At 72.9% G+C, this 50,251-nt stretch carries 44 protein-coding genes; 27 read left to right on the plus strand and 17 right to left on the minus strand.

Translation table 11 applies throughout. The annotated features are described in order from the left end of the window. The 3 genes from DY240_RS16775 to DY240_RS16785 form a co-directional block, all read right to left on the minus strand. The coding region (locus DY240_RS16775; protein WP_147375367.1) for a sensor histidine kinase at positions 1–2,646 on the minus strand (2,646 nt) is incomplete at its 3' end. Between the two features lie 387 nt (positions 2,647–3,033). Beyond that, entirely contained in the window at positions 3,034–4,113 is a 1,080-nt protein-coding gene (locus DY240_RS16780) for an inositol-3-phosphate synthase (RefSeq protein ID WP_119660994.1), read from the minus strand. Beyond that, entirely contained in the window at positions 4,110–4,757 is a 648-nt protein-coding gene (locus tag DY240_RS16785; protein ID WP_119660995.1) for a PadR family transcriptional regulator, read from the minus strand. The genes DY240_RS16780 and DY240_RS16785 overlap by 4 nt, the downstream gene beginning before the upstream one ends. Positions 4,758–5,147: 390 nt before the next feature. Here DY240_RS16785 and DY240_RS16790 point away from each other — a divergent pair, with 390 nt between their 5' ends. From DY240_RS16790 to DY240_RS16800, 3 genes are all read left to right on the plus strand, one after another. Continuing rightward, positions 5,148–7,502, plus strand: a complete 2,355-nt coding sequence (locus DY240_RS16790) for a transglycosylase domain-containing protein (RefSeq protein WP_119660996.1) — start codon at positions 5,148–5,150, stop codon at positions 7,500–7,502. 86 nt (positions 7,503–7,588) lie between these two features. Beyond that, positions 7,589–9,004: a glycosyltransferase family 87 protein gene (locus tag DY240_RS16795; RefSeq protein WP_119660997.1), complete on the plus strand. Its 1,416-nt coding sequence runs from the start codon at positions 7,589–7,591 to the stop codon at positions 9,002–9,004. Continuing rightward, positions 9,001–10,143 carry a mannosyltransferase family protein gene (locus DY240_RS16800; protein ID WP_119660998.1) on the plus strand — a complete coding sequence of 381 codons (1,143 nt, stop codon included), beginning with the start codon at positions 9,001–9,003 and terminating at the stop codon, positions 10,141–10,143. Before DY240_RS16795 ends, DY240_RS16800 begins: the two co-directional genes overlap by 4 nt. Before the next feature lie 383 nt (positions 10,144–10,526). Here DY240_RS16800 and DY240_RS16805 read toward each other — a convergent pair whose 3' ends face one another. From DY240_RS16805 to DY240_RS16815, 3 genes are read right to left on the minus strand one after another with little or no spacing between them, the layout of a single operon-like run. After that, the gene (locus DY240_RS16805; protein WP_119660999.1) at positions 10,527–11,570 is read right to left on the minus strand and encodes an alanine racemase; all 1,044 of its coding nucleotides are present in this window, start codon (positions 11,568–11,570) and stop codon (positions 10,527–10,529) included. A gap of 5 nt (positions 11,571–11,575) precedes the next feature. After that, complete coding sequence (locus DY240_RS16810; RefSeq protein WP_119661000.1) at positions 11,576–12,715, minus strand: lipid II:glycine glycyltransferase FemX; 1,140 nt, start codon at positions 12,713–12,715, stop codon at positions 11,576–11,578. Positions 12,716–12,755: 40 nt separating this feature from the next. Then, entirely contained in the window at positions 12,756–13,364 is a 609-nt protein-coding gene (locus DY240_RS16815; protein WP_119661001.1) for a YceI family protein, read from the minus strand. A gap of 76 nt (positions 13,365–13,440) precedes the next feature. Between DY240_RS16815 and DY240_RS16820 the strand changes: the two genes are divergently transcribed. After that, positions 13,441–13,953 carry a MarR family winged helix-turn-helix transcriptional regulator gene (locus DY240_RS16820; protein WP_119661002.1) on the plus strand — a complete coding sequence of 171 codons (513 nt, stop codon included), beginning with the start codon at positions 13,441–13,443 and terminating at the stop codon, positions 13,951–13,953. A 181-nt stretch (positions 13,954–14,134) separates the two neighbouring features. Here DY240_RS16820 and DY240_RS16825 read toward each other — a convergent pair whose 3' ends face one another. Continuing rightward, positions 14,135–14,923: a deoxyribonuclease IV gene (locus tag DY240_RS16825; protein ID WP_119661003.1), complete on the minus strand. Its 789-nt coding sequence runs from the start codon at positions 14,921–14,923 to the stop codon at positions 14,135–14,137. Positions 14,924–15,149: 226 nt separating this feature from the next. Here DY240_RS16825 and DY240_RS16830 point away from each other — a divergent pair, with 226 nt between their 5' ends. The 10 genes from DY240_RS16830 (at position 15,150) to DY240_RS16875 (ending at position 21,659) form a co-directional block, all read left to right on the plus strand. After that, positions 15,150–15,575 carry a hypothetical protein gene (locus DY240_RS16830; RefSeq protein ID WP_119661004.1) on the plus strand — a complete coding sequence of 142 codons (426 nt, stop codon included), beginning with the start codon at positions 15,150–15,152 and terminating at the stop codon, positions 15,573–15,575. Positions 15,576–15,756: 181 nt separating this feature from the next. Continuing rightward, positions 15,757–16,047 (plus strand): 30S ribosomal protein S6, encoded by a 291-nt coding sequence (rpsF, locus tag DY240_RS16835; protein ID WP_119661005.1) that lies wholly within the window; start codon positions 15,757–15,759, stop codon positions 16,045–16,047. A 12-nt stretch (positions 16,048–16,059) separates the two neighbouring features. Beyond that, positions 16,060–16,575: a single-stranded DNA-binding protein gene (locus tag DY240_RS16840; protein ID WP_119661006.1), complete on the plus strand. Its 516-nt coding sequence runs from the start codon at positions 16,060–16,062 to the stop codon at positions 16,573–16,575. A 124-nt stretch (positions 16,576–16,699) separates the two neighbouring features. Beyond that, a complete protein-coding gene (gene rpsR / locus DY240_RS16845) occupies positions 16,700–16,936 on the plus strand; it encodes a 30S ribosomal protein S18 (RefSeq protein ID WP_026877935.1) in 237 nt (78 codons plus the stop codon). A gap of 17 nt (positions 16,937–16,953) precedes the next feature. Continuing rightward, on the plus strand, positions 16,954–17,400 hold the full coding sequence (rplI, locus tag DY240_RS16850; protein WP_119661007.1) for a 50S ribosomal protein L9: 447 nt from the start codon (positions 16,954–16,956) through the stop codon (positions 17,398–17,400). 136 nt (positions 17,401–17,536) lie between these two features. After that, complete coding sequence (locus DY240_RS16855; RefSeq protein WP_119661008.1) at positions 17,537–18,106, plus strand: TetR/AcrR family transcriptional regulator; 570 nt, start codon at positions 17,537–17,539, stop codon at positions 18,104–18,106. 23 nt (positions 18,107–18,129) lie between these two features. Further along, complete coding sequence (locus DY240_RS16860) at positions 18,130–19,392, plus strand: sensor histidine kinase (RefSeq protein WP_199701640.1); 1,263 nt, start codon at positions 18,130–18,132, stop codon at positions 19,390–19,392. Continuing rightward, a complete protein-coding gene (locus tag DY240_RS16865; protein ID WP_199701641.1) occupies positions 19,389–20,039 on the plus strand; it encodes a response regulator in 651 nt (216 codons plus the stop codon). The genes DY240_RS16860 and DY240_RS16865 overlap by 4 nt, the downstream gene beginning before the upstream one ends. Positions 20,040–20,237: 198 nt before the next feature. Further along, entirely contained in the window at positions 20,238–21,344 is a 1,107-nt protein-coding gene (locus tag DY240_RS16870; RefSeq protein WP_119661009.1) for a hypothetical protein, read from the plus strand. Positions 21,345–21,353: 9 nt separating this feature from the next. Further along, positions 21,354–21,659, plus strand: a complete 306-nt coding sequence (locus tag DY240_RS16875) for a thiamine-binding protein (protein WP_119661010.1) — start codon at positions 21,354–21,356, stop codon at positions 21,657–21,659. 4 nt (positions 21,660–21,663) lie between these two features. On the opposite strand, the gene DY240_RS16880 is transcribed toward DY240_RS16875, so the two are convergent. Beyond that, positions 21,664–23,646, minus strand: a complete 1,983-nt coding sequence (locus DY240_RS16880) for an ABC1 kinase family protein (protein ID WP_119661011.1) — start codon at positions 23,644–23,646, stop codon at positions 21,664–21,666. 46 nt (positions 23,647–23,692) lie between these two features. Beyond that, positions 23,693–27,046: a S8 family serine peptidase gene (locus DY240_RS16885; RefSeq protein WP_119661012.1), complete on the minus strand. Its 3,354-nt coding sequence runs from the start codon at positions 27,044–27,046 to the stop codon at positions 23,693–23,695. A 128-nt stretch (positions 27,047–27,174) separates the two neighbouring features. Between DY240_RS16885 and DY240_RS16890 the strand changes: the two genes are divergently transcribed. Next, the gene (locus DY240_RS16890; RefSeq protein ID WP_119661013.1) at positions 27,175–28,152 is read left to right on the plus strand and encodes a helix-turn-helix domain-containing protein; all 978 of its coding nucleotides are present in this window, start codon (positions 27,175–27,177) and stop codon (positions 28,150–28,152) included. Positions 28,153–28,746: 594 nt separating this feature from the next. Here DY240_RS16890 and DY240_RS16895 read toward each other — a convergent pair. After that, entirely contained in the window at positions 28,747–30,084 is a 1,338-nt protein-coding gene (locus tag DY240_RS16895; RefSeq protein ID WP_119661014.1) for an MATE family efflux transporter, read from the minus strand. Between the two features lie 365 nt (positions 30,085–30,449). On the opposite strand from DY240_RS16895, the gene DY240_RS16900 reads away from it, so the two are divergent. Then, positions 30,450–33,092 carry a replicative DNA helicase gene (locus DY240_RS16900; protein WP_267901686.1) on the plus strand — a complete coding sequence of 881 codons (2,643 nt, stop codon included), beginning with the start codon at positions 30,450–30,452 and terminating at the stop codon, positions 33,090–33,092. Between the two features lie 260 nt (positions 33,093–33,352). On the opposite strand, the gene DY240_RS16905 is transcribed toward DY240_RS16900, so the two are convergent. Further along, entirely contained in the window at positions 33,353–34,195 is an 843-nt protein-coding gene (locus DY240_RS16905) for a helix-turn-helix transcriptional regulator (RefSeq protein WP_407659331.1), read from the minus strand. A gap of 104 nt (positions 34,196–34,299) precedes the next feature. Between DY240_RS16905 and DY240_RS16910 the strand changes: the two genes are divergently transcribed. Further along, on the plus strand, positions 34,300–35,292 hold the full coding sequence (locus tag DY240_RS16910; protein WP_199701642.1) for an aldo/keto reductase: 993 nt from the start codon (positions 34,300–34,302) through the stop codon (positions 35,290–35,292). 7 nt (positions 35,293–35,299) lie between these two features. Here DY240_RS16910 and DY240_RS16915 read toward each other — a convergent pair whose 3' ends face one another. Beyond that, complete coding sequence (locus DY240_RS16915; protein WP_119661016.1) at positions 35,300–36,256, minus strand: helix-turn-helix transcriptional regulator; 957 nt, start codon at positions 36,254–36,256, stop codon at positions 35,300–35,302. 55 nt (positions 36,257–36,311) lie between these two features. Here DY240_RS16915 and DY240_RS16920 point away from each other — a divergent pair, with 55 nt between their 5' ends. The 4 genes from DY240_RS16920 to DY240_RS16935 all read left to right on the plus strand — a co-directional run bounded on the left by DY240_RS16920 (position 36,312) and on the right by DY240_RS16935 (position 39,148). Continuing rightward, positions 36,312–36,869, plus strand: a complete 558-nt coding sequence (locus DY240_RS16920; protein WP_119661017.1) for a DinB family protein — start codon at positions 36,312–36,314, stop codon at positions 36,867–36,869. 29 nt (positions 36,870–36,898) lie between these two features. Beyond that, on the plus strand, positions 36,899–37,498 hold the full coding sequence (locus tag DY240_RS16925) for a GNAT family N-acetyltransferase (RefSeq protein ID WP_199701643.1): 600 nt from the start codon (positions 36,899–36,901) through the stop codon (positions 37,496–37,498). 79 nt (positions 37,499–37,577) lie between these two features. Continuing rightward, on the plus strand, positions 37,578–37,916 hold the full coding sequence (locus DY240_RS16930; protein ID WP_119661019.1) for a YciI family protein: 339 nt from the start codon (positions 37,578–37,580) through the stop codon (positions 37,914–37,916). Next, positions 37,913–39,148, plus strand: a complete 1,236-nt coding sequence (locus DY240_RS16935) for an RNA polymerase sigma factor (RefSeq protein ID WP_119661020.1) — start codon at positions 37,913–37,915, stop codon at positions 39,146–39,148. The genes DY240_RS16930 and DY240_RS16935 overlap by 4 nt, the downstream gene beginning before the upstream one ends. 90 nt (positions 39,149–39,238) lie before the next feature. Here the strand turns inward: DY240_RS16935 and DY240_RS16940 are convergent, their stop codons facing one another. The 4 genes from DY240_RS16940 to DY240_RS16955 all read right to left on the minus strand — a co-directional run bounded on the left by DY240_RS16940 (position 39,239) and on the right by DY240_RS16955 (position 43,930). After that, the gene (locus DY240_RS16940) at positions 39,239–41,338 is read right to left on the minus strand and encodes an MMPL family transporter (protein WP_119661021.1); all 2,100 of its coding nucleotides are present in this window, start codon (positions 41,336–41,338) and stop codon (positions 39,239–39,241) included. A 116-nt stretch (positions 41,339–41,454) separates the two neighbouring features. After that, on the minus strand, positions 41,455–42,144 hold the full coding sequence (locus tag DY240_RS16945) for a response regulator (protein ID WP_199701644.1): 690 nt from the start codon (positions 42,142–42,144) through the stop codon (positions 41,455–41,457). 3 nt (positions 42,145–42,147) lie between these two features. Further along, a complete protein-coding gene (locus DY240_RS16950) occupies positions 42,148–43,314 on the minus strand; it encodes a sensor histidine kinase (protein ID WP_119661022.1) in 1,167 nt (388 codons plus the stop codon). 58 nt (positions 43,315–43,372) lie between these two features. After that, on the minus strand, positions 43,373–43,930 hold the full coding sequence (locus tag DY240_RS16955; RefSeq protein WP_119661023.1) for a TetR/AcrR family transcriptional regulator: 558 nt from the start codon (positions 43,928–43,930) through the stop codon (positions 43,373–43,375). An 84-nt stretch (positions 43,931–44,014) separates the two neighbouring features. Here DY240_RS16955 and DY240_RS16960 point away from each other — a divergent pair, with 84 nt between their 5' ends. The 3 genes from DY240_RS16960 to DY240_RS16970 all read left to right on the plus strand — a co-directional run bounded on the left by DY240_RS16960 (position 44,015) and on the right by DY240_RS16970 (position 45,964). Then, complete coding sequence (locus DY240_RS16960; protein WP_119661024.1) at positions 44,015–44,902, plus strand: SDR family oxidoreductase; 888 nt, start codon at positions 44,015–44,017, stop codon at positions 44,900–44,902. Positions 44,903–45,068: 166 nt separating this feature from the next. Continuing rightward, entirely contained in the window at positions 45,069–45,533 is a 465-nt protein-coding gene (locus tag DY240_RS16965) for a MarR family winged helix-turn-helix transcriptional regulator (protein ID WP_119661025.1), read from the plus strand. After that, on the plus strand, positions 45,530–45,964 hold the full coding sequence (locus tag DY240_RS16970) for a MarR family winged helix-turn-helix transcriptional regulator (RefSeq protein WP_119661026.1): 435 nt from the start codon (positions 45,530–45,532) through the stop codon (positions 45,962–45,964). The genes DY240_RS16965 and DY240_RS16970 overlap by 4 nt, the downstream gene beginning before the upstream one ends. On the opposite strand, the gene DY240_RS16975 is transcribed toward DY240_RS16970, so the two are convergent. Then, the gene (locus tag DY240_RS16975; protein ID WP_119661027.1) at positions 45,927–46,439 is read right to left on the minus strand and encodes an MSMEG_6728 family protein; all 513 of its coding nucleotides are present in this window, start codon (positions 46,437–46,439) and stop codon (positions 45,927–45,929) included. The genes DY240_RS16970 and DY240_RS16975 overlap by 38 nt on opposite strands. A 68-nt stretch (positions 46,440–46,507) precedes the next feature. Between DY240_RS16975 and DY240_RS16980 the strand changes: the two genes are divergently transcribed. From DY240_RS16980 to DY240_RS16990, 3 genes are all read left to right on the plus strand, one after another. Further along, positions 46,508–48,007, plus strand: coding sequence for an MFS transporter (locus DY240_RS16980; protein ID WP_199701646.1), 1,500 nt, complete (start codon positions 46,508–46,510; stop codon positions 48,005–48,007). Next, complete coding sequence (locus DY240_RS16985) at positions 48,004–49,677, plus strand: DUF885 domain-containing protein (RefSeq protein WP_119661029.1); 1,674 nt, start codon at positions 48,004–48,006, stop codon at positions 49,675–49,677. Before DY240_RS16980 ends, DY240_RS16985 begins: the two co-directional genes overlap by 4 nt. Positions 49,678–49,680: 3 nt before the next feature. Then, positions 49,681–50,251: DNA glycosylase AlkZ-like family protein (locus tag DY240_RS16990; protein WP_147375368.1), on the plus strand; the 571-nt coding region annotated here is incomplete at its 3' end.

The following is a 50,251-nucleotide window of genomic DNA, read 5'->3' on the forward strand; positions in this document are numbered from 1 at the left end:
GGCGGGCGCGGGCTGCGCGGCGGGCGGCGTCACCGGCGGGGCGGGCGGGCGCACCTCGGGCCGCGGGTCTTGACGGGGCTCGCGGGTGGGCAGTGCCGCGCCGGTGGTGCCGTTGGTCAGCGGCTGCCGCCACGACTCGTCGGACCGGGCGCCGTGGTCGGTGGACACGTGGCGCTCGCCGGTGTCGGAGAGCCGGCGCTCGCCCGTCTCGGTGAGGCGCCGTTCACCGGTCTCGGTGAGCCGGCGCTCGCCGGTGTCGGCCGCCGAGTAGCGGGTCTCCGCCGTGATGGGCGGGATGCGCGTCTCACCGGTGTCGGGACGCAGCCGCGACTCCTCGGGGCTCGGCCAGGTGGGCCGTCCGGCGTCCATGGCGGGCGTGGCCTCGGCCGGGAAGCGGGTCTCGCTGGACCGCTCGTCGCGACGCGGGAGGCCGGAGGCGGTGGTCGAGGTGACCGGCAGCGATGGCGAGCTGTCGTCGCGGCGGAGCGGCGCGGGGCTGGGGTCGAGGCTCCACGAGTCGCCGAGGCCGGACTGCTGCGGCGTGGCCGGCTCGGCCGTCACCGGCGGGATGACGCCCTCGCTGGTGTCGAGCGGCGAGAGGATCAGGTGCGCCGGGAGGTCGACCTGCGCGGCCGTGCCGCCCTCGGGCACCGCCTCGAGCCGCACCTGGATGCCGTGCTTGGCGGCCAGGCGGGCGACCACGTAGAGGCCCAGGGTGCGGGAGGCGGCGACGTCGATGTCACCGACGTTGCGCAGCCGCTCGTTGAGCTCCTCGAGCTGGCCGGCGGGAATGCCCAGGCCGGAGTCGGTGACCTGCAGGCGCAGGCCGCCGCCGAGCAGCGGCTGGCTGGTCACCCGGACCGGCGTGGCCGGCGCGGAGAACTCGGTCGCGTTGTCGATGAGCTCGGCCAGCAGGTGGGCGATGTCGTCGACGGCGCCGGCGGCGATGAGGTCGGTCGGCATGACGCCGAACTTCACCCGCGGGTACTGCTCGACCTCGCCGACCGCGGTTCGGACGACGTCGAGGACGCCGGCCGCGCTGGTGTGCTTGCGCATCTCGTCGACGCCGGCGAGGACCAGGAGGCTCTCGGCGTGCCGGCGGACACGGGTGGCCATGTGGTCGATGCGGAACAGCGTGCTCAGCTGGTCGGGGTCGCGTTCGCGCTGCTCGAGGCCCTCGATCTCGCCGAGCTGACGGTCGACCAGCGACTGCGTGCGGCGGGAGAGGTTGACGACGATGGTGTCGAGGTTCTGCCGCAGCAGCGCCTGCTCCGCCGCGACCCGGACGGCCGTCGCGTGGACGTCGTTGAACGCCGTGGCGACCTGGCCGATCTCGTCGCGGCCCTCGGCATGGACGGCGTCGGGCAGGTTGCGCGCCACCACCGGGCCGTCCTTGTGCACCCGGTCGACCAGCGCCGGCAGCTGGGTCTGCGCGGTCTCGAGTGCCGACGCGCGCAGCCGGCGCAGCGGGCCGATGATCGACCGCGCCACGACGATGGCGAGGTAGACGGTGAGCGCCAGGACGGCGAGCACGCCGAGCGCGCTGAACAGCGCGGTCACGCGGGCGCTGTCGGTGCGCTCGGAGGCGAGCGCCAGAACGGTGTTGCCGGCCTCCTGCTGGATGTCACGCAGGACGTCGAGTCGATCCGTCGACGCCTGCCACCACTGCGCCTTGTCGATCCGCGGAGCGGCGAGACCGGCGATGTCGCTGCGGGCGTCGGTGAGCAGCGTGTTGGCGACGGTGATCTCGTTGGAGTAGATGCGGGCCTGTTCCGGGAGGCTGAGGGCGCGGAGGAACCGGCCGTCGAGCAGCAGCTCCTGCTCACCCTCCAGGAGGACGGCCTGGTCGCGCTGGGCCTGTGTCGGCGCCTGGTCGGGCTCCATGAAGTAGGCGACGATGCCGCGTTCGAGCGATGCCGACTCGACCGCCTGCGCGATGTCGGCCAGCGCCGAGATGCGGCGGGCCAGCGCGGGGTCATCGGTGCCCGCGGCGGAGGCCGTGGCGAGCCGCTGCAGGACCTCGGCGAAGCGGTGGTAGCCGTCGGTGCCGCCCTCGTTGAAGAGCGGGACGTCGGCATCGCGCTGGACGCGGTAGTTCACGTCGATCTCGGTGCCGCTGAGCCGCTCGACCTCGGTCTCGAAGTCGCGGACCGCGTCCTCGTAGCTGGCGCCGAGGTCGTCGCCGCGACGCTCGTCGATCTCATCGGACAGCGCCGCGAGGGCGGCGTCGGTGGTCTGGCGGGCGTTGTCGACGTCCGCGGCGTCGACCTCGGCGCCACCCCGGGCGAGACCGGTGATGTCGCGCTCGTCCTGGAGCGCCTGGAGGGCCTGCAGCGACACCATGCCGACCTCGGCCAGGCTCTCGGTGCGCGAGGCCGACGACGCCTCGTCGAGGGCGTTCTTGAAGAACAGCGTGCCGAGCACCAGCGTGCCCAGCAGCGGGAGGAGGACCAGTGCGGCGACCCGCGACCGGACGCTGCGGTCGTGCAGGAAGGACTGCCAGAACGACCGCGAGCGCTCGCCGTCGCCGGCCCCCTTCGTGCGACCGGACTTCACGGCTGGGCGCTCGTCTGCAGGGCGCAGGTTCGCGCGCGCCCGCTTCGTGGCGCCGTCGTTGCTACGGCGTCCTCGGGCGGTCCGCGTCATCGATGATCCTTCCTCTGTCGTCCCCCTTGGCCGCTCGACGATGAGCGACTCGGGCCCCTGGTGGCCGCCGTCGTGCTCCGGGACGCACACGCGCCGCTAGACGACGCTTGCTGCCCGGCAGCGTTCTGTCAATAGGCGACCGATGGGTGAAACACCTCAATCTGGCACACGATCCCACCGGAGCATGACGGAAATGGTAGACGAGCCACGTCAAACTGCCGCATCGCTGATGGGATTCTCATGCCCGTTCGGCCGATCGGGGCTCGTCCCAACGCCTGGCTCGGCTGGAAACGCGACGGAGCCGGCACCCCGAAGGGCGCCGGCTCCGGGCGGAACGTCAGCGCTCGATCTCTCCGCCACATGGGTCGAGATCTCGGCTTCGCTCGCTCAGCGCTCGATCTCTCCGCGGATGAACTGCTCGACCTTCTCGCGGCAGACGTCGTCGGAATACTGCTCCGGCGGCGACTTCATGAAGTAGGACGACGCGGAGAGGATCGGCCCGCCGACGCCGCGGTCCTGGGCGATCTTCGCCGCGCGGATGGCGTCGATGACGATGCCGGCCGAGTTCGGGGAGTCCCAGACCTCGAGCTTGTACTCCAGGCTCAGCGGGACGTCGCCGAAGTTGCGGCCCTCGAGCCGGATGAACGCCCACTTGCGGTCGTCCAGCCACGCGACGTAGTCGGACGGGCCGATGTGGACGTTGCGCGGCTCCAGGCCCTCGACCAGCTGCGACGTGACCGACTGCGTCTTGGAGATCTTCTTGGACTCCAGGCGCTCGCGCTCGAGCATGTTCTTGAAGTCCATGTTGCCGCCGACGTTGAGCTGGTAGGTCCGGTCGACGGTGACGCCGCGGTCCTCGAACAGCTTGGCCAGGACGCGGTGCGTGATGGTGGCGCCGATCTGCGACTTGATGTCGTCGCCGACGATCGGGACGCCCGCGGCGGTGAACTTGTCCGCCCACTCCTGGGTGCCGGCGATGAAGACCGGGAGGCAGTTGACGAACGCCACACCGGCGTCGATGGCGGCCTGCGCGTAGAACTTCGCGGCCTGCTCCGAGCCGACCGGCAGGTAGCAGACGAGCACGTCGACCTTGGCGGCCTTCAGCGCGGCGACGACGTCGACCGGCTCGCGCTCGTCCTCGACGATGGTCTCGCGGTAGTACTTGCCCAGGCCGTCCAGCGTGTGACCGCGCTGCACGACGACGCCCGTGGGCGGCACGTCGCAGATCTTGATGGTGTTGTTCTCGCTGGCGCCGATCGCGTCGGCGAGGTCCTGCCCGACCTTCTTCGCGTCGACGTCGAACGCGGCGACGAACTCGACGTCACGGACGTGGTAGTCGCCGAACTGAACGTGCATCAGGCCGGGGACCTTCGTCGCCGGGTCGGCGTCACGGTAATAGTGCACGCCCTGCACGAGCGAGGCGGCGCAGTTACCCACGCCGACGATGCCAACACGTACCGAGCTCATCGGCCGTTCTCTCCTTCGTTTCCGGTGGGGGGCGCCGGTGGCTCACCGGCCCCTGGGGTGGGCGAGGCGCCCGGTGGCCTGTCGATCGAGCGCTGTTCGGCGCTGATCAGGTCGTCGAGCCACTTGACCTCACGCTCGACCGACTCCAGGCCGTGCCGCTGGAGCTCCAGCGTGTAGGCGTCGAGCCGCTCACGGGTGCGCGACAGCGCCGAGCGGAACTGGTCGAGCTTCTCCTGCAGCCGGCTGCGCCGGCCGATGAGGATCCGCATGCGGGTATCGGCGTCGGCCCGCCCGAAGAACGCGAAGTGCACGCCGAAGTGCTCGTCGTCCCAGGCCGAGGGGCCGGTCTGGGTGAGCAGCTCGGCGAAGCGCTCCTTGCCCTCGGGGGTGAGCCGGTAGGCGATGCGGCCGCGGCGCCCGCTGCGATGCGGAGCCGCCGTCACCATGGTGTCGGCGGGCTCGTCCTCGGCCAGGTAGTTCTGGCGCACCATCGCCTTGAGGGTCGGATACAAGGTGCCGTACGAGAACGCTCGCCCCCACCCCAGCAGCGAGTTCACCCGCTTGCGCAGCTCGTAGCCGTGCAGCGGCGCATCGTGCAGCAGGCCCAGGATGGCCAGCTCCAGCGCCTCCGCGCGTTTGCCCACGAGGTACGCTCCCTTGCATCATTCTCAGATCGATGTATCGAACCGATACATCCATGCGATAGTTCAGGACGATAGAACGTCTTGGACGTGAACCGCAAGTGACCGGCGCCGTCGCGCCACCGCGCACGGCGTGGACCCCGCACATCGACGTGACGGGTGGGACGGCTGTGCCGTCACGCGCAGGTTTGAAACGTCCGAGGCGGGAGCAGGATTGGCGTGATCGAGCATGGAGCGTCGTAGGCTCTGCATGAATCCGGGGCGCCTCATCGCGCGCCTCGGACGGCCGATGCCCCCGAACCGACCAGGAAGTCCGTGACGAACCAAGGGCGACGCCGCGCGGGCGACCGCGCGCGCAGTGCCGCGTCCACGAACGCGGCCCCGAGAAGGTCCGTGTCCGCCGGCGCGGTGCCGTCGGCGACCCCGGAACGCGGCGGACGGCGATACGCGGCCGGCCGCAACGGCAAGAAGGGCGCCAAGGGCCGGCGCAGGGGCTGGCGCCGGTTCGTCTCCTGGAAGGCGTTCGGTCTCTACGCGCTCGGCATGATGCTGCTCGGCGTCGCCGGGGTCAGCATCGCCTACGCCATGACGGACATCCCCGAGGCCAACGCCTTCGCCCGGTCCGAGGCGACCATCGTCTACTGGAACGACGGTGAGACCGAGCTGGGCCGGTTCAGCGCCGAGAACCGCGAGACCGTCGACATCTCCGAGATCCCGCAGGCCTGTCAGGACGCCGTCGTGGCTGCCGAGGACCGCAGCTTCTACGAGAACAACGGCTTCGACCCGGTCGGCATGCTGCGCGCCGGCATCGGCTACGTCCGCAACAACGGGTCGACGGCGGCCGGCGGCGGCTCCACCATCACCCAGCAGTACGTCAAGAACTACTACCTGACCCAGGAGCAGACCCTCACCCGCAAGGTGCAGGAGCTGTTCATCTCGGTCAAGATCGACCAGCAGCTGGACAAGGACGACATCCTCGCGTCCTACCTCAACACCATCTGGTTCGGGCGCGGCGGCGTCTACGGCATCCAGACCGCGTCCCGCTCGTACTTCGGCGTGCCGGTGTCCGAGCTCGACACCGCCCAGTGCGCGGCGCTGGCCGGCATCCTGCGCTCGCCGTCGCGCTACGACCCCACGCTGGGTCCCGAGAACACCGAACGGTTCCAGCGGCGGTTCCAGTACGTCGTCGACGGCATGGTCGACATCGGCAAGCTCGACGCCGCGACCGCCGAGACCCTGGTACCTCCGGCCGTCGTGCCGGAGCAGAAGGCCAACCGCTACGGCGGGCCGAACGGCTATCTGCTGCAGCAGGTCCGCGACGAGCTGATCGACAACGGCTTCACCGAGGAGCAGATCGACACCGGCGGCCTGCGCGTCGTCACCACGTTCGACCCGAAGGCGCAGACCGCGGCGATCCAGGCCGTCGACGCCGAGCGGCCGAAGGAGCACGCCGACGGCGTACGGGTCGGCCTCGCGGCGGTCATCCCGGGCGATGGCGCCGTCGTCGCGATGTACGGCGGACCCGACGCCGTGCAGCAGCCGTTCAACGACGCCATCGACGCCTCCATCCAGGGCGGATCGACGGTGAAGCCGTTCACCCTCGCCGCCGCGCTGGAAAAGGGCATCTCGCTGGAGAGCCGCTACTCCGGCAACACGCTCACCGACCCGATCCTCGGCCCGCCGGTGCACAACCAGGCCGACAAGGAGTACGGCGAGGCCATCGACCTGGTCACCGCCACCGAGAACTCGATGAACACGGCGTTCGTCGACCTCGCCTTGGACATCGGGCCCGACGCCATCGTCGACGCCCAGCTGGCCGCCGGCCTGTCCTACGCGGCGGACGAGGAGGCGGACATGCGCCTGGACCCGCGCGTCACCATCGGCATCGGCCACGTCCGGCCCATCGACATGGCCGAGGCCTACGCCACACTCGCCGCGGGCGGCCGGCATGCCGACTGGTACACCGTCCGGTCGGTCACCGAGCCCGGCGGCAACGTCCCCTACCGCGTCGAGCCCGCGCCCGAGACCGTGCTCGATCCGGGCGTCGTCGCCGACACGACGTTCGCCCTCAGCCGGGTGGTCGAGAACGGCAGCGGCCGCGAGGCGCAGAACCTCGGCCGCCCTGCCGCGGGCAAGACCGGCACCCACGAGGACCTCACGGCGTGGTTCTCCGGCTACGTCCCGCAACTCTCCGCCAGCGTCGCGATCTTCCGCGGCGACGGCGAGACCGCCGGCACGGTCTCCCTCGACGGCGTCGACGGCATGGACACCTTCACCGGTGGTGCCTTCCCGGCCCGCATCTGGACCGCGTTCATGACCGGCGCGCTCGAGGGTATGGACGTCGAGGAGTTCCCCGAGCCCGCTGAGGTCGGCGAGGCGGTCAACCCGTCCCCGACGCCGACGCCCACCCCGACCGAGAGCCCGACCGAGGACGAGAACGGCGACAACGGCGGCGGCAACGGCAACGGCGACGGGAACGGTGACGGCGGCGGCGACGAGTCCGGCGACGGCGGTGGCGACGAGTCCGGCGACGGCGGCGGTGACGAGTCCGGCGACACCGGTGGTGACGAGTCCGGCGACACCGGTGGCGACGAGTCGGGCAGCGAGTGGTCCGGCGCCGACGGCGGTGGTGGCGACACCGGTGGCGATCCCACCGAGGAACCCACCGACGAACCGACGAGCGACGAGAACGGCAACGGCAACGCCAACGGCGGCGCCTGGGGTGACGCCGGCGGCGGCGACCGCTGACCGCGTGAGCCCCGGCCCTCGGCCACGGTGAGCGTTGACGCGACCGTGCCCGGTCCGACGACGGCTGACGGCTAGGCTGTCGACTCGTGTCCGTGACGCAGCAGGGCCGCGCGGGACCCGCCGCGCCCAGTCGTGAGGATCCCGTCGTCGCGGGCCTGAGCGAGGCGATCGGCGGGCCGTTCGGCCGCCGGGCGGCCGCGCCGCGGCGCTGGTGGGGCCCGGTCCGCATCGCGCTCCTGGTGGCGGTCGTCGTGCTGGCGCTCGGGCTGCTCGCCGACCAGCCGTGCCGCGCCGACGGCTGGGCCGACCGTGCGGACCGGTCGATGTGGACGTCCCTGTGCTACACCGACGTCGCGTTCCTGTACCGGGAGCGCGGCTTCGCCGACGGTCTGGTGGCCTACCGCGACAGCCTGCTGGAGTACCCGGTGCTGACCGGCGCGGTCATGCAGGCGACGGCGGTCGCGTCGGCCGCCCTGTACGACGCGTTCGGCGGTGGCGGCGGGCTCCCTCCGCAGATCGCGGAGAGCGTGATCTTCTTCGACCTCACCGCCGTGGTCATGGCGGTCGCCGCGCTCGGCGTGGTCGTCACGACGGCACGGACGGTGCCGCGCCGTCCATGGGACGGGCTGCTGGTGGCGGCCTCGCCGTTGCTGCTGCTCAGCGCCTACGTCAACTGGGACCTGCTGGCGGTGCTGGCGACGGCACTGGCGATGCTGGCGTGGTCGCGCGATCGGCCGGTGCTCGCCGGGGTGCTGATCGGGCTCGGCACCGCCACGAAGCTGTACCCGGTGCTGCTCCTCGGCGTGTTCGTGCTGGTGGCGCTGCGGTCGCCGGACCGGCGCGGTGCCCTGCGCGACGCCGCCGTGGCCGTCGCGGGCGCCGTCGTCGCGTGGTGCGCGGTGAACCTGCCGGTCGCGTGGTGGGCACCGACCGGCTGGCGCGAGTTCTTCACCTTCAACGCCGAACGCGCGGCCGACTTCGGCTCCACGTGGTTCGCGGTGGAGCTGCTGGCGCCCGGCCTGCTGCCCGCGTCCGTCGACGACCTCGTCATCGCGGCCGCGGCCGTGCTGCTGGTGCTCATCGCCGCGCTCGCGCTGACGGCACCCGTGCCACCCCGCCTCACGCAGCTCGCCTTCCTCGCCGTCGCCGCGTTCCTGCTGGTGAACAAGGTGTGGTCGCCGCAGTACTCGCTCTGGCTGCTGCCGCTGGCGGTGCTGGCCCGGCCCCGGGTCCGCGATCTGGCCGTCTGGCAGCTCGCCGAGGCGGCCTACTTCGTGCTCGTCTGGCGCTACCTGGCCACGCTCTACGACCCGGCGGCGCCACTGCTGTCGAACGACCAGTACGCGCTGGCCATCCTGCTGCGGATCGCAGGGCTGCTCTGGCTCGTTGTCATGGTCGTGCGCGACATCCGCCGACCCGAGGAGGACCCCGTCCGGCGGTTCCTGACGCCCGCGCCCGGTGCCGTCGCGCCCCGGCACCGTCGCCGGGAGGTGCCGGCATGACGGCGCGCACGCTGTCCGACCGGGTGCGGGCGGTCGACTACGACTCGCTGGGCATCTGGCTGGCCAGCCGGGTCTCGATGTGGGTGATCGCCGGAGCGACCGGCTGGATGTTCGTCGCCGAGGGCCAGGACGTCGTGCCCGCGCTGGACCGGTGGCACCAGTGGGACTTCTGGCACTACGCCGGCATCGCGATCCACGGCTACGGCGGCGAGCCCACCGGCGTGCCCAACGAGGCGTTCTTCCCGGGCTTCCCGGCGCTGCTGTGGCTCGGCGCCGAGCTGGGGCTGCGGCACGTCCTCGCCGGCCTGGTGGTGTCGCTGATCGCCGGCGCCGTCGCCGCCGTGGCGCTCGGCCGCATCGGCGAACTGGAGGGCGGCCAGCGCATCGGCCGCCTCACCGTCCTCGTGTGGGTGACGTCGCCGTCGGCGGTGTTCCTGGCCGCCCCGTACACCGAGTCGCTGTTCCTGGCGTGCGCGCTGCCCGCGTGGCTGGCGGCACGGCGACAGCACTGGCTGGCGGCCGGCGTGCTGACGGCGCTGTCGTGCACCGTGCGGGTCAGCGGCGTGTTCCTGGCGGCGGCCATCGCCGTCCAGTGGCTGACGACCCGCCGGGAGGCCGTCGAGCAGACCGGCCGGCCCTGGTGGTCCGGGCTGGGCTGGCTGTTCCTGCCCGCCCTGCCGCTGCTCGCGTGGTCGGCGTACCTGGAGTCCGAGACCGGCGACTGGCTCGCCTGGCTGAACGCGCAGGCCGAGGGCTGGGACCGCCACTTCACCTGGCCCTGGACGGCGTTCGACACCACCTGGCAGGCGGCGTTCGGCGGCACCCAGTCGCCCGGGTTCGCGTGGATGTTCCGCGCCGAGATCGTCGCCATGCTGGTCGGCGTCGTGCTGACGGCGGCACTGCTCTGGTGGCGTCGCTGGGGCGAGGCCACCTGGGTCGGCCTCCAGGTCATCGCCTTCGGCACGTCGACCTGGTTCTTCTCCGTGCCGCGGGCCACGCTGCTGTGGTGGCCCCTGTGGGTGACGATCGCCCTGCTGGCGGCCCGGCGGCGCTGGGTGCTGTGGGCGTACCTGGCGGTGTCGGTGCCGTTGATGTCAGTTTGGGCCGCCGCGTACCTGACCGGGCGCTGGGCCGGGTGAGCGCTCCGCGCTCTGCGGGCCGCCTGAGCGGCGGGGGATGCCGTCTCCGCCCGCCTCGCTCGTTCCTCGCTCGGACGCCCGAGCCTACTCCTGACGGCATCCCCGCCCACCGGCCTCGGTAGCTGACCGGCGCCGGCGCCGCCCGCGGGCTGTGTCGTCACCCGTGAAGGGGACTCCTCACTCGCCTGAGGACCGCACATCGTGCGTTCGGGTCCCCGGAACGGGTCCTGACGCGGGTGAGGCGTTGCCCGGGCGAGTGCCGACGACGCCGGACCTCCAGCGTCAACCATGGTCAAGAGCGAGTTGCTGTCGTTGGAGCAGCAGTAGGCCGTCCATGACGATGGTTCTCAACAGGTCGATCCAGTGCCTGGCTGCGCGGTAGGTCAGTCCCAGACCAGCTCGTCGAAGGTGGTCGTCGTGAAGCGGACTTCCACGTCGGCCTGGTCGCCGACGGCGGGTGGGGTCACGTCGTCGGGGAGCCAGATCATCGAGCACTGCATGTGGGGTGGTTCGGCGAACCAGCGTTGCTTGCCGGCGACGCGGAAGGGGGAGAGGGCCCGTCCGCCGGCCTCGAGGCCGCCGCGGGCCAGCGCCGTCGCCCGCTGCCGCAGCGTGCTCGCCGCCGTCGGGGCCTGCAGCGCGATGCCGTGCGCCGTCCCGCCCGCGACCACCACGACGGTGCCGTCGCGGCGGGCCCGGCGCTGCCGGTAGCCGTACCTCTCACCGCGCCTGACCCGGTGCACGTCGAGGACGGTCGTCTTGGGCGTCAGGCCGGAGCGGTCGCCGAGCCAGAGCGCCGTCGCGACGCGCAGCCGCACGTCCGCGGATGTCGCGCCGCCCACCGTCGCGGCCTGGGCGGCGGTGAGGTGGCTGACCCAGACCGTGCGGGCCGCCGCCGGCATGGCCTCGAACGCCTGCCGGGCCAGCGTCGTCGCCTCGGCCGTGTGGTCGCCGGCCAGCGGCAGGTGCAGCGCGAACCCCTCGAACCGCACGTCGTCGAGGAGCTTCGCCGTCTCGGCCAGCTCACCGGGGGCGATGCCGTGCCGCCGCATGCTGGTCAGGATCTCGACGACCACCCGCGGCCGGGCGGCTCCGGCGGCCAGCTGCCGCAGGTCCTCCAGCCGCGAGACGGTGTGCACGACGCGGTCGTCGCCGAGCGCGCCGGCCAGCCAGGGCCGCCACGGCGACAGCACCAGCGTGTCGCCGCCGAACGCGCCGGTGGCGGCGGAGACCTCCTCGTAGGTGCCGACGGCGAGCGTGGCCACCCCGAGCCGAGCCGCCTCGGCCGCCAGCACGGCGTTGCCGAAGCCGTAGCCGTTGCCCTTGGTGACGGGGACGACGGTGACGCCCGCGTCGCTCGCGTCCTGGACGTAGTGGCGCACCCGGCCACGCCACTGGCCGGCGGCGATGCGCAGAGTCAGGGACACCGTGGTCAGCTCCGGCGCTTCATGTACAGGTCGAAGGCGGAGTAGAGGACCCGCGAGATGGGCAGGTCCCACTCCCCGAGGTACTCGACCGCCTGCCCGCCGGTGCCCAGCTTGAAGCGGATGAGGCCTGCGTGGGGGTCGTCCTCGGACAGGGTGTCGGTGATGCCGCGCAGGTCGTAGACGGAACAGCCCTCGGAGAGCGCGTCCTGCATCATCCGCCACTGGATCGCGTTGGAGCCGCGCACGTCGCGCTTGGCCGTCGTCGAGGCGCCGTAGGAGTACCAGGCGTGCGTGCCGACGCGCGTCATCGTGGTGGCGGCGACGAGGTCGCCCTCGTGGTGCGCGAGGTAGAGCCGCAGCCGCTCCGGGGCTTCAGCAGTCATGGCCGCCCACATGCCCTCGAAGTAGGCGAGCGGCCGGGGCGTGAAGCCGTCGCGCTGGGCGGTCTCGGCGTAGACGCGGTGGAAGTCGGGCAGGTCGGCGGCGGTGCCGAGCGAGACGACGACGCCGGCCTTGTCGGCCTTCTTGATGTTGCGCCGCCACAGCTGGTTGAAGCCCTTGAGGACGTCGTCGGCGTCGCGGCCCTCGAGTGGCAGCTGGAACACGTGCCGCGGCTGGCCGGCGGCGAACCCGTCGGTGTCGGCGGGCGGGCGCCAGCCCAGCGCCGTCAGCTGCTCGGCCAGTGCGGTGCCGATGGCGGTGGTCTCGTCGGCCGGCACGTCGCGCAGCCGGGTGACGGCGGGGTCGGCCAGGGCGTTCTTGAGGGTGGCGTTGTCCCAGCGGCGGGTCACCACCGGGGGCCCCATGCGCAGGCCGAACGCGCCCTGCGACTTGACGTGCTCGGCCAGCGGGGCGAGCCAGCGGTGCAGGTCGCCGGCGGCCGCGGCGCCGTCCCAGTCGATGCTCGGACCCTCGGGGACGTAGGCGAGGTAGCGGCGGATGCGCGGCGCCTTGCGGTACAGCACCAGCGCCGCGCCGACCAGCTTGTCGCCGTCGAACCAGCCGACGGAGCGGGACCGCCAGTCACGCTTGACCACGCCCCACGCCGGCGTCTGGAGGAAGCTGACCGAAGGCCGCTCGGCGATCGCGGCGAGATGCTGCTCGCTCGTGATCTCTCGGACGGCGAGGGCGGGGGAGCGTGTCACGGGGCGAGGGTACCCGCTTCCGGTGCGGACCCGAGAACGATCACGAACGTCCGGGAGTGTCCGGTTGGGCCGGCCGAGTGAACTCCGCGTCGATCTCCAGCACCACCGTCTTGCCGATCAGCACGCCGCCAGTCTCGAGCGCCCGGTTCCACGTGAGCCCCCAGGACTCGCGGTCGATCTCGGTGCGCGCGCTCAGGCCGACGACCTGGGCGCCCCACGGGTCGAAGCCGACGCCGTCGAAGCTGGCCCGGAACTCCACCGGCCGGGTGGCGCCGCGGATGGTGAGGTCGCCGGCCAGCACGAACTCGTTGCCCTCGACGTGCGCGATGCGCGTGGACCGGAACGTCAGCTCGGGATGGTGCGCGACGTCGAAGAAGTCGGGCGACCGCAGTCGCTCGTCCCGGTCGTCCTCGCCCGTGGCCAGGCTGGCCGTCCCGACGACGACCTCGACGTGCGACGCCGTCGGGTCCTCGCCGACCGTCAGGGTCGCGCGGACGTCGCCGAACCGGCCCTTGATCTGCGTGACCATGAGATACCGGACGGCGAAGGTGACGTCGGCGTGCGCGGGGTCGAGCGTGAAGACGCCGGCGGCCGGCACCGTGAGCCCGTTCCACGGGTGCACGTTGCGGGCGGTGTTCGCCTCGGCCATGGCCTGCCCTTTCTCTGGCGATCGTGCGTCAACGTCCAATATTTTGCGTTGTCAACCATTGTTAGCATCAGGTTCTATGGCGACGAAGCGAATCATCGACGACGACCGGCTCACCGCCGTCGGGCTGCTCGTCGAGGTGCACCGGGGGCTGACGCAGAAGTTCGCCGCCCGCCTGGCCCGGCACGGCCTGTCCGAGAACGAGCTCGAGATCATGCTGCGCCTGGGCCGCACGCCCAACTGCCAGCTGCGCATGAGCGACCTCGCTGCCCAGACCAGCCTGACCACCAGCGGGGTGACCCGCGTGGTCGACCGCCTGGAGCGGGCCGGCCTGGTGGAGCGGGCCAGCTGCGACACCGACCGCCGCGGCACCTGGGCCGTCCTCACCGAGGCCGGCCTCGACCGCGTGACGGCCGCGGTCGCCGACCACATCGAGGACGTCGACCGCTGGTACACCGGCCTGCTGACGCCGGAGCAGCTGACGGCGCTGACCGAGGCGCTGCGCATCGTGCGCGACACCGTCCGGCCGGAGGCGGTCGCCGGCGTGATGGAGGCGGAGCGGGCCCGGCCGCGGCGGCACGTGGGCGTCTGACCGGCTGGGCCATGCCGGGCTGCTCTGCTCTGCTGCCGGTCCGGCCGGTGTCGGGGATGCCGGCCCCGCCCGCCTCGCTCGTTCCTCGCTCGGACGCCCGAGCCTACCCCTGCCGGCATCCCCGACACCGGCCTGGCTGACCTGTCGGCCCGCGGTCCGCGGGAGTCGCCGCCCACCGCCGCTAGGGGGCGTTGACGTGGTCGAGGAGGTAGGCGACGTCGGCGTCCTGGCCCTCGGCGGGCGTCTCGACGATGGCGTCGGTGCCGGCCGCCTCGATGACCGCGACGATGGCCTCGCCGCCGATGGCGCCGGTGCCGATGGTGGCGTGCCGGTCGGCGCCGGAGTCGAACGGGTCGCGGCTGTCGTTGGCGTGCACGAGGTCGATGCGACCGGTGATGGCCCGCGTCTTCTCCACCATGTCCTCCGGCGCGATGCCGGCCGAGAACGCGTGACAGGTGTCGAGACAGAAGCCGAAGCCGAACTCGCCGACGGCGTCCCAGAGCGCGGCCAGCCGGTCCAGCTTGCGGGCCATGGCGTAGTCGCCGCCCGCGGTGTTCTCGATGAACACCGGCACCTTCGCGTCGAGCCGCTCGGCCGCCTTGCGCCAGTTGTCGACGCCCACCTGCGGGTCGTCGCCCTTGAGCACGTGGCCGCCGTGCACCACGAGGCCCGCCGCGCCCACCTGCGCCGCGACGTCGACGTGCTGCTGCAGGATCTTGCGGCTGGGGATGCGGATGCGGTTGTTCGTGGTGGCGACGTTGACGACGTACGGCGCGTGCACGTAGATGGTCAGCCCGGCCGCCTCGGCGTCGGCCTTCAGCGCCTCGGCCCCTCCGGGGTAGGCCAGCTTGGGCGCCTTCCAGTCCTGCGGGTCGCCGAGGAAGATCTGCACCGCGCCGGCCCCGGTGGACTTGGACACGGCGATCGGGTCGCCTTGCTTGACGTGGGCTCCGATGCGCTGTTCGGCCATGTCGACAGACGCTACCGCGCGGGTCCGACGAAGTGGGGCGGTCCCAGCGTGTGGGCCCAAGGTGCGGGTCCGCGTGCGTGCCGGAGCCGGGGGATGCCAGCCCCGCCCGCCTCGCTCGTTCCTCGCTCGGACGCCCGAGCCTACCCCTGCTGGCATCCCCCGGCCCCCGCACGCTGTCGCGGTCCGCTCGGGGCCCACGGCCGGTGCCGCCGTAGGCTCTCTCGCGATGAGCGACGAGTCGAGCTGGCGGGAGCAGCGGGGGGACGTGGTGCGGGCGCAGGCCGAGGCGCTCGCGCGCAAGCAGGCGGCCGAGACCGAGCGGGCGAAGGCGCTCGTCGCCGAGTTCGTCGCCGCCATGACGGCGGCCGGTATGCCCGCCCACCCGCTCTGGGCGCGGGCCGCCGAGGGCGCCGTCCGGTACAAGACGGGGCTGCGCGGCTGGTACGTCCGCCGCAACCGGGCCATGGCGGTGGGCGAGGACGGCGCCTTCTACCTGCTGGACGTGCCGCGGTCGCTGCGGTCCCGGCTGCTCGGCGTGCGCATCGCGCCGTCGGACCCGCCGCTGCACGTGGGTGTCGGCGCCCGTGACGGCGAGTCGATGCCGCTGGACCGGCTGCTGCGCCAGCGGCTGGAGGCCGGGACCGATTTCTGACGGTTACGGAACCACTGGTCAGGCCCTGTGGACAACGGAATCGGCGTTTCGGCTCAACGCTGGTAACCTTGCCAGCGGCCTGGTCGTGCACGGACCTGTGTGCATCCGACCGGGCCATCGACGTTCAGCCCTCCTGCCACGGAGAGACCGTGGCCGCGAAGACCACAGGAGGTGATCCGGCATGCGTCGTTATGAGGTCATGGTCATCCTGGACCCCGAGTCCGAGGAGCGCACCGTTGCCCCCAGCCTCGAGCAGTACCTCGGGGTCGTACGTGAGGCCGGTGGCTCGGTCGAGAAGATCGACATCTGGGGCCGCCGCAAGCTCTCGTACGAGATCGGCAAGAAGAGCGAGGGCATCTACGCGGTGCTCGACGTCACGTGCGAGGCCGACACGGTGGCAGAGCTCGACCGCCAGCTCGGACTGTCCGAGTCGGTACTGCGGACCAAGGTCGTTCGGCCGGAAGCCCACTGAGAGGGATCCCCAATGGCAGGCGAGACCGTCATCACGGTCGTCGGCAACTTGACCGACGACCCTGAGCTGCGCTTCACGCCCAGCGGCGCCGCGGTCGCGAACTTCCGCGTCGCGTCCACGCCGCGCACGTTCAACCGGCAGACCAGCACGTGGGAGGACGGCGACCCGCTGTTCCTGTCGTGCTCGGTGTGGCGGCAGGCGGCCGAGAACGCCGCCGAGTCGCTGCAGCGCGGTATGCGCGTCGTGGTGACCGGCCGGCTCAAGCAGCGCTCGTACGAGACCCGCGAGGGCGAGAAGCGTACGGTCATCGAGCTCGACGTCGACGAGATCGGCCCGAGCCTGCGCTACGCCACGGCCAAGGTCACCCGGACCCAGCGGTCCGGTGGTGGCGGCGGCTTCGGCGGCGGCGCTCCTGCTGGTGGCAACGATCCGTGGGCCACCCCGTCCGGCGGCGGTGCGCCGCAGGGCGGCGGCAACGACCCCTGGGGTGCTCCGGCCGGTCCGCCGGCCGACGAGCCCCCGTTCTGAGCACCACGTCATCAGCGTTCCGGGGCGGCTCTGGAGGCCGCCCCGCTCGGAACGCGCCCGTCAACCCATCCCGGTCAGCCGCGGCCAGCGAGGCGACCGGGCTCCCCGAAGGAGGAGCACCACGATGGCAAAGCCCCCGCTGCGCAAGCCGAAGAAGAAGGTTTGCGCCTTCTGCAAGGACAAGGTCGACTACGTCGACTACAAGGACACCTCGCTGCTGCGCAAGTACATCTCCGACCGCGGCAAGATCCGCGCGCGTCGCGTCACCGGCAACTGCACCCGCCACCAGCGCGACGTCGCCACCGCGATCAAGAACGCTCGCGAGATGGCGCTGCTGCCGTACACCTCGACGGCTCGCTGAGAACGGGAGAGGACGCCATGAAGCTGATTCTCACCCAGGAAGTGCCGGGGCTCGGTGCCGCCGGTGACGTCGTCGAGGTCAAGGACGGCTACGGCCGCAACTACCTCGTGCCGCGTGGCTTCGCGATCGCGTGGACCAAGGGTGGGCAGAAGGAGATCGACTCCATCCGCCGCGCCCGTTCGGCCCGCGAGTTCGCCGACCTCGACTCCGCTCGTGCGGTCAAGGCGCAGCTCGAGGGCACGGCCGTCAAGCTGGCCGCCAAGGCCGGCGACTCCGGCCGGCTGTTCGGCGCCGTCACCTCGGCCGACATCGCGACCGCGGTCACCGCGTCCGGTGGCCCGGCCATCGACAAGCGCCGCATCGAGGTGGGCGCCCCGATCAAGACGGTCGGCACCCACCGCGTGACGGTGCGCCTGCACCCCGAGGTCGCGGCAGACGTCGCCCTCGAGGTCGTCCCGGCCTGACCCCTCAGACGACAGGCCCGCGCGCCAGCATCCCGCTGGCCCGCGGGCCTTCGTGTTTCTCCGGCAGGTCGTCGACGAGGAACCTTCCCCGTATCTGGGTACGTTCACTGCACGACCCCACGGACGACGGAGCCCCATGCTCGACCGAGACCCGCGCAGCACGCGAACGCGCATCCAGAACGTCGCGCTGGAGCTGTTCGCCGAGCAGGGCTACGACAAGACGTCGCTGCGCGAGCTCTCCGAGCGTCTCGGCATGACGAAGGCCTCGCTCTACTACTACTTCAAGAGCAAGGACGACATCGTCCAGAGCCTGGTCGACGACCTGCTGACGGCCGTCGACGAGGTGGTCGACTGGGCCCGTGGCCGGGAGCCCACTGCCGAGAACCGGCGTGAGCTGATCGAACGGTACGCCAAGGCGATCCGCGGCCAGGGCACGCCGCTGCTGCGCTTCCTCATGGAGAACCAGCCGGCGCTGCGCGTGCACGAGTGCGGCAGCGCGCTGCGCGAACGCATGCGGGTGCTGGTCGACTTCGTCGTCGATCCCGGCGATCCGCTGCCGGTGCAGCTGTGCGGCCGCATGGCGTTCTTCGCGCTGCACGGCGCGCCGATGATCATGAGCGACGTGGAGGCGACCTCGGAGGAGATCTTCGACGCCGCGTGCGTGGTGGCGCTGTCGATGGTCCCCGACGGCCTCGGAGAGCCCTGACGCGACCTGCGACAATCGGGGGTGTGGGGCCAATCCTGCGCATCGTCGCGCCGCTCGCCGCGCGCCGGCTGGTCCGCCGGGGTGTGCACCTGCTGCTCGGCGGGGTCATCCTGCTCCCGTACGTGCTCCTGGTCATCGGCTTCGTGCAGTTGTTCACCGAGCCGGGCACTCCGTACGTGCCGGCCGCCGTGCTGGCGGCTGTCACGTTCGTCATCGGGACGGTGCCGCCATTCCTGCCGGCGATGCGGGCGCTGGAGATCACCGCGACCCGCGGCCTGCTCGACGTCGACCTGCCCGACCCGGCCGCCGACCCGCCGTGGGAGAGCCGGCTGTTCGGTGCCGGGTGGTACGTCCTGCACCTGCTCAGCGGCGGTGTGGCGGTCACGGCCATCCTGTTCGCCGCGCCGACCTCGGTGCTGCTGGTGGTGCGGGGCCTCGGCGCCGACGACGGCGGCGACATGGCCGGGCTGTCGCTGCTCGACGGCGTCACCGGCGGGTGGGCGGTGCTGCTCGGGCTCGCGCTGGTCGTGGCGACGGCGTACCTCGTGGCCGGGCTGGGCGCGCTGCTGGCGTGGTTCGCGCCGCTGCTGCTGGGTCCGTCGCCGGCCGAGCTGCGCCTGGCCATGGAGGCGCAGGCCCAGGAGTTCGCCGAGCGCAACCGGCTGGCCCGCGAGCTGCACGACTCGGTCGGCCATGCCCTGACGGTGACGACGCTGCAGGCGGCCGCCGCGCGCCGGGTGCTCGACTCCGATCCGGAGTTCGCCCGCCGCGCGCTGCTCGCCGTCGAGGAGGCGGGCCGGGCCGCCATGGAGGACCTCGACCACGTGCTCGGCGTGCTCCGCGCGGGCGGAGCGGCGCCCGACTCCGGCGCCTCGCCGCAGCGCACGCTCGCCGACCTGCCCCGGCTGATCGACGACACCCGCACCACTGGCATGGACCTGGAGGCGACGGTCGACGGCGATCTCGCGGCCGTGCCCCCGGCGCTGTCGCGCGAGGCCTACCGGATCGTGCAGGAGGGCCTGACGAACGCGGCGCGGCATGCGGCGCACGTGCCGGTCCGGCTCCGGGTCGCCGCCACGGCGGAGGGCCTGGACATCGACGTGTCCAACCCGTTGCCCGACGGCGCGGCGGCCGGTGGTGCGTCCGGCCGGGCGAACGGTGGCCGCGGCCTGCGCGGCATGCGGGAGCGGGTGCGGTTGCTGCGCGGCGAGCTGTCCGCGCAGGCGGCGGACGGGGTGTGGCGGGTGCGGGTGCACCTGCCGGGACGCGCTGGGGAGGGCCGGTGACGGACGTCATCACGGTGTTGCTGGTCGACGACGAGCCGCTGGTGAGAGCGGGGCTGCGGGCGATCATCGACGCCGAGCCCGACCTGCGCGTCGTCGACGAGGCGGCCGACGGTGCGGAGGTCGGGCCGCTGGTGAGCCGGTCCCGCCCGGACGTCGTGCTGATGGACGTGCGCATGCCCGCCGTCGACGGCATCCAGGCCACCCGGCTGCTCAGCCGTCGCGACGACCCGCCGCGCATCCTCGTCGTCACCACCTTCGAGAACGACGACTACGTGTACGAGGCGCTGCGGGCCGGCGCCCACGGGTTCCTGCTCAAGAGGGCGCGGCCGGAGCAGATCGTGCAGGCGGTCCGGACGGTTGCGCGGGGCGACTCGCTGCTGTTCCCGGCCGCCATCCGCAGCCTCGCCGCGTCACACGGCACGAACGGCGGCGACGCCCTGGCCGGCGCCGGGCTGAGCGAGCGCGAGGCCGAGGTGCTGCGGCTGATGGCGGCCGGCCTGTCCAACGCCGAGATCGCCGCCGAGCTCGTCGTCGGCGTCGAGACCGTGAAGACCCACGTCGGCAACGTGCTCACCAAGCTCGGCGTCCGCGACCGCACCCAGGCCGTCATCGCCGCCTACGAGTCCGGCTTCATCAGCCCCCGCTGAATCCCGTCCGGGCCGACCTCCACCCCCCACCCAGAAGTTGATCTTGGAGTAAGGCCGCCATCTATCGGACATTTCACCCAGCATTGGCGGCTTTACTCCAAGATCAACGTGGTTTGAGCGTCTGGTCCCTCGGGAGGGGGAGGCGGTTCACCGGACGGCGGGAGGCGGGAGCGGGGCCGCGCGGGCGATCGTCGGGGTATGACACACACGACCCTGACTCCTTCCGCGACGGTCCCGGTGCGCGGCGGCGTCCTGCGGCGATGGCCGCGGTGGGCGCCGTGGGCGGCGACACTGTGGGCGCTCGGATACGGGTTGACGGCGTTGGGCTGGACGCTGACCGGCGCCGGCTACCCCATGGGGCCGGCCGATCCCGAAGGGGACATGTCGCTGCTCGGCAGCGTGCCGGCCGACGTGGGCGCGCCGCTGTTCGCCGCGGTCGCGCTGGCCGCCGCGGGCACGGGCGCCGTCATGGCGCGGTACCGGCCCGGCGTGGCCGTGCCGCGCTGGTGGCGCCGGTTCGCGGTCGGGTTCGGCGGGTCGCTGGCGGTGGCCCTGCTGGTGGTCGTGCCCGACACCCGCATCCTGGCCGTCGTCGGCTACCTGCCGATGATCCTGCTCAAGGCCCCGTTCGATGCGGAGATCCGCGCGCAGGTCGGCGACGCGCTCGGCGTCGAGCACCTGCACCAGGTGGTCGCGCTGGCCGGCGGGTTCCTGTGGGCGGCGGCGACCGTCGTCTACGCCCGTCGCACGGCAGGCAGCTGCGTACGATGCGGCCGCCCGGATCGGTCGGCGGCGGTCGCGACGGTCCTGCGCTGGGCCCGGCCGGCGGTCTACGTGGCGGCGGCCATCCCGGCCCTGTACGCCGTCACCCGGTGGATCTGGGTGGCCGGCATCCCGCTGGGCATCGACGAGGAGCTCCACGCCGAGGGCATGGCCGACGGCTCGCTCTGGTCCGGCGCCTGGCTGGCCTCGTTCGCACTGGTCGGGACGGTGTTGACGCTCGGCCTGGTGCAACGCTGGGGCGAGGTGTTCCCGCGCTGGGTCCCGGTGCTCCGCGGCCGCCGGGTGCCGGTCGGGCTGGCGGTGGCCCCGGCGTCGGTGGTCGCGGCCCTGGTGACCTCGGGCGGGCTGGGCCTGATCAAGGCCGGGATCGCCGACAGCACGTTCACCTCGGACGACTGGGCCGCCGTCGGACCGGCGCTGCTCTGGCCGCTGTGGGGCGTCGCGCTCGCCGTCGCGACCCTGGCGTACTGGCTGCGCCGCCGCGGTACCTGCGCCGACTGCGGGCTGAGTGAAGCGGCCTAGAGTGGCGTCATGCTCATCGCGTTCTCCGTCGCACCGTCCGGCACCGGCGACTCCGTGTCCGAGGCGGTCGCCGACGCCGTCGCCGTCGTCCGCGAGTCGGGGCTGCCGAACAGCACCGACTCGATGTTCACCACCATCGAGGGCGAGTGGGACGAGTGCATGGACGTCGTCAAGCGCGCCTGCGAGGCGGTTGGCCGGCACGGCAATCGGGTCAGCCTGGTGCTCAAGGCCGACATCCGGCCCGGCCACACCGGCGAGCTCACCGGCAAGGTCGAGCGCCTCGAGGCCGCGCTGGCCCGCAAGCGCGACCAGTAGCCGGTCAGCCGCGCCGGAAGATCTGCGCCAGCACCCGCAGCGCGAGGATCGCGCTGATCACCAGCATGTTGTAGCCGATCAGCTGGTACAGGCCGACGGACTCGGTGAGTTGCGGCCCGCCGTCGGTGCCGATCAGCAGCACCGCCATGATGCCGGTGGTCGCGGCCAGGAACGTCAGCAGCACCTCGTGCAGCATCGTGGTCAGCACGGCGCGGTCCCGCTCGTCGGCCAGCAGCCTGATGTTGAGGCCCAGCCGCCCGTGCTCGGCGGCGCTGGCGATGCGCTCGACGCGGCGCGGCAGCCGGCGCAGGATCGGCAGCAGCGCGGCCAGCTCGTCGGTGAGCGCCTGCTTGAGGTGCTCCGGACCGTACTGCTCCTCGACGTAGCCGCTGGCCAGCGCGCGGGCGCCGCCGATCAGGTCGAACCGGGGCGTGAGCCGGGTCAGCGTGCCCTCGGCCGTCGCCAGCGCCCGGAAGACCGCGGCGATCTCCGGAGGGATGGCCAGCCCGTGGTCGGCGACCACCCGGAACAGGTCACCGAACATGCGCACGCCGGTGCTGGGCGCACCGGATGTGTGCTTGGCCATGAACCGGCCGATGTCGCGCTCCAGCCCCTGCTGGTCGATCTCGTCCGGCCGCGGCACCAGCTCGAGCAGGGCGTCGCTGACGGCGAGCGGGTCGCCGCGGTCGACGCCGACGAGCAGCCGCTGCAGCGCGTCGCGCAGGGCGCCGTCCAGCCGGCCGACGGAGCCGAAGTCGAGCAGGCCGAGCCGGCCGTCGTCGAGCAGGAAGATGTTCCCGCCGTGCGGGTCGGCGTGGAAGATGCCGTCGAGGATGATCTGCCGCAGCAGGCAGTCCAGCAGGGTCGTGGCCAGCGCCTCGCGGTCCAGGCCGCGCTGCCGGATGACGGCGTCGGCGCGGTTGAGCGGCGTGCCCTGCAGCCGGTCCATCACCAGCACCCGCTCGGTGCACAGCGCGAGGTGCGGCTCCGGGAGGACGACGTCGGGCTGCCGGCTCGGCGCCGTCGCGACGGCGGTGATGTTCTCCGCCTCGATGCGGTAGTCCAGCTCCTCGAGGATCGCCTCGGCGAGGCCGGCGGCCAGCGGGCGGACGCCCATCCGGCGGCCCCAGCGGGTGCCGGACTCCAGCCGGGCGGCCAGCCGTGCGGCGATGTCGAGGTCGCGTTCGACCACCGGCCGGATGCCGGGCCGCTGCACCTTGACCACCACCTCGGCGCCGCTGTGCAGCCGGGCGAGGTGCACCTGCCCGACGGACGCCGCCGCCAGCGGCTCGCGGTCGAACTCGGCGAAGACGTCCTCGACGGGGGCGTTCAGCTCGGCCACCAGCACCCGTTCGACGTCGGGCCATGGGACCGGCGTGGCGTCGTCCTGCAGCCGGGCCAGCTCGTCGGCCACCTCGGCCGGCAGCACGTCGCGGCGCGTGGCCAGGATCTGGCCGAGCTTGACGAACGTGACGCCGCCGGCGTTGAGCGTGGTCGTGAGTGCGCGGCCCAGCTGCGCCCGGCCCGACGGCGCGTCCAGCGTGCGGTCGCGGGTGCCCCGCAGGTACGACCCGAGGCCGTGCCGCATCGCGATGCCCACGATCTGCCAGTACCGCCGCGCCCGCCGCAGCCGGCCGAGCAGCCCGCGCCCCCACACCAGCGCCGGCGGCAGCGACCCCATCGGCACGAACGCCTCGATGATCACCAGCAGCACCATGGACGCGAGGATCGTCAGCACGCCGGCCAGCAGTGCGAACCAGAACGCGACCGGCCCCTCGCTCTGGTCGGCCAACCCGCGCGGCGACAGCGTGAACTGGTCGAGCAGCGCGAACATGATCAGCGGACCGACGAACAGCGCGAACCCGCCGGTCAGCAGCAGCCGGAACAGCCCCAGCCGGACGCCGAGCAGCCGTTGCGCGATCAGGCCGAAGACCAGCGCGGTCAGGACCGAGAAGGTCGCGACGATCGGGAACGTGAGTACATCCATCGCCGCAAGTCTCGCAGGCGAACTCCGAGCGCCCCGGCAACCCGCCTCAGACGACGCCGTACAGCCGCTGCGTCCACTGGGTCACGCCGACGCCGTTGGCGTCGGTGAGCTCCACCTTGAACGAGACGTGCCCGCCGGCGGCCGACCGGTTGTCGACCGTCGCGACGACGGTGTCGCCGTCGAGCGTCGCGGGCACCTCCGTCCACGTCTGGCCGTCGTCGTAGGAGACCCAGGCCGTGGCCGCGGTGAGCCCGCCCGGCGAGTACGACGGCGTCGCCTCGACGCCGACCTCGACGCGGTAGCTCTCCACGGCCGCCGCCCGGTTCTGCGCGTCGACGTCGACGTCGTAGGACGGGAACAGCAGCGGCAGCGCGCCGCCGTCGTCCTGCGCCGACGAGGTGAACCGCCAGCTGGTCTGGGTGAACAGCGGCGACGTCCAGGTCGAGAAGCTGCGGTCGAACCGGACGAGGTCGTAGACCAGCTCGAACTCGGTGGCGGCGGCCGGCACGTCCCACTGGCCTTGGCCGTAGAAGCCCCACCGGCCCAGCGACTGACCGGCGGCGAACAGCTCCATGCTGCCGAGGTCGTTGAGGCCGTTCCACGCGAAGTGGCCGGGCTGACTGTCGGCCCAGGCCGGGAGGTTCGTCCAGATGACGTTGCCGGCCCGCCCGGACGGGTCGTACGGCCCCTGAGCGCCGGCCGGGACCGCGGGCCGCAGCCCGGCGCCGTACCAGGTCTCCGCGGTGCGGCTGCCCGGCTCCAGCGGCCGGGTCGCCGACGACATCGGCGTGCCCCAGAACCACTGCGTGCCGTCGGGGTGGACGACCGTCTGGCGGACCGGCACGTCGGCGGTCACGTACGCCGTCCGCGTGCCGGGCGCCGGGAAGTGCACGACGTCGCCGAGCGGGACGTAGGCCTCCCGCTGCGCGCTGTACGCGTCGACGTACTGCGTGTACCGGTCGGCGGCGCCGGGCGTGTGGTACGTCGAGTCGATGCGGGCCAGCCGGTCCCGCTCGACCCGGTGGTTGACGTCGCGTGTCGTGATCGTGCCGGTGTGCGGGTAGACGAGGTGGTAGTCGGCCGGCTCCGTGGCGCCGTCGGGCGTCGTGTAGAGCCACGACTCGGTGACGTCGAAGGCGCCGCGGCTGACGTCGGCCATGCGGCCCAGGTACAGCGTCCGCAGACTGTCGCGGAAGTACCGGGTGTTGGAGAGGATCCAGTTGTCGGCGATGCGGGCGTACGACACGCTGCCGCTGTGCAGCCGCAGCGGTTCGTCGGTGCGGACCCGGACCGGCACCGCGCGGCGGGCGTCGAGCGTGACGGTGCGGTCGCGCACCAAGCGGAGCTCCGGTTCGGCCAGGAACGCCGCCTCGGTGACCTGGAACGTCTCGGGGTCCGTCGTGGCGACGGTGGCGGCGATCGAGTACGTCCCGGCGCGCAGCCGCAGCGTGACGTCGGCGCCGTCGAGGCCGATGCGCTGCGCCGCGATGCTGTCCAGGTCGAACACGTCCAGCGTGCTGATGTCGCCGGCCGGAGCGCCGTCGCGGCCGAGCACCCGGAACGTGACGTCGACGTGCTGCGGCTCGGCGTACGCGCCGATCGGGGTGACGACGGTCGCGTCGCCGGCCCTCGCGACCAGCCGGAGGCTGACGGCGCCGTAGTGCCCGTAGTCGAGGACGGACGGGTCGAACGTGACGGGCAGCGCGGCGGTGCCGCCGGCCGGGACGGTCAGCGTCGTCGCGCCGAGGCCGGTCGCCTCCGCCGGCAGCTCGGCGCCGTTCTCGCCCCGGGCGTCCAGCGTGAACGTCAGCGTGGCGTCGGCGGTGCCGGTGTTCGTGTAGACGACGTCGGTGGTGACGGCCTCGGACGGGTCGTGCGGCCAGGCCAGCGTGCCGAGGTCGACGGTACCCGGCCCGCTGAGGCGGGCGGTCGCGGCCGCGGCGACGTCGAGGATGCCGGCGCCCTGCTCGTAGACGTCGACGTCGCCGGCGGCGCGCACCGAGCTCTGCAGCGCGGCCTTGACCTGCTCGCCCGTCCAGTCCGGGTGCGCCTGCCGGACGACCGCGGCGGCCCCGGCGACATGCGGCGTGGCCATCGAGGTGCCGTTCAGGTCCGTGTACGCGGCGTCGCCGCGGCCCCCGGCGCGGGCGGCGGTGACGTCCACGCCCGGCGCGGCGATGTCCGGCTTGACGGCGTGCGTCACCGGCACCGGGCCGCGGCCGGAGAAGCTCGCCGTCGCGTCGGTGAGGTCGACGGCGGCGACGGTGAGCGCGCTGGCGGCGCAGCCGGGGCTGGTGACGGTCTCGGCGGGTCCGCCGAGGTTGCCGGCGGCGATGACGAACAGCGTGTCCGACGCCGCCGACAGCGCGTCGACCGCCTGCGCCATCGGGTCGTCGCAGGCGCCCAGCTCGGTGTTGCCGAGGCTCATGTTGACGACGTCGGCGCCTTGGGCCACGGCCCACTCCATGCCGGCGATGATCCACGACAGCTCGCCGAAGCCGTCGTCGCCGAGCACCTTGCCGACCAGCAGGTCCGCGCCCGGCGCGACGCCGCGGTGGCTTCCGCCGGACGCGGCGCCGGAGCCGAGCACCGTCGACGCGACGTGGGTGCCGTGGCCGTCGTGGTCGGTGACGTCGGGGCTGGTGGTGAAGTTCTCGGCGGCGACGACGGCGTCGGCGAGGTCGGGGTGCTCGGCGTCGATGCCGGTGTCGAGGACGGCGACCGTGCTGCCGGTGCCGTCGAACCCGGCCGCCCAGGCCTCCGGCGCGCCGACGTACGGGACGCTCTCGTCCAGCACCGGCGCGACGCGGGCGTCCAGCCAGATCTTGTCGACCTGGCGGCCGAACGTCGTCCGCTGTGGCGCCACGGCGTTCCAGATAGCCTCGGTGGCGGCCTTGTCGGCGTCGACGACGTCGGCGCCGATCGACGGCAGGCCGGCGGTCCGCTCGGTGCCGGTGGGGAGGGCGGCGCCGCGGGAGGATGCGGCGCCGCCGGCATAGGTGACGATCAGCGGGATGCTGCCGGTCGAGGCGTCGTCCAGGCCCTGTTCGACCAGCCCGGTGACGTTGAACAGCTGCCGGTCGACGCGGTCTGCCGCCAGCGCCTCCTCTGCCGACGCCGGGATGACGTAGACATCGTCGCCTTCGGTGCGCACGTCGTAGCCGCCGGGGTCGTCGGACTGCACCCGCACCGCCGGCGTCCCGCCCCACCCGTACGTGAGCACGGCGACGTCGCCGGTGATCAGCGTGACGGTGCGGACGCCGCCGGCCTCGACGCCGTCGGGGATCTGCGGCAGCGGCGTCACGGGAGTGTCGTCCGCCGGCGCGGCGGCCTGGCCGGTGAGCGGCAGCGCGGCCAGCGCGAACGTCAGGGCGACGGCGGTGCGGCGGAGGGCAGGCACGGTACGGCCCCGCTTTCGTGAGGAGACAGACCATTCGTAAATCTGCCACGATCCAGGACAATGCACCGTGACGCGAATGCGTCATGACCGGTATCCGCCAGCGACGACACACGAGCAGAGGAGGCATCGTGTTCGATGTGCTGGGGTTGGGTGAGGCGGAGGAGTCCGCCTATCGCGCGCTGGTCGAGGTGCCGTCCGCCGACGTCGCCGCGCTGGCCGCACGCCTGGGCGTCCGGCCCGGCGAGGCGGCGACGGCGCTGGCGTCTTTGGAGCGCCGCGGACTCGCCGCCCGGTCCAGCGCCAGCCCCGAGCACTACGTGGCCTCGCCGCCGTCCGTCGCGCTGGCCGCCCTCGTCGTCGACCGGCAGGAGGAGCTGCGCCGCGCGGAGGTCGAGATCGCCGCGCTGACGGAGGCGTACCGGCGCACCGAGTCCGACCGCAGCGTCGGCGACGTGGTCGACGTCGTCTACGGCGCGCAGGCGGTGGCGCAGCGGTTCATGCAACTGCAGGCCTCGGCCCGGTCCGAGGTGCTCGGGTTGACGAAGGCCGAGGTCATCGCGATCTCCGGCGAGGAGAACACCGCCGAGGAGGCCGCCGTGGAGCGGGGCGTCCGCTTCCGCGTCGTCCTCGAGCGGGCGGCGTTCGACCGCCCCGGCTTCGCGGCCGCCGCCGAGGCCGCCCTCGCCGACGGCGAGGAGGTGCGCGTCGCGCCGGAGGTGCCGATCCGGCTGCTGGTGGTCGACCGCCAGATCGCCCTGGTGCCGCTGGTGTCCGGCGAGTCACGGGCGGTCGGTGCGCTGCTGGTCCACCAGAGCGGGCTGCTGGATGCGCTGATGGCGCTGTTCGAGAAGGTGTGGGACGAGGCGGTGCCGCTGGTGCTCGGCACCGGCGGCGCGCTGGCCGAGCGGCCGCCGTCGGGGCTCACCGCGCTCGACGCCCGGATCTTCGGGCTCCTACTGGCCGGGCTGACCGACCAGGCCATCGCGAACCTGCTGGACATGTCGCTGCGGACGGTGCAGCGGCGGGTGCGCGCGCTCATGGACGTCGCCGGTGCCGACACCCGGCTGCAGCTGGGCTTCCAGGCCGCCAAGCGGGGCTGGGCCTGACCCCTCGTGACGTGGGGCTCCCCGTCCCCCTGCTGCCCCATTCTCTTGCCGCGACCGGGCGCGTCAAGCGGACCAACTTGGCGCTTCGCGCGGCGGGGACCGCTTGACTCGCCCGTTCGCGGCCAAGAACGGGCAGCTATCAGGGGGACGGGGAGGATGTGGGCACGCCTCACGCTTGTCGTGCCCGTTTCGCGTGCTTTGTCGGGTCGTGGACGGCGATGATCATCGGCGATCGCCTACATCACGAGGATTCCGTGAGCTTCACCATGCCTGTAGGGGTGTTGACCCTCAGGTAATCCTCGTGATGGCTCCCGAATCACGGTGAAATCTCACCTAGTGGACGCTCTACGACACCAAACTCACACCGAAACGGGCGCAGAGGCCTGGAGCCGTCGCCACATTGTCCCCGTCCCCCTGATAGCTGCCCAGTCTTCGCCGCGTGCGTGCGGGTCAAGCGGTCATCGTCGCGCGAAGCGCCAATAGTCCGCTTGAGGCGCGCGTGCGCGGCCAAGACAATCGGGCAGCAGGGGGACGGGAACAACGCAGCACGGGACGGCCCAACGCAGCAGGGGGACGGGTGGTGGAGTACCGCCCTCAGCGGACAGCGCCGGTGACCATCCAGGTGTCCTGGCGCTCGCGCAGGGCGAGCGTGACCAGCCGCATCAGCACCCAGAGGCCGATGGCGCCCCAGAGCCACATCAGGCCGGCCCGCCCGGACGCGTCCGACGCCGCCACGGCCCAGGCGGCGGGCAGGAACGCCGCGACCGAGAGCACCGACGCCCAGGCCAGGTACCGCCCGTCGCCGGCGCCGATCAGCACGCCGTCGAGCACGAACACCCACCCGGCGATCGGCTGCATGGCCGCGGCGACGACCAGTGCGGCGAACAGCAGCTCGCGCACCTCGGCGTCGGGGGTGAACAGACGCGCGTAGCCGTTGCCGATCACCAGCAGGAGCAGGGCGAGCGCGACCCCGGACAGCACACCCCACTGGACCATGCGCCGGGTGATCGAGCGCGCGCCGTCGATGTCGCCGGCGCCGAGCGCACGGCCGACCAGCGCCTGGGCGGCGATCGCGACCGCGTCGAGGATCAGCGCCAGTAGGGTCCACGTCGTGAAGGCCACCTGGTGCGCGGCCAGCGCGGCCGTCCCCAGCCCGGCCGCCACCACGGTGATGACGATGAGCGCGACCCGCATGGCGACCGTCCGCACGATCAGCGGCACGCCGGCGCCGAACGCCTGGGCGACGCCGCGCCCGTCCGGCCTGAGGGCGACGCCCTCGCGCCGGGCGCCGCGGACCACGACCCGGACGAACACCGCGGCCATGCCGGTCTGGGCGATGACGGTGCCCAGCGCCGAACCGCCGATGCCGAGGTCGAGCCCGTACACCAGGACGACGTTGAGCGCGACGTTCGCGACCGCGCCGGTCACCGCGACGTACAGCGGGGTCCTCGTGTCCTGCAGGCCGCGCAGCACGCCGGTGGCGGCGAGGACCAGCAGCATCGACGGGATGCCGAGGAAGCTGATGCGCAGGTACGTCTCGGCGTGCTCGGCCACGTCGTCGCCGGGTCCGAACAGCGACACCACCCACGGCGTCAACGGCCAGCCGGCCACGAGGGTGGCGACGCCGATCAGCACGGCCAGCCAGCAGCCGTCGATGCCGGAACGCAGTGCGCCCGCGTGGTCGCCCGCGCCCAGCATCCGGGCCACCGCCGCCGTCGTCCCGTAGGCGAGGAAGATCGACACGTTCACCAGCGTCGCGAGCACCGTCGACGCGATGCCCAGTCCGGCCAGCTCGGGCGTGCCGAGATGGCCGATGATCGCGGAGTCGGTGAGCAGGAACAGCGGCTCGGCGACCAGTGCGCCGAGTGCGGGCAGCGCGAGCCGCAGGATCTCGCCGTCGGCCGGGTGCCGCCGGAACGGATGTCGAGTCATGGCAGCACCGACGGTAGGGGTGACACCTGTCATCGCGTGACCGGTGTCTCGCCATCTGAGATCTTGCCCTGTGGATCTCCGTCCACACCCGGTGGACGAGAAACCTGACGGGTGATCTGCGGCGACGCCGCGATTGTGAACAACCGGCCGGGCGGCTGTCCCCAGGGTTGTCCACAGTTGGGGATGATCGTTTACGGGGCGCTTCCACAGGCCGTCCACAGCGCCTGTGGATCATGGACTTGGCGACGCGCCGAGGCGGGCCGTAGGTTCGCGACACAGCAGTCGAGGAGTGCCTGCCTGGCGAGGAATGTCGGTGGCGGCTGTTAGAACGTATGTATGGACCAGCCGGTGCCTGAGGGGGTCGCGTGAGCGTCGCTGAGCTGCCCGATCGCCGGGAGGAGGCGCCTGTTGACTACGGCCGTACGCCGCCGCAGGACGTCGCCGCCGAGCAGTCGGTGCTCGGGGGCATGCTGCTGTCCAAGGACGCCATCGCCGACGTCGTCGAGATCCTGCGTGGCAACGACTTCTACCGCCCGGCGCACGAGGCCGTCTACGAGGCGATCATCGACCTCTACGGCCGTGGCGAGCCCGCCGACGCCGTCACCGTCGCGGCCCAGCTGCAGAAGCGCGGCGAGCTCGGCCGGGTCGGCGGCGCGCCGTACCTGCACACGCTGGTCTCCTCCGTGCCGTCGGCGGCCAACGCCGGGTTCTACGCCGAGATCGTGCGCGAGCGGGCCATCCTGCGCCGCCTCGTCGAGGCCGGCACCCGCATCACCCAGTGGGGCTACGGCGAAGACGGCGACGCCGACGCCATCGTCGACCGCGCCCAGGCCGAGATCTACGCCATCACCGAGAAGCGGGCGTCCGAGGACTACCACCCGCTCTCGGAGATCATGGAGGGCACGCTCGACGAGATCGAGGCCATCGGCTCGCGCGGCGGCCAGATGGTCGGCGTCCCCACCGGCTTCACCGACCTCGATGCCCTCACCAACGGCCTGCACCCCGGCCAGCTGGTGATCCTCGCCGCTCGGCCCGCGGTCGGCAAGTCGACCCTGGGACTGGATCTCGCTCGGGCCGCGTCCATCAAGAACGGCCTGACCTCGGTCATCTTCTCCCTCGAGATGGGCCGCAACGAGATCACCATGCGGCTGCTCTCCGCCGAGGCTAAGGTCCCGCTGCACCACATGCGCTCGGGCCAGATGACCGACGACGACTGGAACCGCATCGCCCGCAGCACCGGCGAGGTCTCCAGTGCGCCGCTGTACATCGACGATTCGCCCAACATGACGATGATGGAGATCCGCGCCAAGTGCCGGCGGCTGAAGCAGCGCAACGATCTCCGTCTCGTCATCATCGACTACCTGCAGCTGATGACCAGCGGCAAGCGGGTCGAGAGCCGCCAGCAGGAGGTCGCGGAGTTCTCCCGGGCGCTGAAGCTGCTGGCCAAGGAGCTCGAGGTCCCGGTCATCGCGATGAGCCAGCTGAACCGTGGTCCGGAACAGCGTCAGGACAAGAAGCCGATGCTGTCGGACCTCCGCGAATCCGGCTGCCTGCCGGCGTCGACGCGCATCATGCGGGCCGACACCGGTGCGGAGATCACCATCGGCGAGCTGTTGGCATCGGGGGCGCGCGACATCCCGGTCTGGAGTCTCGACGAGAGCCTTCGGTACGTCCCGCGGACCATGACGCACGCGTTCCCGAGTGGCCGCAAGGAGACCTTCCGGCTCCGGCTCGCCTCCGGCAAGCAGATCGACGCGACGGCGAACCACCCGTTCCTGACCTACGACGGCTGGCGTCCGCTGGGTGAGCTCTCCGTGGGCGCCAGGCTCGCGGTGCCGCGGCACGTCCCTGCGCCGCTGGTGACGCAGCAATGGGCCGATGCCGAGGTCGTGATGCTCGCGCATCTCATCGGCGACGGCTCGTTCGTCCGTCGCCAGCCGATTCGCTACGCGTCGGTCGACGAGGAGAACCTGGCGGCCGTCACCGAGGCGGCACGGCACTTCGGCATCACTGCCGTCCGCGACGACTATGCGGCCGCCCGCGTGACGACACTGCGGCTGCCCGCCCCGTACCGGCTGACGCACGGGCGGCGCAACCCGGTCGCCGCCTGGCTCGACGGGCTCGGCCTGTTCGGGCTGCGCTCACACGAGAAGTTCATTCCCGATGCCGTCTTCAGCCTGCCGAAGGCGCAGATCACAATGTTCCTCAGGCACTTGTGGGCCACCGACGGATCGGTGACGGTGAACCGCAACGGCCGGTCCGGCCGCATCTACTACGCCTCGACGAGCCGGCGGCTGCTCGACGGTGTTTCGCGGCTGCTGCTGCGCTACGGCATCTCCACCCGCTTGCGGATCGCGACGCCGAAGTCCGGCTACCGGCCGCAGTACACCCTCGACGTCTCCGGTCGAGACGAGCAGTTGCGGTTCCTGCGCGAGATCGGCTGCCACGGGGCCCGGTCGGCGGCATGCGCTCGCCTGCTGACCGTGCTCGAGGCCGGTACGTCGAACGCCAACGTCGACACCGTGCCGCGCGAGGTCTGGCAGGACGTCCGGGCCATCCTGGCCGAGCAGGGCATGACACATCGGCAGTTCGCGGCCGCCATGAACACGACATTCGGCGGCAGCGCGATGTGGAAGCATGCGCCCAGCCGGGAACGGCTCAGTCGTGTGGCCTCGGTCCTCGGTAGCGCGGAGCTGGAGATGTACGCCACCAATGACCTCCTGTGGGACGAGGTCGTCGCCATCGAGCCGCTCGGCGAACAAGACGTCTACGACGCAACGGTCATGGGCACCCACAACTTCATCGCCGACGGCGTCGCCACCCACAACAGCATCGAGCAGGACGCCGACATGGTGATCCTGCTGCACCGCGAGGACGCCTACGAGAAGGAGTCGCCGCGGGCGGGTGAGGCCGACTTCATCGTGGCCAAGCACCGTAACGGCCCGACCGCCACCATCACGGTCGCCTTCCAGGGTCACTACAGCCGCTTCGTCGACATGGCCCAGTGAGCTTCCATTGCCGGAGGCCGACGGGGTGCCGCCAGGTTGGCCGAACCACGAGGTGCCACTCATCCCCAGCGCGGTCCTCGACAGGTGGCCTGATATCGGGGCCCAGCTCGGGCTGTCAGTTCATACCGACGATGGTCTTGATCGCCCCCCTGTGATCACGCGCCCTCCGGTGGTCGGCACGGGGCCGGACGACGGCGATGCTCGGGGGTTGACCGCGCACTGGCGACCACCGCGGCCGTGGCCACCCGGGCGACCTGACGTCAGGTGGTCGTCTGGAAGTTCTGGGTGCCGATCACCTGCAACAGCTCCAGCTTCTCCGCCGCGTCGGTGCCCTCGACGGGGAAGTACGCGAGCAGTTCGACGTCCTCGTCGGGCGTGAGCAGCACCTCGCAGCGCAGCCGGACCAGCCCGACCTCGGGGTGGACGAAGCTCTTGACGTCGGAGCGGCGCACGGCGACGTCGTGCCGCTCCCACAGCGCGCGGAACTCGGCACTGCGGTCGAGCAGGTCGTCGACCAGCTCGGTGACGTCGCGGTCGCCGGCGCGGCGGGAGTGGGTCGAGCGGAGGTCGGCGACGTGCGACGCGGACAGCCGCGGCCGGTCCTCCTCGGGTGCCAGCTCGCGGGCCGTGGGGTCGGTGAACCAGCGCCAGTAGACGTTGCCCTCGCGGCCGGGCCGGACGTCCCGCTCGCCCACCAGCGCCGCGTGCAGGGCGTTCCGCCACAGCACCTCGCCGATGTCGCTCAGGATGCAGACGGGGACGTCGACGAGGCGGCTCGCGAGCGCGATCAGGCCCGGCCGGATGTGGCCGCCGGCCAGGCGGGGCGGCGCGGACAGTCCGGCCAGGTGGAACAGGTGGTCGCGCTGGTCGAGGTCGCAGCGCAGCGCCCGGGCCAGCGCCGCGACGACGGCCGGGGACGGGGCGGAGCCGCGCGCCTGCTCCAGCCGCGAGTAGTGGTCGGTGGACACGCCGGCCAGCTGCGCCACCTCCTCGCGCCGCAGGCCGGGAGTGCGACGGCGGACGCCGGCGGGCAGGCCGACATCGGCCGGGCGCAGCACCTCGCGGCGGCGACGGAGGAAGTCGGCGAGGCCGGGACGATCGATCACGTCTCCATGGTGCAACCCGGCCGCGACGACATCCAGGGAGAGTGTGTCCCTGGATGCGTTGCGCCTGCACGCGCCGCCCGGCCGCGCCGACGCTGGAGGGCATGACGACAGCGACACTCGACACCCGCATGCTCGGCCGCACCGGTCCCGCCGTCACCTCTCCCGGCATGGGCTGCATGGGCCTCTCCGGCGCCTACGGCCGCACCGACGACGACGAGAGCATCCAGGTCATCCATGGCTACCTCGACGCCGGCGGCACGCTGCTCGACACCGGTGACTTCTACGGCGCCGGCCACAACGAACAGCTGATCGCCCGGGCACTGCGCGGCCGCGACCGCGACGACGTCGTGCTCTCGGTGAAGTTCGGCGCCCTTCTGGCGCCGGGACGCCCTCCGGCCGGCTTCGACGGCCGCCCGGCCGCCGTCCGGAACTCCCTCACGTACTCCCTGCAGCGTCTCGGCACCGATCACGTCGACATCTACCGTCCCGCCAGGCTCGACCGCAGTGTGCCGATCGAGGACACCGTCGGCGCGATCGCCGAGCTGGTGGAGCAGGGCTACGTCCGCCACATCGGGCTGAGCGAGGTCGGCGCCGAGACGATCCGCCGTGCGGCGGCGGTGGCGCCCATCTGCGACCTGCAGATCGAGTACTCCCTGCTCAGCAGGGGCATCGAGGACGAGATCCTGGCCACCTGCCGGGAGCTCGGCATCGGCATCACGGCCTACGGCGTGCTCTCGCGCGGGCTGATCGGCGGCAGCGGCTCGATCGACGGCGGCCGCGCGATGCAGCCGCGCTTCCAGGGCGCCAACCGCGAGCACAACGACGCGCTCGTCGCCCGGCTCCGGGGACTGGCCGAGGCGAAGGGCGCGTCGCCGGCGCAGCTGGCGATCGCCTGGGTCGCGGCCCAGGGCGACGACATCGTCCCCGTGGTCGGGCCGCGCCGCACCGAGCAGGTGGCGTCGATGATCGGTAGCACGGCCATCAGGCTGGACGGCGACGACCTCGCCCGCATCGACGAGCTGGTCCCGCCGGGGTCGGCCCGTGGCGAGCGTTACCCGGCGGCGTTCATGGCCGACCTCGACAGCGAGCGGTGAGCCGTCCCTAGAGGCCGGAGGCGTCGACGAGGCGCTGGCCGACGGCGCGGGCGGTGTGCTGCAGCTCGACGCATTTGATGATGCGGAACGGGACCGGCAGCCGGGCCAGCTGCTCGGCGTACCACCAGGGGTTGCTGGTGCTGCCGGTCAGGCGAGTCGTCTCGTCGTCGAGCGGTTCCAGGAGGCCGAGCATGGGCGGCACACACGGCCGCACCTTCTCCAGCGGCCCCTCGATGATCACCTCGGTGTCGAACTCCCAGCCCTTCGCCAGATGCGCCTCGAGCTCGGCGACGGCATCGAGGTCGGCCGGCGGCGTGAACGACGCGTCCAGCACGGACACCGCCGTGACGCGATCCACCCGATACGCTCGCCGTGCGGCGGCACCGTGCGACCAGCACAGCAGGTACCAGCGGCCGTGCCGGACGACGACGGCCCAGGGCTCGACGTCGGCGGACCACTCCGAGCCGGCCTCGGACCGGTAGTCCAGCCGCACCTGGCGGCGGTCGGCGCACGCCTGCACGAGCGCCGTCGCGATCTCCGGCGAGGGGCGGGCGGCGGCGCGGTCCGGAGCCGGCGCCGTCGTGCGCCGGACCGCCTCGGCCTGGTGGGCGATCGGCTCGGGCAGCGCGCGCAGCAGCTTCCCCAGCGCGCTCCCGACCGGGTCGGCGGCGTCGGCGGCGTCGTGGTGGCCGTCGAGGACGGCCATGACCAGGCCGAGCACCTCGGCGGCGCTGAACAGCAGCGGCGGCAGCCGGACGCCGCGGCCGAGCCGGTACCCGCCGTACGGCCCGCGGGCCGACTCGATCGGCAGGCCGGCCTCGCGCAGGATGCCGACGTAGCGGCGGGCGGCCCGCTCGGTGACGCCGAGCTTGCCGGCGAGGCGCTCGGCCGTGATGCCCGGCGCACCCTGGATCAGCTCGAGCGCCAGCAGCGCCCGCGCCGTCGGACTCGCATCGACCGACACGATCGACCTCCAAACCGGAAGCAGAACGTCCGGAACAGACTCTAGCGTGCCTCCCATGGACCTTCAGGACATGACCGTGATCAAGGAGTCGATGGCGGGCGACGAGGTCGAGATGCTGATGTTCGCCCTCGAGCGCGCCCGGGCGCAGTTCGCCTGGAAGTGCGGCGGCCTCGACGCCGACGCCCTCAACAAGCCGTTGCCGCCGTCGGCCATGACGCTCGGCGGGCTGGTCAAACATGTCGCGCTCTGCGAGGACATGCGGATCAACGAGTTCATCACCGGCGACCCCATGCCCGAGCCGTGGACGCAGGAGAACTTCGACGCCGACCCCGAGTGGGACTGGCACTCGGCCGCCGACGACACGCCGGAGGAGCTGTACGCCCTGTGGCGCGCGGCGGTCGAGCGGTCCCGGGCGGCGTGGGCGACGGTGCTCGCGACCGGCGGGCTGGACCAGCCGTCGATCTTCACCACGAAGTCCGGCGACCACCCGAACCTGCGCCGCGTGCTCGTGGACGCGGTCGAGCACTACATCCGCCACACCGGGCACGCCGACCTGCTCCGCGAGAACGTCGACGGCCTGGTGGGTGAGGACCCGCCGCAGCCGGCGTCGTGAAGCCGAAGGAACCGGTCCGTGCCGATCAGGTGAGAGTCGTCCCGGCCAACCAGGCGTCCTGGCACGACCTGACGCTGGTCTTCGGGACGGCCGACTACGCGGCGCGCTGCCGCTGCCAGCGGTTCAAGGTCGAGGGCTGGATCTGGCGCGACACCACGTTCGACGAACGGGTCGCGATGCAGGAGGAGCAGACGCACTGCGACGAGCCTGACGCGGAGCGCACCAGCGGGCTGGTCGCCTACGTCGACGGCGAGCCCGCCGGCTGGGTGGCCGTCGAGCCGCGCCTGGCCTACCCGGGGCTGTTCCACAGCCGCAGCCCGGTGGTCTGGCGGGGCCGCGACGAGGACCGTGACGACCCCGGCGTGTGGTCGGTGACCTGCGCGATCGTCCGCAAGGGCTATCGCGGCCGCGGCCTGACGTACCACCTCGCCGCGGCCACCGTCGGCTACGCCCGCGACCGCGGCGCCCAGGCTCTGGAGGCGTACGCGATGATCACCGAGCCGGGCAAGGAGATCACGTGGGGTGAGCTGCACGTCGGCGCCCGGCAGGTCTTCGAGGAGGCGGGGTTCACCCAGGTCAGCCATCCCACCAAGCGCCGCGTCGTGATGCGGGTGGAATTCCGCGCGTAGGTGTGTCGGATCGCGGCCGTCCCGCTCGTCGTAGGGGAGTACCGCGAAGATGACAGGATCCCTGCGAAGGAGCCCCGCCATGAAGTACCTGATGTTCGTCACCACCGACAAGGACCACACCGAAGCCGACGCCGCCGCGGCGCCGGACATCGAGGAGTGGGTCGCCTACGTCACCGGCGCAGGCAAGCATGTCATCGGCGACCGCCTCCGCCCGTCGGCCGACGCGACGACCGTGCGGGTGCGCGGCGGCGAGCTGCTGGTCACCGACGGCCCGTTCGCCGAGGTGAGCGAGTGGATCGCCGGCTTCGACGTGCTCGAGTGCGCCGACCTCGACGAGGCGATCGAGATCGCCTCGAAGCACCCCATGGCCTACACCGGACGGCTGGAGCTGCGGCCGTTCTGGCCCCTCGACGGGTGACGGACGCGCGCGGCGCGGTCGCCGACGTCGTCGCCGCCGAGCGGCTGCGCATCGTCGCCGCGCTGATCCGCGTCACCGGCGACTTCGACCTGGCCGAGGACTGCGTGCAGGACGCCGTCGAGCGGGCGCTGGAGCGCTGGCCCGCCGACGGCGTCCCCGACAACCCCGGCGCCTGGCTGACGACGACCGCCCGGCGGCGCGCCGTCGACACCCTGCGCCGCCGTCAGACCGAGCGGACGAAGCTCCAGGAGGCGCAGGCGCTGGCCGAGCTGGCCCGCGACCTCACCGGCGACGACCCCGGCCCGTACGGCGACGACCGGCTGAAGCTGCTGTTCACCTGCTGCCACCCGGCGCTGCCGATGGCCGGCCGGGTGGCGCTGACGCTGAAGTCGGTGGCCGGGCTGTCGACGCGGCAGATCGCCCGGGCGTTCCTCGTCAGCGAGGCGACGATGGGGCAGCGGCTGCTGCGGACGAAGAACAAGATCGAGCACGCCGGCATCGGTTTCCGCGTGCCCGAGCCGCACCGGCTGGCCGAGCGCACGGCCGCCGTCCTGGCCGTCGTGTACCTGATCTTCACCGAGGGCTACGCGGCCACCGAGGGCGAGCCGTTCCGCGACGACCTCGCCGCCGAGGCCGTGCAGCTGGCCGGTCTGGTCGTGCAGCTGCTCCCCGGTGACGACGAGGCGCTCGGCCTGCACGCGCTCCTGCTGCTGCAGCACGCCCGCCGCGCGGCCCGGACCGACGCCGGCGAGCTGGTCTCGCTGGAGGACCAGGACCGCGGCCGCTGGGATCGCGACCGGGTCGACGCCGGCCTGGCCGCGCTCGCCGCAGCCCGGTCCACCGGCCGCCCGCCCGGCTACTACCGGCTGCAGGCCGAGATCGCCGCGCTGCACGCGACCGCCCCCGACGCCGACGCCACCGACTGGGCCCGCATCGTCATCGCCTACGACGCGCTGCTGGCGCTGCGTCCGTCGCCGGTGATCGCACTGAACCGGGCGGTCGCGGTCGCCTTCCGCGACGGTCCGGCGGCCGGGCTGGCCCTCGTGGACGAGCTCGGCGACGAGCTGGCGGACTACCCGCCGCTGCCCGCTGTCCGCGCCGACCTGCTGCGCCGGGCCGGACGGCGTTCCGAGGCGGCCGCCGCCTACCGCGCCGCCATCGCCGTCGCCCGTACTGACGCCGAGCGCCGGCTGCTGGAGCGTCGCCTTCGCGACGTCACAACGCAAAGTTGATCTTGGAGTTGTTCGGGTATCTCTCGGACATTTCGCCCGGGATAGGCCGAACAACTCCAAGATCAACGTAGGTGGGGGACGGGGTCGGGGTCAGCCGACCAGGGCGGGCCCTCGCTCGGCGGACGCCTCGGCGGGCGCGGCCGGCGACGGAGCGGACTCGGTGAGCGCCAGCCGCTCGTGCACCCGGCGCAGCGGCCGGGGGAGCCACCAGTTGCGCGAGCCCAGCAGCGTCATCGTCGCCGGGACGAGGAGCATGCGGACGACGACGGCGTCCAGCGCGATCGCCAGCACCAGCCCGAGCCCGATGGCCTTGATCGGCGCGAACCCGCCGAAGACGAACCCGGCGAAGACCACCCCGATGATCAGCGCGGCCGCCGTGACGATGCCGCCGGTGCGTTGCAGCCCGGCCACCACCGAGCCCGATGCGCCGTCGCCGGCCAGCCAGCGCTCGCGGATCCGCGACAGCAGGAACACCTCGTAGTCGACGGAGAGCCCGAACGCGATCGCGCCGACCAGGATCGGGACGGTCAGGTGCAGGTAGCCGAGGCCGTCGGCGCCGACCAGCCCGGCGAGGTGACCCTGCTGGAACACCCAGACGACCACGCCGAGGGCGGCGCCGATGCTCAGCAGGTTGGTGAGGATCGCCTTGATCGGCAGCAGGATCGAGCCGGTGAACGCGAACAGCAGGGCCAGCGTGCCGAGCGCCACCAGCGCGATCGCCCACGGCAGCCGGTCGGCCAGCATCGCCCGGTAGTCCACCAGCGTCGCGGTGTCGCCGCCGACCTGCACCTCGTACGGCAGGTCGAGGTCACGGATCGCCCGGACGGCGTCCTGCGCGGCCTGGCCCTCGGCGTCGCCGGCCGGGGTCGCGGCCAGCCCGGTGAGCTCGTCCGTCAACGGCACGACCTCGACCGACGCGATGCCGGGCAGGTCCTCGACGGCGTCCCGCAGCCCGGCCACCGAGTCGGCCGGAGCCGACGCCACGACCTCGATGTCGCCGGCCCACCGCGCTTGCTCGGGGAAGTGCGTGCCCAGCTGCGTCCACAGCTCGCGGGTGTCCGTGGACGTCGGCAGCATGCGCGGGTCGCCCTGCGAGATGTGCATGTCCGCGACCGGTACCGCCAGTGTGACCAGCGCCGCCGCGGTCGTGACCAGCGTGAGGACGGGCCGCTTCTGCACGCCGCGGGCGACCCGGGCGAACACGCCGTCACCGGACCGCTCGCGTGACGGCGAGATCCGGTGGCCGAACGTCGCCAGCAGCGCCGGCAGCAGGGTCAGCGCGGCGACCATGTCCGCCACCACGACGCCGGCGCCGGCCAGCCCCATCGAGCGCAGGAACGGGTCGTTGAAGACCACCAGCCCGGCCAGCGCGACGGCCACCGTCAACCCGGAGAACACGACCGTCCGCCCGGCGGTCGCCGCCGTCCGCAGCACGGCCTCCCGCACGTCGGGCGCCGTCCGGCGCTCCTCGCGGAACCGGCTCACCATCAGCAGCGCGTAGTCGACGGCGAGGCCGACGGCCAGCATCGTCGTGATCTGGATCGAGTACACCGACACGTCGGTGACGTGGCTGAACGCGAACAGGATCCCGAACGTCGCTCCGACGCCGACGCCGGCCACCAGCAGCGGCAGCCCGGCCGCGAGCAGCCCGCCGAACACGACCAGCAGCAGGATCAGCACGACCGGCATGGTCAGCATCTCCGCGCGGGCCACGTCCTCCTGGGCGGTCTCGGCGAACTCGACATCGGACAGCGGGCCGCCGGCGACGACGACCGACGTCGCGTCGATCGACTCCAGCCGCTCCGCGGCCTGCGCCGCCTCGCCCTCGCCGTCGTCCTCGAGCCCGGGCGAGAGGGCGATCTCGACGAGGACCGCGTCGCCCGCCTCCGACGGCAACGGCGGCGAGACCGACTCGATGCCCGGCAGCGCGGCGACGTCGGCGAGCCCGGCCTCCATCGCCGCGGCGGAGGCTCCGGTGATGACGGCGGTGACGGTGTCCGGCTGCGGCGCGGCGTCGTCGACCCGCTCCTCGGTCTGCGCGGACTCGCTGCCCGGCACCGTGCCGACATCGGAGGTGAGGCGGTCGAACACGCCGGTGCCGATGCCGAAGCCGGCGGCGACGACGGCGACCCAGGCGAGGATGACGATCAGGGGCCGCCTGACGGCGAACCCGGTGATGCTGCGCAACATGGCGGCCTCCTTGGGGGTTCCGATGGACTGGATCGATCGTGGTCCTCGGACCCGCCGCGGCGGATCGCCGTGAAGAGCGGATTCGCGCACCGCTCCCAGGAGCGGGCGCCTCGCTCTCAGGAGTGAGACTCTCCCGGCACGACCAGGCCGGTCTCGTACGCGAGCACGACCGCCTGGACGCGGTCGCGCAGGCCGAGCTTGCTGAGCATGCTGCTCACGTGCGTCTTCACGGTGTGCTCGGTGACGAACAACTCGGCCGCGATCTCGGCGTTGGACAGCCCGCGGGCGACCTGGCGAAGCGTCTCGGTCTCGCGGGCGGTCAGCACGTCCAGCCGGCCGTCGGCGGCCCCCTGACCGGCACCCGGCGGGCCACCGGCGCGGCCGACGACGTCCGCGATGAGCCGCCGGGTGACCGACGGCGCCAGCAGCGCCTCGCCGGAGGCGACGACGCGGACCGCCTCGACCAGCTCGTCGCGGCGCATGTCCTTGAGCAGGAACCCGCTGGCGCCGGCCCGCAGCGCGTCGTACACGTACTCGTCGAGGTCGAACGTGGTGAGTACGAGCACCCGGGCGTCGGTCTCGCGGCAGATCGCGATGGTCGCCTCGATGCCGTCCATGTTCGGCATGCGGATGTCCATGAGCACGACGTCGGGCCGCAGCTCGCGGGCGGCGGCGACGGCCTGCGCGCCGTCCTCGGCCTCGCCGACGACGGCGATGTCGGGCTGCGCGTCGAGGATCATCGCGAAGCCGCCACGCACCAGCGCTTGGTCGTCGGCGATCAGCACGCGGATGGTCGGCTCGGGCACACGTCAATCTAAGGGCACGGACGCGGTCACGCGGAAGCCCACGCCGCCGGGTCCCGGCCCGGTGTCGAGCGTCCCGCCGGCCGCGGCGACCCGCTCGCGCATGCCGATCAGGCCGTGCCCACTCCCGTCGGCGGACGGTGTCCCGGGACCGCTCGGCGGGCCGGCGCCGTCATCGGTCACCTCGATGCGCAGGTGGTCGTCGGTCCAGCCCAGCCGTACGTCGACGCGGCCGGCGCCCGCGTGCTTGACGGTGTTGGTGAGCGCCTCCTGGACGATCCGGTACACCGTGGCGGCGACGTCCGCCGGGACCGGCCGAGGCGCGCCGTCCTCGGTGAACGTCGCCGCCAGGCCCGCGTCGCCGACCCGGCGGACCAGGCCGGGGAGGCCGTCGAGGCCGGGCTGCGGGGCGCGACCGCCGTCACCGTCGCCGTCGTCCCCCGCCCGCAGCACGCCGAGCACGCGGCGCAGCTGGGCCAGGGCGTCGCGGGCCGTGACGGAGATGGTGTCGAACATCTGCTCCGCGCGGTCGGGATCATGCCGGACGGCGACCGGCCCGGCCTCCGCCTGGACCACGACGAGGCTCATCGAGTGGGCGAGGATGTCGTGCATCTCGCGGGCGATCCGCTCGCGTTCCCGGGTCGCGGCGGTCTCCTGTTCCTTCGTGAGCCGCAGCGCCCGCTCCTCCAGCATGGCGATGCGGTCGCGGCGGGCCCGGGCCGAGACCCCGAGGGCGTAGGCGCCGGCGAAGAAGATGCCGATCACGCCGAGGTTCAGCGCCTCGTCGTCCGGCAACAGGATCGACACGGAGACGCCCACGACGGTGGCGGCCACCCCGATGAGCCGCTTGACCGGCGGCGACAGCGACGCGAACGTGTACGTGGCGACCAGCTGTGCGGCGGGGACGTCGTTGAGCCCGCCGGCCAGCGAGAGCACGGTCGTGGTGATGCCGGTGATGCCGGCGACGGCGAACGGGTACTGGCGCCGCCACATCAGCGGGAGCGAGTTCGCGGTGGCCCCCAACGGCACCCACCACGCGAACCGGTCCTCGACGCCGGCGTCGAACATGACGTAGAGCGCACAGAGGATCGCGATGACGGCGTCGACGGCGACCGGCGGCAGGCCGCGGCCCCACGCGGCCAGCCGTTCGCCGAACTCGCTCAGTCGCCCCATCGGCTCAGTATCCAGGCCGCCGGGCGCCGGCGTCCTCACTCCCAGGAGTGGGAAACGCTCACCGCAGGGCGCGCAGCGCCGCGGCCGCGTCGGTGATGCAGACGCCGATGCCGGGCGGGTCCTCGGCCGAGACCCAGCGCGCGAACCCGACCTGGAAGACCGTGACGGCGCTCTGCGCGGCCAGCGTGGCGGCGGGGTCGGCGACGCCGCGACTGCGCAGCGCGTCGGCGGTGGCCTCGGCCAGCGCGGCGAGCTTCAGCAGCTCGCGCTCCTGCAGGCCGGGATTGGCCGCGATGATGGCGGAGCGGCGGACCGAGTGCTCGTGCCGGCCCTCCAGCAGGCCGCCGGCGGCGAGCATGCCGGCCAGCGCGGCGTCGAGCGGGGGGTCGTCGGCCGGGGCGGCCAGGATCGCCTCGACCGCCGTGCGCTCGAGTGTTCGCGAGCTGTCGAAGAGCACCTCGCGCTTGTCGGCGAAGTGGCGGAAGAACGTGCGCTCGGTGACGCCGGCGCGCTCGGCGATGTCGCCGGCCGTGGTCTGCTCGAAACCGCGCTCGGCGAACAGCTCCATCGCCGCGCGGACCATGCGCCCCTTCGCGTCCGGCTCCCAGCGCCCCATGCTCGGAGTCTAGTGATGGCAGTCGCTGACATCACGCGCTACTCTTTGATGTCAGGCACTGACATCACGACGAGAGGAAGTCCCATGCGCGTCTTCGTCACCGGAGCCTCGGGCTGGATCGGCTCGGCCGTCACCGACGAGCTCCTCGCCCACGGCCACGAGGTCGTCGGCCTCGCCCGCTCCGACCACTCCGCCGCCGCACTCGCGGCCAAGGGTGCAGCCGTCCACCGCGGCAGCCTCGACGACCCCGAGAGTCTGGCGGCCGGCGCGGCCGCCGCCGATGCCGTCGTCCATCTCGCGTTCAAGCACGACTTCTCCGACTACGCGGCCGCGGGCCGCACCGAGCACGCCGCCGTACGGCGCATGCTCGACGAGCTCGCGGGCAGCGACCGGCCCTTCCTGCTGGCTTCGGGTCTGGCCGGCCTCGTCGAGGGCCGCCAGGTGACCGAGGACGACCCGTCGCCGAACCACGGCGCCGACTCGATGCGCGGCGGCGGCGAGAACCTCGCGCTCGGCTACGCCGGCCGCGGTGTCCGCTCCGTCGCGGTGCGATTCGCGGCGACCGTGCACGGCATGGGCGACCCCGGGTTCGTCTCGACCCTCGCGGCGATCGCGAAGGAGCGCGGCGCGGCCGGGTACATCGGCGCCGGCGACACGCGCTGGCCGGCGGTGCACCGTTCCGACGCGGCGCGGCTGGTCCGGCTGGCGCTGGCGAAGGCGCCGGCCGGGTCGCGGGTGCACGCCGTCGCCGAGAGCGGTCTGCTCTCCCGCGACATCGCCGCCGCCCTCGGCCGCAGGTTGGGGCTGCCGACCGTGTCGGTGCCGCCGGAGGAGGCCGAGGCGCACTTCGGCTGGATGGCCCGCTTCTTCGGCGCCGACGCCGCTGCCTCGAGCGAGCGCACCCAGGCGATGCTCGGCTGGACGCCCACGGGCCCCACGCTGTTCGAGGACATCGCGGCCGGCGCCTACTGAGCGTCGCCACGCCGGGTGGTGATCACCAGCCTCGATAGTCGGAGCCGCGCCCGGAGCTGAAAACGGCGCCCAGCACGCAACTCCCGCTATCGAGGACGACTTGCCGACGGACCGTCTGGATAAAAGGTTGCCGTGGACATAATGTCCACGTACAGTTTTGCCGGTGATGAAGAAGAACCCGACGGCGGGCTACCTCGTGTGGCGGCTCGCGACCAAGTGGGGGGCGCTGCTCGACCGCGCGCTCGCTCCGTTCGGGCTCACCCAGGCGCAGTTCTCCGTGCTCGCCACCCTCTACGGCGTCACCCGGGCCGGCGGGCAGCCCAGCCAGCGGGAGCTGTCCGACCACACCGGCCTCGACCCCGTCTTCGTCTCCAAGCTGGTCCGCACCCTCGAGGGCAACGGTCTGCTGCGCCGCACCACCGACCCGGCCGACTCACGGGCCGTCCGTCTCACCCTCACCGACCACGGCGCCGAGGTCGCCCAGGCCGCCGGCGACCGCGTCATGACGCTGCAGGAGCAGCTCGCCGAGCCCCTCGGCGGGCCGGCCAGCGAGCGGACCCGCGAGTTCGTCGCCACCCTGACCACGCTGCTCGACGCCCCACCGCCGCCCGACCCCGGGAGGAACCCGTGATCATCACCCCGCTCACCGGCGTCGACATCGGCGTCGCCGCCAAGGCCGTCCAGTCCCTGATCGCGGTCGTCCTCGACGCCAAGGGCGTCACGCTCGCCGAGTGGGTCGCGCTGCGCACCCTCGGCACGGCGGCGGACCGCGTGTCCCAGCCGTCCCTGCGCGACGGGCTGGTCCTCGCCCTCGGCGTCGACGCGACCGATGCCACGGCGGTGCTCTGCGCGTTGGAGGACCGCGGGATGCTGGCCTACGACGCGTTCGAGCAGGTGGGCCTGACGCCGGCCGGCCGCGTCCAGTACGACGAGCTCCACGCCGCCGTCGTCGCGGTCACCACCGAGCTGTACGCCGGCATCGAGCCGGGCGAGCTGGCCACCACGCGCCGGGTGCTCGCCACCGTCACGGCGCGGGCGGCGGAGCTGCGGTCGCAGCTGTGACGGGGTGGCGGCGGGGGCGGTCCGACGCCGGCCAGACGTAGGGGAGATCCGCCGGGACGTTCGGAAAGCACCGTCCGTAGTGCTCCGGATCCTTGCGCACCAGCGACGACCGGTGGCTGCGATGGAACTCTTCGTCGCCCAGCCACGGCGGCAGCTCACCGGCCGCGGCCAGCTCCGGCTGGGTCCGGACGTTCCGGATACCGGTGGCCGCGGCGAGGTCGGACCTGAGGGTGGCCGCACAGGTGTCGCCGTGGCCCAGGGTGCACCATTGGGCGCAGACGTCCAGGCCATAGCGGGTGAGCGCCTCCTCGTAACCGGCCCACATCGACGCGGCCGGATGATGCCGCCAGCCGTAGCCAGGGCGGACGAGTGCACGCAGGACCTGCAGCGCCTCCACCCGCTGCTTGCCCAGACGCCGCTGGTCCAGCACCGCGGCGCTGGCGGTGAACTCCGGGTAGGGCAGGAAGGTCTGCATGCGGGTGCCGTACCCGAACCGGCCGACGACTTGACCTCAATAATGGTTGAGGTTGGACGCTGTGCTCCGTGACCACTACCACCGAATCCTCGCGCCGGGCGTGGGCCGGACTGGCCGTGCTCTGCGTCGTCGCCCTGCTGGCGTCGCTGGAGCTGACCGTCACGCACCTCGCGCTGCCGGCCATCGACGCCGACCTGCGGCCGTCCGGGACACAACTGCTCTGGATCGTCGACGTCTACGCGTTCCTGCTGGCCGGGTCGATGCTGGCGCTGGGCGCCGTCGGCGACCGGATCGGCCGGCGGCGGCTGCTGATGATCGGCGCCGGGGCGTACGGCCTCCTGTCGGTCGTCGCCGCCTACGCGCCCAGTGCCGAGACACTGATCGCGGCGCGGGCGCTGCTGGGCGTGGCCGGAGCGACGCTGATGCCGTCGACGCTGTCGTTGACGGCGACGATGTTCCGTGACGCGCGGCAGCGGGCCGTCGCAGTCGGGATCGTCATCGCCAGCGTCTCAGGCGGCACGGCCATCGGCCCGCTGGTCGGCGGTGCGCTGCTGGAGCGGTTCTGGTGGGGCTCGGTGTTCCTGCTCGGCGTCCCGGTGATGGTGCTGATCCTCGCCCTCGGCCCGGTGCTGCTGCCGGAGCACCGCACCACCGCCGCGCCGCGGATCGACGGCGTCAGCGTGCTGCTGTCCTTGGGCGCGGTGCTGCCGCTGGTGTGGGGGCTGAAGGAGATCGCCGTCGACGGGGCCGGCTGGGCGGCCGCCGGGGCGGTCGCCGGTGGGCTGGTGGTCGGGACGGTGTTCGTCGTGCGGCAGCAGGGGCTCGCCGACCCGGTGGTCGACGTGCGGTTGTTCCGGGACCCGGCGTTCTCGGTGGCCGTCGCGACGCTGGCGATCGGCATCTTCGTGCTCTGGGGCGCGAACTACTACCTCGCCCAGTATCTGCAGCTGGTGCAGGACCTCTCGCCGTTGCGCGCGGGTCTCTGGACGGCACCGTCGGCGTTCGGGGTGATCGCCGGCTCGCTGCTGGCGCCGCGGCTGGTCCGCCGGGTGCGTCCCGGCATCGTGATCGGCGCCGGCCTGACGGTGTCGGCGGCCGGCTTCGTGCTGCTCACCCAGCTGACGGCCACGTCGTCGCTGGGCCTGCTGGTGGCCGGCTCGGTGACGGTGTCGGCGGGGCTCGGCCCGATGATGGCGCTGGCCACGGATCAGGTGGTGGGCGCCGCTCCGCCGGAGCGGGCCGGTGCCGCCGCGGCGCTGTCGTCGATGGCGCCGCAGCTGGGCGGCGCGCTGGGCATCGCGGTCCTGGGCAGCGTTGTGGCGGCGGTGTTCCGGGGTGCCGGCACCGGCGAGGACACGCTGGGCGCGGCCGTCGCGGCGGCGGAGGACCTGCCGGCGGGCGGCGCGGGGGCCGCGCTCGCGGCCGCGCGGGAGGCCTTCACCGACGGCATCGTCGTGGCCGCGACGGTGAGCGCGGTGCTCGCCGCCGTGCTGGCGATATCCGTTGTCGCCCTGTCGGCCCGCCGGGATACCGTCGTCCCACGAGCCGACCCGTGGGAGTCCGCATGACCATCGCCCACCTCGCCGACGAACTCATCGACGCCCTGTTCGACGCCGCCCCGCTCGAGGCATCGCTGCTGGGCTTCCGCGACCGCGAGGACCAGCTCACCGACTACACCGAGGCGGGGGAGGCGGCGGTCGACGCCCGGCTGGCCGGCATCGCGGCGCGCGCCGAGGCCGTCGACCCCGCCGGGCTCGACGACGCCGACCGCATCACCCGGGCGGTCATCCTGCAGCAGATCCAGACCGAACGCGACCGCCTGGCCGTGCGCGGAGTCGAATACACCGTCACCGACTCGTTCTTCGCGCCGGCTCCCGCCACGCTCTCGTTCCTGCCGATGACCGGCATCACCGAACCCGCCCACGCCGACGGCTACCTCGCCCGGCTGGCCGGGCTGCCCGCGCTGCTCGACGTCATCGCCGGCCGTCACCGCGCCGGCATCGCCGCGGGCCGGCTCCCGGTGCGCCGGCTGGCCGAGGCCACCGTCGAGCACTTCACCCGCTACCTCGCCAGCCCCGAGGCCGATCCGCTCCGCCGGCCCGAGCCGGCGCCCGGCAGCGGCGCCGACGCCACGGCGTTCCGGGCCGAGCGCGACCGCCTGCTCGCCGAGGTCGTCCACCCCGCCATCGGGCGCTACCGCGACGCCGTCGCCGCCGACGTCGTCCCGCACGGCCGGCCCGACGACCGCGCCGGGCTGTGCTGGCTGCCCGACGGCGAGGAGTTCTACGCCAAGGCCACCCTGGGACACACCACGACCACGCGCACGCCCGACGAGCTGCACCAGACCGGCCTCGACGTGCTGGCCGGGCTCACCGACGAGTACGCCGACGTCGGCGGGCGGGTCTTCGGCACCGGCGAGCTGAGCGAGATCCTCCAGCGGCTGCGCACCGACCCCGCCATGCGCTGGCGCGACGCCGACGAGCTGCTGAGGGCGGCGCGCTCGGCCATCCGGCGGGCCGAGCAGGTCGCGCCCCAGTGGTTCGGCCGGCTGCCGTCGCAGAGCTGCGTCGTCGAGGCGGTGCCCGCCGCCGAGGCGCCCGGCGCCCCCGGCGCCTACTACATGCAGCCGGCCATGGACGGCAGCCGCCCCGGCACCTACTACGCCAACACCTACGAGGCCGAGAAGCGCGACCGCTACAGCGCCGAGGCCGTCGCGTTCCACGAGGGCGTGCCCGGCCACCACTTCCAGCTCACCATCGCCCAGGAGCTCACCGACCTGCCACTGCTGCGCCGGCTCGCCTCGGTCACCGCGTTCGACGAGGGCTGGGGGCTCTACGCCGAGCGGCTGGCCGACGAGATGGGCCTGTACTCCGACGACATCGCGAGGCTCGGCATGCTGAGCGAGGACTCCATGCGGGCCTGCCGGCTGGTCGTCGACACCGGTCTGCACGCCAAGGGCTGGAGCCGTCAGCAGGCCGTCGACTTCATGGTCGCCAACACCGCCACCAGCCGGGTCGAGATCGAGACCGAGGTCGACCGCTACATCTCCGCACCCGGCCAGGCGCTGGCCTACATGGTGGGCCGGCTGGAGATCCAGCGCATCCGCGCCGAGGCCGCCGCCGCACTGGGCGACCGGTTCGACGTCAAGGCCTTCCACGACGTCGTCCTCGGCAACGGCCCGCTGCCCATGGGCGTCCTCGACGAGGTCGTCCGCACCTGGGCCGCGCGGCAGGGCTGACCGATGGACGACGCCGAGCTCGCCCGCCGCCGGCTGCGTGCCACCGGCCTGGGCGGCCCGCTCGACGCGGCGACGCCCGGCGAGGTGGTCGGCTGGTTCGGCGCCGTCCAGTCGCAGGACTACCACCCGGCGAAATGGGGCGTCGCGCAGCGGCTTCGCGGCGCCGTCACCGACGCCGGCCTCGACCACGCGTTCGCCGAGGGTGAGCTGTTGCGAACGCACGTGCTGCGGCCCACGTGGCACTTCGTCACGCCGGCCGACATCCGCTGGCTGCTGGCGCTGACCGCGCCGCGGGTGCACGCGCTGAACGCGTATTACTACCGGCAGGCCGAGCTCGACGACGCCCTGCTGCGGCGAGCCGCGGACGTCGTCACCGAGGCACTCGCCGGTGGCGAGCACCTGACCCGCCCCGAGGTCGCCGCGGTGCTCGAACGGCACGGCATCGTCGCCGCCGGGCCGCGGCTGGCGTACATCCTCATGTTCGCCGAACTGGAGCAGCTGATCTGCAGCGGCGCCCTGCGCGGCAAGCAGCACACGTACGCGCTGCTCGACGACCGCGCGCCGGCGGCCGATC

The organism is Jiangella rhizosphaerae (genome assembly GCF_003579925.1).
Lineage (GTDB): Bacteria > Actinomycetota > Actinomycetes > Jiangellales > Jiangellaceae > Jiangella > Jiangella rhizosphaerae.

Bases quoted from the DNA above. Each gene is read 5' to 3' on its own strand.
- DY240_RS16780 (WP_119660994.1), bottom strand. From the start codon at position 4,113: ATGAGCTCGGTACGTGTTGGCATCGTCGGCGTGGGTAACTGCGCCGCC.
- DY240_RS16800 (WP_119660998.1), top strand. From the start codon at position 9,001: ATGACGGCGCGCACGCTGTCCGACCGGGTGCGGGCGGTCGACTACGAC.
- DY240_RS16815 (WP_119661001.1), bottom strand. From the start codon at position 13,364: ATGGCCGAGGCGAACACCGCCCGCAACGTGCACCCGTGGAACGGGCTC.
- DY240_RS16820 (WP_119661002.1), top strand. From the start codon at position 13,441: ATGGCGACGAAGCGAATCATCGACGACGACCGGCTCACCGCCGTCGGG.
- DY240_RS16825 (WP_119661003.1), bottom strand. From the start codon at position 14,923: ATGGCCGAACAGCGCATCGGAGCCCACGTCAAGCAAGGCGACCCGATC.
- DY240_RS16830 (WP_119661004.1), top strand. From the start codon at position 15,150: ATGAGCGACGAGTCGAGCTGGCGGGAGCAGCGGGGGGACGTGGTGCGG.
- rpsF (WP_119661005.1), top strand. From the start codon at position 15,757: ATGCGTCGTTATGAGGTCATGGTCATCCTGGACCCCGAGTCCGAGGAG.
- DY240_RS16840 (WP_119661006.1), top strand. From the start codon at position 16,060: ATGGCAGGCGAGACCGTCATCACGGTCGTCGGCAACTTGACCGACGAC.
- rpsR (WP_026877935.1), top strand. From the start codon at position 16,700: ATGGCAAAGCCCCCGCTGCGCAAGCCGAAGAAGAAGGTTTGCGCCTTC.
- rplI (WP_119661007.1), top strand. From the start codon at position 16,954: ATGAAGCTGATTCTCACCCAGGAAGTGCCGGGGCTCGGTGCCGCCGGT.
- DY240_RS16855 (WP_119661008.1), top strand. From the start codon at position 17,537: ATGCTCGACCGAGACCCGCGCAGCACGCGAACGCGCATCCAGAACGTC.
- DY240_RS16870 (WP_119661009.1), top strand. From the start codon at position 20,238: ATGACACACACGACCCTGACTCCTTCCGCGACGGTCCCGGTGCGCGGC.
- DY240_RS16875 (WP_119661010.1), top strand. From the start codon at position 21,354: ATGCTCATCGCGTTCTCCGTCGCACCGTCCGGCACCGGCGACTCCGTG.
- DY240_RS16880 (WP_119661011.1), bottom strand. From the start codon at position 23,646: ATGGATGTACTCACGTTCCCGATCGTCGCGACCTTCTCGGTCCTGACC.
- DY240_RS16895 (WP_119661014.1), bottom strand. From the start codon at position 30,084: ATGACTCGACATCCGTTCCGGCGGCACCCGGCCGACGGCGAGATCCTG.
- DY240_RS16910 (WP_199701642.1), top strand. From the start codon at position 34,300: ATGACGACAGCGACACTCGACACCCGCATGCTCGGCCGCACCGGTCCC.
- DY240_RS16920 (WP_119661017.1), top strand. From the start codon at position 36,312: ATGGACCTTCAGGACATGACCGTGATCAAGGAGTCGATGGCGGGCGAC.
- DY240_RS16930 (WP_119661019.1), top strand. From the start codon at position 37,578: ATGAAGTACCTGATGTTCGTCACCACCGACAAGGACCACACCGAAGCC.
- DY240_RS16940 (WP_119661021.1), bottom strand. From the start codon at position 41,338: ATGTTGCGCAGCATCACCGGGTTCGCCGTCAGGCGGCCCCTGATCGTC.
- DY240_RS16950 (WP_119661022.1), bottom strand. From the start codon at position 43,314: ATGGGGCGACTGAGCGAGTTCGGCGAACGGCTGGCCGCGTGGGGCCGC.
- DY240_RS16955 (WP_119661023.1), bottom strand. From the start codon at position 43,930: ATGGGGCGCTGGGAGCCGGACGCGAAGGGGCGCATGGTCCGCGCGGCG.
- DY240_RS16960 (WP_119661024.1), top strand. From the start codon at position 44,015: ATGCGCGTCTTCGTCACCGGAGCCTCGGGCTGGATCGGCTCGGCCGTC.
- DY240_RS16965 (WP_119661025.1), top strand. From the start codon at position 45,069: ATGAAGAAGAACCCGACGGCGGGCTACCTCGTGTGGCGGCTCGCGACC.
- DY240_RS16975 (WP_119661027.1), bottom strand. From the start codon at position 46,439: ATGCAGACCTTCCTGCCCTACCCGGAGTTCACCGCCAGCGCCGCGGTG.
- DY240_RS16985 (WP_119661029.1), top strand. From the start codon at position 48,004: ATGACCATCGCCCACCTCGCCGACGAACTCATCGACGCCCTGTTCGAC.